We start from the raw sequence: 57,671 nt of genomic DNA, 5'->3' as shown, positions 1-57,671 counted from the left end.
TACGCGACCTCGCCCGCCAGGGCGTCACGATGCCCCGCAAGTCGACGTCGTTCGGCCCGAAGCCGGCGTCGGGGCTGGTGCTGCGGGCACTCGCCCTCTGAAACGCCGAGCGGCGGGCCCCTTCCGGGTCCCGCCGCTCATCTCATTCTCCGTACGCCTGGGCGTCAGCTCCGAGAAGCGTCCTCGTCGCCGTCCTCGACGACCGGCGCCTGCTCGACCTTCACAGCAGCCTCGCCGCCACCGTCGACGTCATCCTCGATGCCGTCGTCCTCATCCTCTTCGTCGTCCTCGTCTTCGTCGTCCTCGTCGTCCGCGAAGCCTTCGTCCTCGACATCGACATCGACATCGTCCTCGACGTCAACGTCTACCTCGGCCTCGATCTTGTCCTCGATCTCCGGCTCGTTCTCGTCCTCGTCCTCGTCGTCCTCATCCTCGACGAGCACGTCGACGAACTCGACGCCGTCCAGCTCGGCGAGCCGGTCGGAGGCGTCGGTGCTGCCGTCCTTGTCGGACTCGACGGCCTTGGCGAACCACTCGCGCGCCTCGTCCTCACGACCGGCGGCAAGAAGCGCGTCGGCGTACGCGTAGCGCAGTCGCGCGGTCCAGGGCTGTACGGAGTTCGAGGCGAGCTCCGGGCTCTGGAGAGTCACGATGGCCGCGTCGAGCTGCCCCATGTCCCGCCGCGCGCCGGCCGCCACGAGCCGCATCTCGACCTGCCCGGCCTTGTCCAGCTTGTGCACCTCGGGCGCACCGGCCATGTCCAGCGCCTTCTCGGGCCGGCTCATGCCTCGCTCACAGTCCGCCATGACGGGCCACAGGTCCACGTTCCCGGTCATACGGCGGGCGGCCCGGAACTCCGCGAGCGCCTCGCTGTACTTCTGGTTCGCGTACGCGGCGAACCCGGCCGCCTCACGTACGGCGGCGACACGCGACGCCAGGCGCAGGGCGATCTTGGAGTACGCGTACGCACCCTCGGGGTCCTCGTCGATGAGCCGGGCGACCATCACCAGGTTCCTGGAGACGTCCTCCGCAAGCCCCTTCGGCAGGCTGAGCAGTTCCTGCCGTACGTCGGCGTCGATCTCCTCGCCCGTGACGTCGTCCGGGATCGGCAGCCGCTTGATCGGCTCACGGTCCCGGTCACGCTCGTCACGGCCACGGAAGCCGCCGCCGCGCCGGTCGTCACGTCCGCGGTCGTCGCGGCCACGGAACCCACCGGGACGGTCGCCCCGGTCGTCGCGACGCGGGCCACCGCGTCCATGGTCGTCGCGGGCGCGGAATCCACCGGGACGGCTGTCGTCGCGCCGGTCGTCGCGCCGATCATCACGCCGGTCGTCACGGCGGACGGCCGGACGGTCGCCGCCGCGGCTGTCGTCACGACGGAACCCACCGCGATCACCACTGTCACGACGATCGTCACGACGGAACCCACCACGGTCATCGCCCCGACGATCGTCACGCCGATCATCACGGCGGTCGTCACGGCGGACGGCCGGACGGTCGCCGCCACGGCTGTCGTCACGACGGAACCCACCACGATCACCACTGTCACGACGGTCATCACGACGGAACCCACCACGGTCGTCCTCACGACGCGGACCGCTGGGCCGATCCTCACGACGCGGACCACCACTGGGGCGATCGTCACGCCGGAACGCAGGACGATCACGGTCCCCGTCTCGACGGAACCCACCACGGTCATCGCCCCGCCGGTCGTCGCGTCGGTCGTCACGGCGGACGGCCGGACGGTCGCCGCCGCGGCTGTCGTCACGCCGGAACCCACCGCGATCACCACTGTCACGACGATCGTCACGACGGAACCCACCACGGTCATCGCCCCGACGATCGTCACGCCGATCATCGCGCCGATCATCACGGCGGTCGTCACGGCGGACGGCCGGACGGTCCCCGCCACGGCTGTCGTCACGCCGGAACCCACCACGATCACCACTGTCACGACGGTCATCACGACGGAACCCACCACGGTCGTCCTCACGACGCGGACCGCTGGGCCGATCCTCACGACGCGGACCACCACTGGGGCGATCGTCACGCCGGAACGCAGGACGATCACGGTCGCCATCCCGGCGAACGCCACGGTCACGGTCGTCACGACGCGGTCCGCTGGGGCGGTCGTCACGGCGGAAGGCCGGGCGGCCACCGCGATCGCCCTCGCGCCGGTCGTCACGGCCACGGATACCGCCGCCACCACGGTTGTCATCACGCCGGCTGTCGTCGCGACGGAAACCACCACGGTCCCCACCACGGTCCCCACCACGGTCCCCGCCACGGTCTCCGCCGCGTTCACCACCACGGTCCCCGCTTCGGTCACCGTCACGGCGGTCGTCGCGCCGGCCGTAGCCGCCACGCTCTGCCCCGCCGCGATCGGACGCACCCCGGTCGTTGTCGCGGCGCGGGCCTCCGCGGTAGCCGCCGCGGTCACCACTGTCCCGGCGGCGCTGATCACGCTCCGGTCGATCGTCGGGAGAGTTGGTGGACATGGGTGACTCCTGTCTTCGGTACCGCAAGTCATTCTCGCGCAGCCGGGTACCCAGCGCGCTTCGGAAAAACAAAAAAAGACCTTTGGTCCCAGCGAGTCGCTGGGACCAAAGGTCCTCCAAAGATTGTTCGGCGGCGTCCTACTCTCCCACAGGGTCCCCCCTGCAGTACCATCGGCGCTGTAAGGCTTAGCTTCCGGGTTCGGAATGTAACCGGGCGTTTCCCTCACGCTATGACCACCGAAACCCTTTCAGACACCCCACGATAAAGCGGGGCCTCGAACGGGCAGCGAACAAGCACACTATTCAATTGATTAGTGGAACTGTTCAGCCAGCACAACCGTTCGTTGTCTGGGAACTACACAGTGGACGCGAGCAACTGAGGACAAGCCCTCGGCCTATTAGTACCAGTCACCTCCACACCTTACGGTGCTTCCAGATCTGGCCTATCAACCCAGTCGTCTACTGGGAGCCTTAACCCCTCAAAGGGGGTGGGAATACTCATCTCGAAGCAGGCTTCCCGCTTAGATGCTTTCAGCGGTTATCCCTCCCGAACGTAGCCAACCAGCCATGCCCTTGGCAGGACAACTGGCACACCAGAGGTTCGTCCGTCCCGGTCCTCTCGTACTAGGGACAGCCCTTCTCAATATTCCTACGCGCACAGCGGATAGGGACCGAACTGTCTCACGACGTTCTAAACCCAGCTCGCGTACCGCTTTAATGGGCGAACAGCCCAACCCTTGGGACCGACTCCAGCCCCAGGATGCGACGAGCCGACATCGAGGTGCCAAACCATCCCGTCGATATGGACTCTTGGGGAAGATCAGCCTGTTATCCCCGGGGTACCTTTTATCCGTTGAGCGACGGCGCTTCCACAAGCCACCGCCGGATCACTAGTCCCGACTTTCGTCCCTGCTCGACCCGTCGGTCTCACAGTCAAGCTCCCTTGTGCACTTACACTCAACACCTGATTACCAACCAGGCTGAGGGAACCTTTGGGCGCCTCCGTTACTCTTTAGGAGGCAACCGCCCCAGTTAAACTACCCATCAGACACTGTCCCTGATCCGGATCACGGACCCAGGTTAGACATCCAGCACGACCAGAGTGGTATTTCAACGACGACTCCCACACGGCTGGCGCCGCGCTTTCAAAGTCTCCCACCTATCCTACACAAGCCGAACCGAACACCAATATCAAACTGTAGTAAAGGTCCCGGGGTCTTTCCGTCCTGCTGCGCGAAACGAGCATCTTTACTCGTAGTGCAATTTCACCGGGCCTATGGTTGAGACAGTCGAGAAGTCGTTACGCCATTCGTGCAGGTCGGAACTTACCCGACAAGGAATTTCGCTACCTTAGGATGGTTATAGTTACCACCGCCGTTTACTGGCGCTTAAGTTCTCAGCTTCGCCAAGACGAATCTTGACTAACCGGTCCCCTTAACGTTCCAGCACCGGGCAGGCGTCAGTCCGTATACATCGCCTTACGGCTTCGCACGGACCTGTGTTTTTAGTAAACAGTCGCTTCTCGCTGGTCTCTGCGGCCACCCCCAGCTCAAGGAGTAAATCCTCTCACCAGTGATGGCCCCCCTTCTCCCGAAGTTACGGGGGCATTTTGCCGAGTTCCTTAACCATAGTTCACCCGAACGCCTCGGTATTCTCTACCTGACCACCTGAGTCGGTTTAGGGTACGGGCCGCCATGAAACTCGCTAGAGGCTTTTCTCGACAGCATAGGATCATCCACTTCACCACAATCGGCTCGGCATCAGGTCTCAGCCTCAATGTGCAACGGATTTACCTATCACACGGCCTACACCCTTACCCCGGGACAACCACCGCCCGGGATGGACTACCTTCCTGCGTCACCCCATCACTCACCTACTACAGGTCTGGACCGTCGGCTCCACCACTTTCCATTCCCCGAAGGGTCCGGAACGGCTTCACGGACTTAGCATCGCCTGGTTCAATGTTTGACGCTTCACAGCGGGTACCGGAATATCAACCGGTTATCCATCGACTACGCCTGTCGGCCTCGCCTTAGGTCCCGACTTACCCTGGGCAGATCAGCTTGACCCAGGAACCCTTAGTCAATCGGCGCACACGTTTCTCACGTGTGTATCGCTACTCATGCCTGCATTCTCACTCGTGAACCGTCCACCACTGCCTTCCGGCGCGGCTTCACCCGGCACACGACGCTCCCCTACCCATCCATACAGGCGTTGGCCCTATTGTATGAATGACACGACTTCGGCGGTACGCTTGAGCCCCGCTACATTGTCGGCGCGGAATCACTAGACCAGTGAGCTATTACGCACTCTTTCAAGGGTGGCTGCTTCTAAGCCAACCTCCTGGTTGTCTCTGCGACTCCACATCCTTTCCCACTTAGCGTACGCTTAGGGGCCTTAGTCGATGCTCTGGGCTGTTTCCCTCTCGACCATGGAGCTTATCCCCCACAGTCTCACTGCCGCGCTCTCACTTACCGGCATTCGGAGTTTGGCTAAGGTCAGTAACCCGGTAGGGCCCATCGCCTATCCAGTGCTCTACCTCCGGCAAGAAACACACGACGCTGCACCTAAATGCATTTCGGGGAGAACCAGCTATCACGGAGTTTGATTGGCCTTTCACCCCTAACCACAGGTCATCCCCCAGGTTTTCAACCCTGGTGGGTTCGGTCCTCCACGACCTCTTACAGCCGCTTCAACCTGCCCATGGCTAGATCACTCCGCTTCGGGTCTTGAGCGCGCTACTAAAACGCCCTATTCGGACTCGCTTTCGCTACGGCTTCCCCACACGGGTTAACCTCGCAACACACCGCAAACTCGCAGGCTCATTCTTCAAAAGGCACGCAGTCACGACGCACCGAGTAAACTCGATGCGCGACGCTCCCACGGCTTGTAGGCACACGGTTTCAGGTACTATTTCACTCCGCTCCCGCGGTACTTTTCACCATTCCCTCACGGTACTATCCGCTATCGGTCACCAGGGAATATTTAGGCTTAGCGGGTGGTCCCGCCAGATTCACACGGGATTTCTCGGGCCCCGTGCTACTTGGGTGTTTCTCAAACGAGCCGTTGACATTTCGACTACGGGGGTCTTACCCTCTACGCCGGACCTTTCGCATGTCCTTCGCCTACATCAACGGTTTCTGACTCGTCTCACGGCCGGCAGACCGTAAAAGAGAAATCCCACAACCCCACATACGCAACCCCTGCCGGGTCTCACACGCATATGGTTTAGCCTCATCCAGTTTCGCTCGCCACTACTCCCGGAATCACGGTTGTTTTCTCTTCCTGCGGGTACTGAGATGTTTCACTTCCCCGCGTTCCCTCCACATACCCTATGTGTTCAGGTATGGGTGACAGCCCATGACGACTGCCGGGTTTCCCCATTCGGAAACCCCCGGATCAAAGCCTGGTTGACGACTCCCCGGGGACTATCGTGGCCTCCCACGTCCTTCATCGGTTCCTGGTACCAAGGCATCCACCGTGCGCCCTTAAAAACTTGGCCACAGATGCTCGCGTCCACTGTGCAGTTCTCAAACAACGACCAACCACCCACCACCCTGCCGCACACGGCAAGTTCACTGGGGCGGCACTGAAGGCAGCCATGATCGGCCGAACCCTCAGACACCCAACAGCGTGCCCGGCACCCCTGCCGCTTCCCTCATTCGTTCCACGCCCCGAAGAGCAGTACTGGAAGGAGAAGACAGTCAAGTGCACCGAATAATCAACGTTCCACCCATGAGCAACCACCGTCGAACATCTGCCGACGTAATGGCCCTGGACCACCGGGCAAGCCCGGCAGCCTAGATGCTCCTTAGAAAGGAGGTGATCCAGCCGCACCTTCCGGTACGGCTACCTTGTTACGACTTCGTCCCAATCGCCAGTCCCACCTTCGACAGCTCCCTCCCACAAGGGGTTGGGCCACCGGCTTCGGGTGTTACCGACTTTCGTGACGTGACGGGCGGTGTGTACAAGGCCCGGGAACGTATTCACCGCAGCAATGCTGATCTGCGATTACTAGCAACTCCGACTTCATGGGGTCGAGTTGCAGACCCCAATCCGAACTGAGACAGGCTTTTTGAGATTCGCTCCGCCTCACGGCTTCGCAGCTCATTGTACCTGCCATTGTAGCACGTGTGCAGCCCAAGACATAAGGGGCATGATGACTTGACGTCGTCCCCACCTTCCTCCGAGTTGACCCCGGCAGTCTCCTGTGAGTCCCCATCACCCCGAAGGGCATGCTGGCAACACAGAACAAGGGTTGCGCTCGTTGCGGGACTTAACCCAACATCTCACGACACGAGCTGACGACAGCCATGCACCACCTGTACACCGACCACAAGGGGGCGACCATCTCTGGCCGTTTCCGGTGTATGTCAAGCCTTGGTAAGGTTCTTCGCGTTGCGTCGAATTAAGCCACATGCTCCGCTGCTTGTGCGGGCCCCCGTCAATTCCTTTGAGTTTTAGCCTTGCGGCCGTACTCCCCAGGCGGGGAACTTAATGCGTTAGCTGCGGCACCGACGACGTGGAATGTCGCCAACACCTAGTTCCCACCGTTTACGGCGTGGACTACCAGGGTATCTAATCCTGTTCGCTCCCCACGCTTTCGCTCCTCAGCGTCAGTAATGGCCCAGAGATCCGCCTTCGCCACCGGTGTTCCTCCTGATATCTGCGCATTTCACCGCTACACCAGGAATTCCGATCTCCCCTACCACACTCTAGCCTGCCCGTATCGACTGCAGACCCGGGGTTAAGCCCCGGGCTTTCACAACCGACGCGACAAGCCGCCTACGAGCTCTTTACGCCCAATAATTCCGGACAACGCTTGCGCCCTACGTATTACCGCGGCTGCTGGCACGTAGTTAGCCGGCGCTTCTTCTGCAGGTACCGTCACTTGCGCTTCTTCCCTGCTGAAAGAGGTTTACAACCCGAAGGCCGTCATCCCTCACGCGGCGTCGCTGCATCAGGCTTTCGCCCATTGTGCAATATTCCCCACTGCTGCCTCCCGTAGGAGTCTGGGCCGTGTCTCAGTCCCAGTGTGGCCGGTCGCCCTCTCAGGCCGGCTACCCGTCGTCGCCTTGGTGAGCCACTACCTCACCAACAAGCTGATAGGCCGCGGGCTCATCCTTCACCGCCGGAGCTTTCAACCCACCCAGATGCCCAGGCAGGTATTATCCGGTATTAGACCCCGTTTCCAGGGCTTGTCCCAGAGTGAAGGGCAGATTGCCCACGTGTTACTCACCCGTTCGCCACTAATCCACCCCGAAAGGCTTCATCGTTCGACTTGCATGTGTTAAGCACGCCGCCAGCGTTCGTCCTGAGCCAGGATCAAACTCTCCGTGAATGTTTTCCCGTAATCGGGACGACACCACGAGAGCGGAACCCCCCGAGGAATAATCGGAAGGTTCACAGCGTCCTCGCTGTGCGCCTACCGGACAATGCCCGGCAGGACTTTTTCAAAGGAACCACGCCCCGACCGATCGGCCGGAGACGGGGTATCAACATATCTGGCGTTGATTTTTGGCACGCTGTTGAGTTCTCAAGGAACGGACGCTTCCTTTGTACTCACCCGAGAGAATCTCTCAGGCTTTCCTCCGGGCGCTTCCCTTCGGTCTTACTGTCTTGCTTTGTTCTTGCGTTTCCGACTCTATCAGACCGTTTCCCGACCCGATTTCCTCGGTGCTTTCCAGGTTCCCGCTTTCGCGTTTCCCTTTCCGGCGGTTCCGACTCTATCAGATCCTTTCGGACCCGATTCCCTGCCGGTGGGATTTCGTCTCCGTGCTTTGAGCGCTTTCGTCTCGCGGCCTTTCGACATTCACTACGTTAGCCGACTCCCTCCGCAACTCATAATCGAGTTCAGCGAGATTGAATTCAGACGTGCAGGCACGCCGAATTGACCCCCGCTGAGGGGAAGTCGTAGGTAGTGGGTTGGCCACTTCCGGCTGCTGGCTGAACGCCGTACCCGGTTCAAGCGGCTCGGGCTACATTACGGACCCGTCCACGGACGCGTCAAGTTGAGCGACGGCGTGGCGTATGGGCCCGATAAGGACTCACGGTGAGGTCGTTGTCGACCCAGAAGCGCCACGGGTGGATGCCCCCGTCGCCGGCCACTCCCGTGCGCGGACCGTTGCATACCTGGTCGGAGGGGACGGGGGTGCCCGTGAGGAGGGTCAGTGGGGAGCCCTCGGGGGCGCAGGCGTCGGTGCCGTCGAGGGACCGGTCCACCCCGAGTGCCGTGGCGAGGCGCGCGGGCCCTTTGGCCAGTTCCTTGTCGTTTCGGGCCGAGAGTCGACGTTTGCGAGCGAGTTCGGCACCCTCGATGATCTCCCCGGCACGGAGGAGAACCCCGCTCGGATTGTCCTCCGGACCGCACACCAGGTTCATGCAGAACCACATGCCGTAGGTGAAGTAGACGTATACATGCCCGGGCGGACCGAACATCACGCCGTTGCGGGCCGTGCGGCCGCGATAAGCGTGCGAGCCGGGGTCGTTCGGGCCGTCGTAGGCCTCGACCTCCGTGAGGCGGAGTTCGATCGGACCGTCCGGTGTGGTGCGCACGAGGATGCGCCCCAGCAGGTCGGGCGCGACCTCCAGTACAGGGCGGTCGAAGAAGTCCCGGGTGAGGGGCGTACGGTCAGGGGCCGCGATCATGGCGTACGAGCCTAGTCCAGTGGTCCGGTCGCCCGGTCGGGTGGGCACGGACGGGGACCGGTGTGTACGCGTGCGTGCCTGCGGGTGGTCAGGGAGCGTCTGCCTTGGAAAGGTGGGGCACGGAACCGGCCGCGGTCGGATCGCGTTTGTAGGGATCAAGGATCCAGACGGATGTACGACGGAACACAGGCATTGCCTGGGGAGGAAGAGACATGGGGTTCAAGCGGCTGCTTGCGAGCCTGGGGGCCGGTGGGGCTTCGGTCGAGACGGTGCTGACCGAGGTCAACGTCGTTCCGGGCGGTGTCGTGCAGGGTGAGGTGCGGATCCAGGGCGGATCCGTGAACCAGGCCATCGAGGGGCTGTCGGTCGGGCTCCAGGCCAAGGTCGAGGTCGAGGGGCACGACGACCAGGAGTACAAGCAGGACATCGAGTTCACGAAGCTGCGCCTCGGTGGGGCCTTCGAGCTGCAGGCCGGTGCCGTGCACGCGGTTCCCTTCGGGCTGGAGATTCCGTGGGAGACACCGATCACCACGATCGACGGGCAGAGCCTGCGCGGGATGCACATCGGTGTGACCACCGAGCTGGAGATCGCGCGTGCCGTGGACTCCGGTGACCTGGACCCGATCAATGTGCACCCGCTGCCGGCGCAGCAGGCGATTCTGAACGCCTTCATCCAGCTGGGCTTCCGCTTCAAGAACGCGGACCTGGAGCGCGGCCACATCCGGGGCACCCGGCAGAAGCTGCCCTTCTACCAGGAGATCGAGTTCTTCCCGCCGTCGCAGTATCGCGGGCTGAACCAGGTGGAGCTGAGCTTCGTCGCGGACGACCACACCATGGACGTCATCCTTGAGATGGACAAGAAGCCGGGGCTCTTCAGTGAGGGCAGCGACTCGTACCGCTCCTTCCAGGTGGGTCTGCACGACTACCAGGGCACGGACTGGGCCGCGTATCTGAACCAGTGGCTGTCCGAGGTCGGCAGCAAGCGCAGCTGGTTCTAGGCTCGGGGTCGGGAGATTCCGCCGTTCAGGAGGTTCTGACGTGACCGAGCTCAAGAGGCCGCCGCTTCCCCACGACTTCCATCCGCCCGTTCCGGCCTTCACCGTCACCAGTGAGGACGTCGAGCCGGGCGGAGTGCTGCAGGACGCTCAGGTCTACGCGGCCGGCAACACCTCGCCGCAGCTGAGCTGGGAGGGCTTCCCCCCGGAGACCAAGAGCTTCGCCGTGACGTGCTTCGACCCGGACGCTCCCACGGGAAGCGGGTTCTGGCACTGGGTGCTGTTCGACATTCCGGTCTCCGTGACGGAATTGCCGACGGGTGCGGGCAGCGGGAAGTTCGAGGGGCTGCCGGAGGGCGCCGTTCAGGTGCGCAACGACTACGGGTCCAAGGACTTCGGTGGCGCCGCGCCGCCGGCCGGGGATCCTGCGCATCGTTACCTGTTCACGGTGTACGCCGTCGATCAGGAGAAGCTCGGCCCGGACGCCGAGGTGTCGCCGGCCTTCGTGGGATTCAATCTGCGGTTCCACACGCTGGCGCGCGCCCAGTTGATGGGTGAGTACGCGTCTCCCGCGTAAAGCGTTGAAGACGCACGTTCACTGAACGTTTGCCCGCCTCTGGTCTTGGAAGTGATCAGGGGCGGGCATTTTTATTGCGTTGTCCATCTCGGCGTGCCCGGCCAGAGTTGATCCAAGCCCGCCAGGCGGTGGGCCGGTGCGCACGGGAGGTGGGCTGGATGCGGGACACGCTGGTTCTGAACGCGAGCTTTGAGCCGCTGTCGACGGTGACGTTGAACCGAGCCGTCGTTCTGGTGCTGCAGGACAAGGCTGTCGTTGAGCAGGCCCACCCCGAACTCCGTATGCGCGGCGCCGCGCTGGACATACCCGTGCCGCGGGTGATCAGGCTCTGCCGGTATGTACGGGTGCCCTTCCGAAGACAAGCGCCGTGGTCCAGGCGTGGCGTGCTGGTGCGCGACCGACATCGGTGCGCGTACTGCGGCAGGCGGGCCACGACGGTCGACCACGTGGTGCCGCGCGCGCAGGGTGGTCAGGACTCCTGGCTGAACACGGTCGCGTCCTGCGCGGAGGACAACCACCGCAAGGCGGCCCGCACGCCGGAGCAGGCAGGTATGCCGCTGCTGCGGCAGCCGTTCGAGCCGACGCCCGCGGACGCGATGCTGCTGACCCTGGGCCAGGACGACCTCGACGCCCTGCCGGAGTGGCTGGCCCAGCCCGCGGCCTGACCGCCTGGTTCGTACGACGATGGGGCCCACCTCCGCCAAGAGGTGGGCCCCATCGTCGTACGAACCAGGTCGTCAGTCGGTGACGGACGGCTTCTCGCGGCGCTCGGCGCCTCCGGTTCCGTTGCCCGAACCGCCGCCCATGGGGCCGAAGTTGCCCATGGCGCCGCTGAGGCCCTTGAGGGCGTCGCCGATCTCGCTGGGCACGATCCAGAGCTTGTTGGCGTCGCCCTCGGCGATCTTGGGGAGCATCTGGAGGTACTGGTAGGCCAGAAGCTTCTGGTCGGCGTCGCCGGCGTGGATGGACTCGAAGACCGTACGGATGGCCTGGGCCTCGCCCTCGGCGCGCAGGGCGGCGGCCTTGGCCTCACCTTCGGCGCGCAGGATCGCGGACTGCTTCTCACCTTCGGCGGTGAGGATCTGCGACTGGCGGATACCTTCGGCGGTGAGGATCGCGGCGCGCTTGTCACGGTCGGCGCGCATCTGCTTCTCCATCGAGTCCTGGATGGAGGTGGGCGGTTCGATCGCCTTGAGCTCGACACGGTTGACGCGGATGCCCCACTTGCCGGTGGCCTCGTCGAGGACTCCGCGCAGGGCCGCGTTGATCTCCTCACGGGAGGTGAGGGTCCGCTCCAGGTCCATGCCACCGATGATGTTGCGCAGGGTGGTGACGGTGAGCTGTTCGATCGCCTGGATGTAGCTGGCGACCTCGTAGGTGGCGGCGCGGGCGTCGGTGACCTGGTAGTAGATGACCGTGTCGATGTTGACCACCAGGTTGTCCTGGGTGATCACCGGCTGCGGCGGGAACGGGACGACTTGTTCACGAAGGTCGATGCGGTTGCGGATGGAGTCGATGAACGGGACCACGATGTTCAGGCCCGCGTTCAGGGTCCGCGTGTAGCGACCGAAGCGCTCGACGATGGCCGCGCTGGCCTGTGGGATGACCTGAATGGTCTTGATCAGGGCAATGAAGACCAACACCACCAGAATGATCAGGACGATGATGATTGGTGCCATCGATGCTCCCCGTACCCTTCTCCGCCTCGGTAATTCCGAAAGATCTTATGGTTGTTGAAGATCTTGCTCGACGAGTGTGGCAGACCGTCGTCTGCCACGTGGGGCGTTCGGTTCACTTGCGTCGCACGAGGTCACATGACAATCGCCGTGGCTCCTTCGATGTCCACGACGTCCACCTCCTGGCCCACCTCGTAGGCCTGTCCGGCGTCGAGGGCGCGCGCGGACCAGATCTCTCCGCCGAGCTTGATCCGGCCGCCGCCCGAACCGTCCACCCGTTCCAGGACGATGGCCTGTTTGCCCTTCAACGCGTCCACGCCCGTGACCAGTTGGGGCCGCTGCGAGCGGTGCCGGGCCGCGACGGGGCGTACGACGGCGATGAGCGCCACCGAGACGACGGCGAAGACGAGCACTTGGAGGACGACACCACCGCCCAGGCCCGCGGCGACCGCCGCCGCGGCGGCGCCTGCGGCGAGCATGCCGAACTCCGGCATCGCGGTCACCACGAGCGGGATGCCCAGCGCGGCCGCGCCGACCAGCCACCACACCCATGCGTTGATGTCGTTCACGTGGTCATGGTAGGTCCGCGAGCCTGGCGCGGACAGGGCGCAGATCGGTTGAGAAGGGGCTCGTACTAGGTGTTTCGTGCCGGAGGGTTCGTACGGGGCACTTCGTACGTGTGTTTACGGTCGGTCAGGCCATCGGCAGACCCTGCGCGGTCCAACGCTCGCCGACCTGTTCGACGATGAGCGGGAGGCCGAAGCAGAGGGAGAGGTTGCGCGAGGTGAGTTCGAGCTCCAGCGGGCCCGCGGCGAGCACTTTGCCCTGACGGATCATCAGGACATGGGTGAAGCCGGGGGCGATCTCCTCGACGTGGTGGGTGACCATGATCATGGAGGGGGCGATCGGGTCGCGGGCGAGGCGGCCGAGGCGGCGGACGAGGTCCTCGCGGCCGCCGAGGTCGAGGCCCGCGGCGGGCTCGTCGAGCAGGAGCAGCTCGGGGTCGGTCATGAGCGCGCGGGCGATCAGGGTGCGCTTGCGCTCGCCCTCGGAGAGGGTGCCGAACCTGCGGTCGAGGTAGTCGCTCATGCCGAGGCGGTCGAGGAAGGCGCGGGCACGCTGCTCGTCGATGTCCTCGTAGTCCTCGTGCCAGCCCGCGGTCATGCCGTACGCGGCCGTCAGTACGGTCTGCAGCACGGTCTGGCGCTTGGGGAGCTTCTCGGCCATGGCGATACCGGCCACGCCGATGCGCGGGCGCAGTTCGAAGACGTCGACCTTGCCGAGGGTCTCACCGAGGATGGTGGCGGTGCCCTGGCTGGGGAAGAGGTAGCTGGAGGCGAGATTCAGGAGGGTCGTTTTTCCGGCGCCGTTCGGTCCGAGGATGACCCAGCGCTCCCCCTCCTTGACCGACCAGGAGACCTGGTCCACCAGAGCCCGGCCCTCCCGGACCACGGATACGTCCTCCAGCTCCAGTACATCGCTCATGAGCGCGTTGTCTCCCATTGCAGTCTCGGCCGTCGCTTACGTCTGTGGACGCAGCCCCCAGGGAAAACCTACGCCACCGGTCGGTCGCTCCCATCCATCGGCCGGTCCTTAGGGTGGAGGCATGCTCTCGGAACCACGCTCAGGACGTCTGGCCGCTTGGGGAAATGCCCTTTTCGCCGGACTTGTTTCGCCGGATGACGCGGTACTCGCCATCGTCGGTGAGGACGCGGTGCACCGGGTCGAGGGGCTGCCGGGTGAGTCCGGGCCCGTCGGACTCACGCTCGTCCTCGGCCGGCTGCGCACGCTCGGGGTGACCGGACTGCGGGTCGCGCTGCCCGCGCCGGGGCATCCGCTCGGGTTGAGCGGGCCGCCGGACTTCAATGCGCGCGCCCTCGATGCCGAGGAGGCGGTGATCTGTCACGGCGGTGCGCTCGGGCTCGTCCCCGAGGTGTACGAGGCCGGGCCCGCCGGTGATGTCCATGTCGAGGTCGTCTGGCACTGCCTCCCGGTGCGGGAGGCGCCGCCCGCCGATGTGCCCTCGCTCGGTGAGGCCGAGCGGGAGCTCGCGGAGGCGCTGCGGGACGCGACGGAGGTGTTGTCGCGGCTCGACGTGGCCGGGTCGGGGCCGGTTGCCGAGGCGGCGATCGATGCGTACCGGGCGCGGGCCGAGCGGGGGCGGGAGGTGTTGGCGCCGGGGTATCCGCCGCGTGCGGTGCGGGTGCTGGAGCTTGCGCAGCGGGTGGGGCTGCTGGTCTCCGTCGCGTACGAGAACGGGCATGGTGGGGCGGTGAGTGCGTCGGAGATGTCTGCGCGGGCGTTGGCGCTGCGGCCGGTTGAGCGGACGGCTCGGCGGGCTCAGGTGGCGGCGTACAACGCGTTCGTGGAGGAGCGGGAGCGAGGGGTTCACTGAGGGCCGTTCCTCGCCCCCGCCGCCCCTACCCTCCCCCAAGCTCTCGGCTTCGCTCGAGCAGGGGGACCCCCATCATCCCCAACCTGGGGGCTGCGCCCCCAGACCCCCGCACACAGTGACCGGCCTCCCAGGTGTGTCTGGGAGGCCGGTGGTCATGACGGGGACCGTGTGGGTGTCAGTGGTTGAGGCCCAGGTTGCCGAAGGCGGGGTTCAGCACGCCGATGACGTTCACGCTGTTGCCGACCGCGTTGACGGGGATGTGAATCGGGGCCTGGATGACGTTGCCCGAGACGACACCCGGGGAGCCCTGGGCGTTGCCGCCCGCCCACGAGCCCTCCGTCGCGGACGCCATACCGGCACCGGCGGCGACCAGGCCGCCGGCCACCATCGCGACAGCCGTGGCCTTCTTCAGGTTCTTCACTTCTGAGCCCTCCCTAGCGATCACCGCGGCAGCCGCCGCGGCACGCACTGGAGAACGGCCGGGATCCACGGAGGATGCGCCATCCGGGTGACATACACACGACGGTATGAATCTCAGCCCGGAGCGGAACCCTCCGCGTTGCCGCCGCCACACGGGTGATCAGCCCGCCGCCCCATGGCGTACGGCCCAGAGTGCGGCCTGCGTCCGGTCGGCCAGGTCGAGCTTCATCAGGATGTTCGAGACATGCGTCTTGACGGTCTTTTCGGAGAGGACGAGCGCGCGTGCGATTTCGCGGTTGGAGCGGCCGTCCGCGATCAGGCCGAGCACCTCGCGCTCCCGTTCGGTGAGCGAGCCGCCTCTCCCCTGGCCCGAGTTGGCCTCCTCCTGGGACAGCAGGGCGCCCGCGACCTCGGGCTGCAGCAGGATGTGCCCGGCGTGCACCGAGCGGATGGCTCCGGCGAGGGCGTCGGGGTCCACGTCCTTGTACACATACCCGGCGGCGCCCGCGCGCAGGGCAGGCACGACCGTGCGCTGCTCGGTGAAGCTGGTGACGATCAGCACGCGCGCGGGGTTGGCGAGTTCGCGGAGCTTGCGCAGCGCCTCGATGCCGTCCATGCCCGGCATCTTGACGTCCATGAGGACGACGTCGGGCTTCAACTCCTCGGCGCGGGCGACGCCTTCGGCTCCGTCGGACGCCTCTCCCACCACCTCGATGTCGTCCTGCACTTCGAGGAAGGTGCGCAGGCCCCGGCGGACCACTTGGTGGTCGTCGACCAGCAGCACCTTGATTGCGTCAGCCACCAGGGACCTCCATCTCGATCGTGGTGCCCTTTCCGGGCGCCGATTCCACGGTGAGCGTGCCGCCGACGCCACTCGACCGGTCCCGCATCGACACCAGGCCGAGGTGGCGTCCCGCGGCGCGTATCGCCGTGGGCTCGAAGCCGCTGCCGTCGTCGCTGACGCGCAGGACCGCGCCGGGTCCGCGCTTCTCCAGGGTGACGTCGACCCGGCCCGCTCCAGAATGCCGCAGCGCGTTGTGCAGGGCCTCCTGGGCGACGCGCAGCATGGCCTCCTCCTGGGCGGCGGGCAGCGCCCGCACCCCGCGGCCGGCGAAGGTGACGCGCGCGGAGTGGGCGCGGTCGAGGACCTGGATCTGGGTGCGCAGGGTGGCGACCAGGCCGTCCTCGTCGAGGGCGGCGGGGCGCAGCTCGATGACGGCGGCGCGCAGTTCCTCGGTGGCCTCGGCGGCGAGCGCTGCCACCTGGTGGAGCTCGCCCTTGGCGCGGGCGGGGTCGCGGTCGACGAGGGCGACGGCTGCCTGCGCGGTCAGGCGCAGGGAGAACAGCTTCTGGCTGACCGCGTCGTGAAGTTCATGGGCGAGCCGGGAGCGCTCCTCGGCGATGGTCAGCTCACGGCTGCGCTCGTACAGGCGGGCGTTGGTCAGGGCGATCGCCGCGTGCTGGGCCAGGATCGTGAGGAGTTCCTGGTCGTCCTCGGTGAAGGCGCACCCGTCGCCCGGCTCGGAGCGGTCCTTCTTGTTCTTGTTCGCCAGGAACAGCGCGCCCATGACCTCGTCGCCGTCGCGGATCGGCAGGCCCAGGAAGTCGGACATGTCGGGGTGGGCGGCGGGCCAGCCCTCGAAGCGGGGGTCCTTGCGGACGTCCGCGAGGCGCTCGGGGCGGGCCTCGTGCAGCATGGCGGCGAGGATGCCGTGCTGGCGCGGAAGCGGGCCGATGGCCTTCCACTGGGCGTCGCTGACGCCGTCGACCACGAACTGGGCGAAGCCTCCGTGGTCGTCCGGGACGCCGAGCGCGGCGTACTGCGCGTCGAGCAGCTCGCGGGCCGAGGCGACGATCGTCTTGAGGACCTCGCGCACCTCCAGGTGCCTGCTCATGCCCAGCAGCGCGGAGCTCACCGCGTACAGACCGGACCGGGGGCCTTGGCTCATGTCCCCAAAGTACCCGCGGGGTGTGACAGTGCGTATCCGACCTGTGGTGGCCGCCGCCTGGGCCGGTGGACCTAGGCCGAAGGACCCCGCGTCTTGGGGCCCGCGCACGAGGCGGTGGGGGTCGCCGGGTTCCTAGGTTGAAGGCACCCGCCGGGAGCGGCGGTGAGCGGACGAGGGGACGGACGTCATGCCGGTAGCGATCATCACGGGGGCTTCGAAGGGGCTGGGGAGGGCGCTCGGCGCGGCTCTGGCGGAGCGCGGCTGGGATCTGGTGCTGGACGCCAGGACCGCGGGGGTGCTGGCGGAGACGGCGGTGGCGCTGTCCACGTACGGGACCCGGGTGGAGGCCCTGCCCGGGGACGTCACCGACGCCGGGCACCGTGCCGAGCTGGTGGCGGCCGCCCGCGGGCTCGGCGGCGTCGATCTGCTGGTGAACAACGCGAGCGCGCTGGGCGCCGAGCCGCTGGTGCGCCTGGAGGAGCTGAGTCCGGACGGGCTGCGGCGGGCCCTGGAGGTCAATGTGGTCGCGGCGCTGGGCCTGGTCCAGGAGGCGCTGCCGCTGCTGCGGGCCTCGAAGACCGGGGCGGTCGTCGCCGTCAGCTCGGACGCGGCCGCGGAGGCGTACGAGACGTGGGGCGGGTACGGGGCGTCCAAGGCCGCTCTGGACCACCTCGCGGCCGTGCTCGGCGCGGAGGAGCCCGGGCTGCGGGTCTGGGCGGTGGACCCCGGGGACATGGACACGGACCTGTACGCGGCGGCCGTACCGGACGACGAAGACCCGCGACCGGCGCCCGTCCGTGTGGTCCCGGCCTTTCTGCGGCTGCTGGACGAGCGCCCGGCGAGTGGCCGGTACTCGGCGCCGTCACTCCTGGAGGTGGCCCGGTGAAGAGGACGACCGCCGCGGCCCTCGTGGGGGTGCGATGACGATCGCCGTGCGGGTTCCCGAGGAGCTGTCGGCACGGGTGCCGGCCGAGCAGCGTGGGCCCGGGCGGGACCGGGACTCCGTACGGATGCTCGTGTCGCGGGGTACGGAGGTGTCGCATCACGCGTTCGTGGAGCTGCCGCGGCTGCTGCGGGCCGGGGATCTGCTCGTCGTCAACATCTCGCCCACGCTGGCCGCCGCCGTGGACGGGTGGATCGGGCACACGCGCGTGGTGGTGCATTTCTCCACGCGGGGTGATGACGGGCGGTGGGCCGTCGAGCTGCGGGATCCCGACGGAAGGGGCACCACGCGTGCGCGTGCGGGCGGGCCCGCGGGGATGGAGGTGCGCCTCGCCGGGGACATGGGGCTCGTCCTGGAGGAGCCGCTGACACCGTGCGGCTCCCGGTTGTGGTGGGGGCGGGTGTCGGATCCGGACGTGCCGGGGCTGCTGCGTCGGCACGGGCGGCCCATTCGTTACTCCTATACGGAGCGGGATCAGCCGCTGTCCGTCTATCAGACGGTGTTCGCGCTGCCGTCCGCCGACGGCGGCGGGAGTGCGGAGATGCCGAGTGCGGCGCGGCCCTTCACCGCGCGGATGGTGGCGGAGCTGGTGAGCCGGGGCGTGCAGTTCGCACCGATCACGCTGCACACGGGTGTCGCTTCGGCGGAGGCCCACGAGCCGCCGTATCCGGAGCGGTACGAGGTACCGGGGACGTCGGCGCGGCTGATCAACGCGGCGAAGGCAGGGGGCGGCCGGATCGTCGCGGTGGGGACGACGGCCGTACGCGCCGTCGAGTCGGCCGCGGGCCCGGAGGGAGTGGTCCGGGCCCGGAAGGGCTGGACGGACCTCGTGGTGACCCCGGAGCGGGGCGTACGGGTGGTGGACGGGCTGCTGACCGGGCTGCACGAGCCGGAGGCCTCGCATCTGCTGATGCTGGAGGCGGTCGCGGGCCGGGCGGCGGTGGAGCGCGGCTACGGCGAGGCGTTGAGCGGGCTCTACCTCTGGCACGAGTTCGGGGACGTGCACCTCGTCCTTCCGGACGAGGACTCTCACCCTGAGCATTGCTCCAGCAACCACAGGTGAGAATTCCTCAAGGGTGATGTGACCCCGCACATAGGGCGCACATCACATACGAAGGTACATAGGAGATAAAGGGGTCCTGGGTGAGCGGGGCAGACGTGACAGTCTGCCCCGATTTGCCCTTCCTGGGCCTACTACCGGGCTTCGTACGTCACACCTTTGCCACAGTATTTTGCGGCCGCTAAGAATGGCTCCGTCGCTCAGCGCCGCGGGTTCCACCCCGAGGCGCCAGCTCCGAAAACACTCCACCCCCACCGGAGCGAGAGCGACCTCCGCGCTATTCGAAGAGGTCCATCAGCCATGCCCAAGAACACCCGCACTCCTGGACATAGTCCGAAGCTGACCCAGGTCCACAAGCTCTCGATCGCCGGTGTCGCCACCCTCGGTGCCGCGGCCCTCGCGTTCTCGCTGGTGCCCGGTGCCTCGGGGACCACCACGACGACCGACGCGGCCGCCTCCTCGGCCCCGGTCGTCTTCAGCGGGCAGCCGATCAAGGACGTCAAGGCCAGCGTGACCGACCAGCTGGCGGGCGCGAGCCTGAAGACCCAGGCCATCGCGGCAAAGAGGCAGGCCGCCGACGCCGCCGAGAAGAAGGCCGCCGCCGTCCTCGCCCAGCGGAAGACCGCTGCCGCGGCCACCGCCAGGACGACCGCCGAGAACACCCGCGCGCAGGAGCCCGCCGCGAGCCGCTCCACGCAGCGCATCTCGTTCGAGACCGTCGCCATGAAGACGTCCACCAACAACCTCGACGGCTGGATCCGCCAGTCGCTCGCCATCATGGCGAAGCACCGCATCCCCGGCACGTACAACGGTCTGTACCGCAACATCATGCGGGAGTCCTCGGGCAATCCGAGGGCCATCAACGGCTGGGACGTCAACGCGATCAACGGCATCCCGTCGAAGGGCCTGCTGCAGGTCATCCAGCCGACGTTCAACGCATACCACGTCTCCGGCACCTCGTGGAACATCTACGACCCGGTCGCCAACATCACGGCCGCCGCCAACTACGCGGCCCACAAGTACGGCTCGATGGACAACGTCAACAGCGCGTACTGAGGCCGGCGCGGACCTCTGACACGTGACGCCGAAGGGCGGCACCCCGGTGTGGGGGTGCCGCCCTTCGGCATGGGTGCGAGCGGGGGCTACTTGCGCATGACCTCGGGCTCGTGGCGGCGCAGGAAGCGGGCCACGAGGAAGCCGCAGATCACGCCGAGGACGATCAGGGCGATCATGTCGAGGGTCCAGGCGCCGGTGGTGTGCTCCCACAGCGGGTCCGTCCGGCCCGGGTTGTTCTTGTCCGGGAAGAGCACGTTGAGGTCCAGGGTGGTGCCCGCGGCGGCGACCGCCCAGCGCGACGGCATCAGGTACGAGAACTGGTTGACGCCGATCGCGCCGTTCAGGACGAACAGACACCCGGTGAAGACGACCTGGACGATCGCGAACATGACGAGCAGCGGCATGGTCTTCTCGGCCGTCTTCACCAGCGAGGAGATGACCAGGCCGAACATCATCGAGGTGAAGCCCAGCGCCATGATCGGCAGGGTCAGTTCCACCTTCGTCGCGGCGCCGAGGAGCAGGCCCTCCTTCGGGACCGTCCGGCTGCCGAAGCCGATGGCGCCGACCAGTGCCCCCTGCAGCAGGGTGACCACGCCGAGCACGACCACCTTGGACATCAGGTACGCCGAGCGGGACAGGCCGGTCGCGCGCTCCCGCTCGTAGATCACCCGTTCCTTGATCAGCTCACGGACGGAGTTGGCGGCGCCGGCGAAGCAGGCACCCACGGCGAGGATCAGCAGGACGGTGGTGGCGGTGCCGTTGCCGATGTTGGTGCCGTTCTTGGTGAAGCGCGGCAGCAGGTCGTCGCCCGAGTCGATCAACAGGCTGACCGAGCCGAGCACCACGGGCAGGATCACCGTCAGCGCCAGGAAGCCCTTGTCGGACACGATCACCGACACATAGCGCCGCACCAGTGTGCCCAGCTGGGAGAACCAGCCCTGCGGCTTCGGCGGCTTCATCGCCTGCGGCGGCGTCACGTTCGCCGCCTGCGGGGCGACGGCGTCGATGTCCGCGGCATACATCTGGTAGTGCTGCGAGCCCTTCCAGCGGCCCGCCCAGTCGTAGTCGCGGTAGTTCTCGAAGGCGGAGAAGACGTCGGCCCAGGTCTCGTAGCCGAAGAAGTTGAGGGCCTCCTCGGGCGGACCGAAGTACGCCACCGAACCGCCCGGTGCCATCACCAGCAGCTTGTCGCAGATCGCCAGCTCGGCCACGGAGTGCGTGACGACGAGGACCGTACGGCCGTCGTCGGCGAGACCGCGCAGCAGCTGCATGACATCGCGGTCCATGCCCGGGTCGAGGCCGGAGGTCGGCTCGTCCAGGAAGATCAGCGAGGGCTTGGTCAGCAGCTCCAGGGCCACCGAGACGCGCTTGCGCTGGCCACCGGAGAGGGAGGTGACCTTCTTCTCCTTGTGGACGTCCAGTTTCAGCTCGCGCAGCACCTCGTCTATGCGCGCCTCGCGCTCCTCGCCCGTGGTGTCGGCGGGGAAGCGCAGTTTGGCCGCGTACTTGAGGGCCTTCTTGACGGTCAGTTCCTTGTGCAGGATGTCGTCCTGCGGGACCAGACCGATGCGCTGGCGCAGCTCGGCGAACTGCTTGTACAGGTCCCGGTTGTCGTAGAGGACGTCACCCTGGTTGGCGGGGCGGTAGCCCGTGAGCGCCTTCAGGAGCGTCGACTTGCCGGAGCCCGACGGGCCGATGACCGCGACGAGCGACTTCTCCGGGACGCCGAAGGAGACGTCCCGGAGGATCTGCTTGCCGCCGTCGACCGTGACGGTCAGGTGGCGGGCCGAGAAGGAGACCTCACCGGTGTCGACGAACTCCTCTAGGCGGTCGCCGACAAGACGGTACGTCGAGTGGCCGACGCCGACGATGTCGTTCGGCCCGAGCAGCGCCGAGCCGCCCTTGGCGATCGGCATACCGTTGACGTACGTGCCGTTGTGCGAGCCGAGGTCGCGGATCTCGTAGCGGCCGTCGGGCGCCGCGTGGAACTCCGCGTGGTGGCGCGAGACCTGGAGGTCGGAGACGACCAGTTCGTTCTCCAGGGCACGGCCGATGCGCATCACACGGCCGAGGGCCAGCTGGTGGAACGTGGTCGGGCTGCGGTCGCCGTAGACCGGCGGCGCCCCCGCGCCACCACCGGGTCCCTGCTGCTGCGGCACGCGCGGCGCGGACTGCTGCGGCTGCTGACGGCCCTGCTCCGGGGTCTGCTGCTGCGGCGCCGGCTGCTGAGCCCAGGCGGGGCCCGCGCCCTGTGCCGCGTACGGCTGTTGCTGGGGCTGCGCGACGGCGGCGGCACCGGAGAGGTTCAGGCGCGGGCCGTCGGTCGCGTTGCCGAGGTGCACGGCCGAACCGGGGCCGATCTCCATCTGATGGATCCGCTGCCCCTGCACGAAGGTGCCGTTGGTGCTGCCGTGGTCCTCGATGACCCAACTCCGGCCGCCCCAGCTGATCGTGGCGTGACGCCAGGAGACCCTGGCGTCGTCGAGCACGATGTCCCCCTGCGGATCACGTCCGAGGGTGTATGGCCTGGCCGCATCGAGCGTCCAGGTCCGTCCGTTCAATTCCAGTACGAGTTCCGGCACTCCATGCCCCACTGAGTTGTCCCCCGATGAGTTGTCCCCCGAGTTACCCCCATCACAGGGAGTCTAGGGATGTCGAACATCGGGGGGAACTATTTCAGGAGCAGCCCCCTGACCGAAAGTCGGGCCATACGGCGTCCGCGTACGGGCGGGGTTGCCCGTTTCCGTTGACGGGGTTGAAACCGGACCGGAGAGTGGTAATCCCCCGCGAGGGGGACATCCACGGTGGTGACACCGCGGCGCGGATCGGGGGGTCTGACAATGAGCATCGACACCGTGGGACACGGCAGGCGTCTGCCGTGGGGGGATATGCTGTTGTCCGCGATCGCCTCGGTGAGTTGGGCGTTGATCGCGATGGCGGGCACGGCCGCGCTGGGCCTGCATCTGGTCGGCGCGGACGCGGCGGGTTCGCTCGGGCCGATGACCGCGGCAGTGGTGGCCCTTGGGGCGAATGGTGCGGTCAAGCCGGCGGGCGACGTGTCGGCCTTCGGCCTGAAAGGCGCGGAGGCGCACACGGCCATCCAGATCACGCCATTGGGCGTGGGGCTGGTGGGTGCGCTCCTGCTCTCCTTCTTCTTCCTACGGTCCTTGCGCGGCGCGGGAGTCGAGATCGCGCCGTTCGAACTCCTCGCGCGTGCGGGCACGGTGGTGCTGCTGTTCGTCGCGACCCTGGGCGGGCTCGCCTGGGCCGGGCACGACGTCATCACGATCGACGGCGGCAATCTCGGTCTCGACCAGGTGACGGGCGGCGGCGGACTCGGGAACATCACCGACAAACTCCCCGGCGGACTCGGGGACCTCGGCGGGCTGCTGCCCGACAAGATCGGCGACCTGGTGAACGCGCAGGCGGCCGTGGGCTTCACCGTCGACACCGTGCCCACGCTGCTCGGCGGCGCGGCCTGGGCGGCCGGAATCCTGGTGATCGCCCTGCTCGCCTCCCGGCGCACCCCGCTGCCGCGCGGCTGGGAGGGCGTGCACCGGGTGGTGCGGCCGGCCGCGTCCGCGCTGGTCACGGTGATGCTGGTGGCGGTGGCGGCGGGGCTCGCGGCGGCGGCGTACGCGGCGATCGGCGACCCGCATCCCAAGCTGATCGCGGGCGCGGCGCTGCTCGGGGCACCCAACGGGGTGTGGCTCGGCGTCCCGATCGGTCTCTTCGTCCCCTGGGACGGCAAGGCCACCGGCGAACTCGCCAAACTGCTCCCCGACCCCCTCGACAAGTTGCTGAGTGTCGACTCCGACCAGCCCGTCACCCTGGGCCGTCTCGCCGAACTCGACGGCCGGGTGTGGCTGCTGGGAGTGGCGACGGCGTTGATGATGCTGTTCGCGGGCGTCCTGGCGGCCACGCGTACGCCTTTTGCAGGGCAGCGGGCTGCGGCACCGGGGGGAACACCGACTGCTCCGGATGTACGAGGGCCGGGTGCCCTCGGTTTCGTGGGACGCTGCGCTCTTCGGCTCGGGATCGTGACGGCGCTGGCGCTGCCGCTGCTGGCGTGGCTGACGGATGTGTCCGTGGACGCCTCGCTGTCGGTGTTCGGCATCGACGCGTTCGGCGCCGGGATCCAACTGCACGGACACCTGGGCATGGCGCTGCTGCTCGGCGCCGCATGGGGTGCGGGCACGGGGGCGGCGGGGGCACTGCTGGCGTGCGCGAGCGGGGCCGCGGGACGGCGGGCGGCGCCGCTGGCACTGGGTGACTCCGGTCCTCCCCTTCCACCGGTTCCCCCGGTTCCCCCGGTTTCCCCGCTCTCTCCCGACCTCCCGCCGCAGCCAGGGCCGTACGCGCCGAACACGCCGTACCGGCCGGCGAATCCCGACACCAATCCGTATCTGCGGCTGCCCGACGGTTTACGGGGGCCGGCGGACGGAGGGCCGCCCGAGCGAACACGACCGCCCGACGACGTGTACGGCGCGCCGACGGTCGTCCGGCCGATGACGCCGCCACCTGGGCCGCGGCACCGACGGCCGCAGCGGCGCGATGTGCCGCCTCCGCCGCAGCCCCCGCCCGACCAGGGCCCGCCTCCGCCACCGAGCCCCCGGCGACGCGACTGACGCCACCCCCGGGCAACGCGCTCGACACCGCTTCGACACCCAGTGTTCCCTGTCCGCGGAGCGGACCTGGGCGGCGGCAGGCACTGGGTGCCGGATACGGTGGAACCACCATGAGCGCTTCGCAGACCCACGAGGTCCCCACTGTCCTCGTCAAGATCTTCGGCAAGGACCGGCCGGGCATCACGGCCGGACTTTTCGACACCCTCGCCGCCTACTACGTCGACGTGGTCGACATCGAGCAGGTCGTCACCCGGGGCCGGATCGTGCTGTGCGCCCTCGTGACGGAGCCGCCCGCCGGCATGGAGGGTGATCTGCGGGCCACCGTCCACAGCTGGGCGGAGTCGATGAAGTTGCAGGCGGAGATCATCTCCGGTCTCGGCGACAACCGGCCGCGTGGCCTCGGACGGTCCCTCGTCACCGTGCTCGGGCATCCGCTCACGGCGGAGTCGACGGCCGCGATCGCCGCGCGGATCACCAAGACCGGCGGCAACATCGACCGTATCTTCCGGCTCGCCAAGTACCCGGTGACGGCGGTCGAGTTCGCGGTGTCCGGTGCGGAGACCGAGACGCTGCGCACCGCGCTGGTGACGGAGGCGGCGGCGCTCGGTGTGGACATCGCGGTGGTGGCCGCGGGGCTGCACCGGCGGGCCCAGCGCCTGGTCGTCATGGATGTGGACTCGACGCTCATCCAGGACGAGGTGATCGAACTGTTCGCCGCCCACGCCGGGTGCGAGGACGAGGTCGCCGAGGTGACGGCGTCCGCGATGCGCGGGGAGCTGGACTTCGAGCAGTCGCTGCACGCGCGGGTGGCGCTGCTCAAGGGTCTGGACGCCTCGGTGGTGACCAAGGTGCGCCAGGAGGTACGGCTGACGCCGGGTGCGCGCACGCTGATCCGTACGCTGAAGCGGCTCGGCTTCCAAGTGGGTGTCGTCTCGGGTGGGTTCACCCAGGTCACCGACGATCTCAAGGAGCGGCTCGGTCTCGACTTCGCGCAGGCCAACACGCTGGAGATCGTCGACGGGAAGCTGACCGGCAAGGTCGTCGGGGAGATCGTGGACCGCGCGGGCAAGGCGCGGCTGCTGCGCCGGTTCGCCGCCGAGGCGGGGGTGCCGCTCTCCCAGACCGTGGCGATCGGTGACGGTGCCAACGACCTCGACATGCTCAACGCGGCCGGTCTCGGTGTCGCCTTCAACGCCAAGCCCGTCGTCCGCCAGGCCGCGCACACCGCGGTGAACTTCCCCTTCCTGGACACCGTCCTGTATCTGCTGGGCGTCACCCGCGAAGAGGTCGAGGCGGCGGACATGCACCTGGACGACCACTGACCCTGGACGGCCGCCCGGACCGTGCGGGGTCGTCGTAGGGGTCGTGCGGGCCGTAGAGGGCGTGCGGGCCTTAGGGGGCGTACGCACAGCAGTCGCACACATACAGGTCGTAGCCATACAGGTCGTAGCCATACAGGTCGTACGCAGTCGCCCGCGCGGACGGTCGTACGCGGTCGTACTCCTGGGGTCGTACGTCGACGGGGGCCCGGCACCGTGATGGTGCCGGGCCCCCGGTCCGTGCAGGGGTGGGTTACTGGGTCGGCGCCCAGTAGTCGAGCAGCGTGCACACTCCCGGCTCCAGGGATTTCCAGGAGCTCTCGAAGGTGAGCACGGCGAAGGCCGCGGTGTGGAAACCGTGGTCGGTCATCCGGGCGCGGGTGTCGCCCTCGGCCTGCCCGGCCAGGATGTCGGCGAGGCCCTGGATGCCGGGGTTGTGGCCGATCAGGACCACGTTCTGCGCGTCGTCCGAGGTTTCGTTGAGCACGGCGATCAGCTCGCCGGGCGAGGCCTCGTAGAGCCGTTCCTCATAGACCGTTTTCGGCCGGTGCGCGAGCTCATGGACGGCGAGCTTCCAGGTTTCACGGGTCCGGGCCGCGGTGGAGCAGAGGGCCAGATCGACGGGGATGCCGGTGTCGGCCAGCTTGCGGCCGGCGACGGCTGCGTCCATACGGCCCCGGTCAGCGAGCGGCCGCTCGTGGTCGGACACCTGTGGCCAGTCGGCTTTCGCATGCCGGAAGAGAACAATCCTGCGGGGTTCTGCGACGCTCATGAGTCCCAGCTTCGCATGAAACACGCCATGCGGCGCAGACAGTTGACGGCCTCCCCCAAGGGTGCTCAGGGGGTCTGGCGCAGCACGGTCTGCTGGATGCGCTCGAAGAGGTGACTGATCGAGGGGTCGCCGGTCGCGGCGTGCGCATCCGCCGGGTTCAGTATCAGGAGGAGCAGGGCGGCGAAGGCGAGGGCGGGCAGGGCGAGGGCCCACCAGGGAAGCCGGATGTCGACACTGCCCGTGGTCGCCGGGTGGGGCCGGGTGTGCGTACGGGCCGACATGCCGCCTCCGCGAGTCTTCGAGTGCTCCGTGGGCCGCGTCCTCGCGGCCACATCTCGAAGTTACGGAATCCGGGGCCCTCAACCCATCCGGTGATCCACCCACTTGACCCTGACACTCACCCCCTAGGGGATGGGGGGTTAGCCCCACCTCCGGCGTCCCGGGGGGCGTGGGAGGTGGTGGTTACGGGGAGGCGATCGAGGCGATGATGCCGATGATCACAGTGATGGCCAGCATCGCGCCGAGCACGAGCAGCAACTTCTTCTGGCCGTTCTGGGGATTCGGGTCGAGCGCAGGCATACGGCCAGTCTCGCACCCTTCGTCCGCACTCCCACCGTCGGGGGGCCTCACGGCCGGGGGCCGCGCGCGGCCTCGTCCTCCACGGTGCGGTCGCGGCCCGCGAGGACGCCCGTCGCGATCTGCGGGACCATCAGCGCGGCCATGAGGGCGAGCGGCAGTCCCCAGCCGCCGCTGTGCTGGTAGAGGACACCCACGAGGAGGGGCCCGGGGATCGAGAGCAGATACCCGGTGCTCTGCGCGAACGCCGAGAGCTTGGCGACGCCCGCGCCGGTCCTGGCCCGCATCCCGACCATGGTGAGGGCGAGCGGGAAGGCACAGTTGGAGACACCGAGCAGCAGGGCCCAGGCCCAGGCGCCGCCGGCCGGAGCGGCGTAGAGGCCCGCGTATCCGGCGAGGCCGCAGACGGCGAGCGCGACCACGATCGGTCCCTGGTGGGGCAGACGGGTGGCGAGGCGCGGGATGACGAAGGCCAGCGGCACACCCATCACCATCGTGACCGCGAGGAGCAGCCCGGCGGTGCCCGCGGAGACCCCGGCATCGCGGAAGATCTGCGGCATCCATCCCATCGTGATGTACGCGGCGGTGGCCTGGAGCCCGAAGAAGACGGCGAGTGCCCAGGCGGTACGGCTACGGGTGATGCGCAGCCCGTCGCGCTCCGGCGGAGCGGTGTCCTTCGTGTGCGTCCGCTCGGCGCCGTGGAAATCGGCGTCCCGCGCGCGGACGAGGGCGATCCACGGCAGTACGGCGACCGCCGCCGGTCCCGCCCACACCGCGAGCCCCGACCGCCAACTGCCGCCCAGGGCATCGGTCATGGGCACGGTCACCGCCGCCGCGGCCGAGGTGCCCAGGGCGAGTGCCATCGAGTAGAGGCCGGTCATGGAGCCGACCCGGTCCGGGAACCAGCGCTTGACGATCACCGGCATCAGGACGTTGCTGACGGCGATGCCCATGAGTGCGAGGGCGCTGGCGGCCAGGAAGCCGACCGTGCTCCCGGCGTACGGCCGGATCGCGAGGCCCGCCGCGATGGCGGCCATTCCGGCGCAGACGACCGCTCCGGGTCCGAAACGGCGGGCGAGTCGCGGTGCCGTGACCCCGAAGACGGCGAAACAGAGCGGCGGTACGGAGGTGAGGAGTCCCGCGACGCTGCCGCTCATGCCGAGTCCGTCGCGCACCTCTTCGAGAAGGGCGCCGAAGCTGGTGATGGCGGGGCGCAGGTTGAGGGCGGTGAGGACGATGCCGACGGTGACCAGCCGCGTCATCCACGCGCGCGTGGGCTGCGATCGGAGCTGCGCGCTCTCGACGGAACCGCGTACGGGTGTGGACGTCATCGTCCCGGTCTCCTCGCTGGCCATGACGCCCATCATAGAATCATGGGATGATTGGCTGTCCAATCCCCTTGCGTTAATCTCCGAAATCTCCGGCCCCGCGCGAACGATCACACCGGGCCCGTTTCGAAGGACCGCCATGCCGCTGAGCCATCCCCGCCGTTCGGCGCTGTCCGAGCAGGTCATCGCCGAGCTGCGGAACCAGATCACCTCGGGCGAGTGGCCGGTCGGCTCCCGTATCCCCACCGAGCCGGAGCTGGTCGAGCAGCTCGGCGTCGCCCGCAACACGGTCCGCGAGGCCGTCCGCGCGCTGGCCCACAACGGCCTGCTCGACATCCGCCAGGGCTCGGGCACCTATGTCGTGGCGACCAGCGAGCTCGCGGGCGTCATGCACCGGCGCTTCGCCGACGCCGATCCGCGGCACATCGCCGAGCTGCGCGCCACCCTGGAGTCGAGCGCGGCGAAGCTGGCCGCCGAGCGGCGCACCGAGCGCGATCTGAAGCAGCTCGACGCGCTGCTCGTGCGCCGTGAGGAGGCCTGGGAGTCGGGCGACGCGGAGGCCTTCGTGGCCGCCGACGCGACCTTCCACCTGGCCGTGGTGGCCGCGTCCCACAACGACGTCATGACGGCGATGTACGCGGACCTGGGCGAGGTGCTGCGCGACTGGCTGCGCGAGGACGTCGGCGGGAAGCTGACGCCGGAGACGTACATGGACCACGCGCGGCTCGTCGACGCGATCCGCGCGGGCGACACGGAGGCGGCGGGCGCGGAGGCCGCGGGCTACCCGTTCCAGTGCCGCCCGGGACGGCTCGGCCGGGCGGATCCGGGAGTCCCGCGCGTCACGACCGGCGGCTGAGGGGACCGGGCCCGCGGCGGCCGACGGGCACCGTCACTTCTCGTGGCTGACCCACACCGACCGGACCTCCATCCAGCACCGGCCGGTCAGCCGCACCGTCATGGCGGGGCCCGCCTCGACCGGGTCGCCGTCGGTGTCGAGGTCCCACCAGCGGTCGCACTCGATGTGCAGGGCGACCCGGTCGGTGTCCGGGTACGGGTTGTGGCAGTACGCGGTCACGTGCGAGCCCTCCACCGTGGTGCGGCACTCGGCTCCGAACGGCTGGGGGACAGCGGATCCCGCATGCCCCGCGCGCGCGTGGGGCATCGCGTCGTACGGCAGAACCATGATGAGGGTGACAGCGGCGAACACCGGGGCAAAACGGCGGGACAGGCGCACAAGGGGGACCTCCTCGGCCGTACGGCTGCGGGGCGGTGCGTGGTTCCAGCGTGCGCGGTACGGTGCCCGGGGCGCCCGGCCGACTAGGCCGAACGGGCGACGCCCCGCTCCCCGCGCGCTGCGGGAATCGGGGCGTCGGCCATGTGGGGGAAATCAGGCACCGATGGCGTGCAGTCCGCCGTCGACGTGGATGATCTCGCCGGTGGTCTTCGGGAACCAGTCGCTCAGCAGGGCGACGACACCGCGACCGGCCGGCTCCGGGTCCTTGAGGTCCCACTCCAGGGGCGCCCGGTTGTCCCAGACGGAGGCCAGCTCGCTGAAGCCCGGGATGGACTTGGCGGCCATGGAGCCGATCGGGCCCGCCGAGATCAGGTTGGAGCGCACGTTCTGCTTGCCCAGGTCGCGGGCGAGGTAGCGGTTGACGGCCTCCAGGGCGGCCTTGGCCGGGCCCATCCAGTCGTACTGCGGCCAGGCGTACTGCGCGTCGAAGGTGAGGCCGACGACCGAGCCGCCGTTCTGCATCAGCGGCAGGCAGGCCATGGTCAGCGACTTCAGCGAGAAGGCGGAGACGTGCATGGCGGTGGCGACCGACTCGAACGGGGTGTTGAGGAAGTTGCCGCCGAGAGCGTCCTGCGGGGCGAAGCCGATGGAGTGCACGACGCCGTCGAGCCCTCCGAGCTCCTCACCGACGATGTCGGCGAGACGGGCCAGGTGCTCGTCGTTCGTCACGTCGAGCTCGATGACCTTGGTGGGCTTGGGGAGCTTCTTCGCGATGCGCTCGGTCAGCGTGGGCCGCGGGAACGCGGTCAGGATGATCTCGGCGCCCTGCTCCTGGGCCAGCTTGGCGGTGTGGAAGGCGATGGAGGACTCCATCAGCACACCGGTGATCAGGACGCGCTTGCCCTCGAGGATTCCACTCATGGTGATCAGTGACCCATTCCCAGTCCGCCGTCAACCGGAATGACGGCTCCAGTGATGTACGAGGCGTCGTCCGAGGCGAGGAACCGCACCGTAGCGGCGATCTCCTCGGGCTGCGCGTACCTGCCGAGCGGCACCTGGGCGACGATGCCCGCACGCTGCTCGTCGGTGAGCGCCTTGGTCATGTCGGTGTCGACGAAACCGGGCGCGACGACGTTGAAGGTGATGTTGCGCGAGCCGAGTTCACGGGCGAGCGAGCGCGCGAAGCCGACCAGGGCGGCCTTGGAGGCGGCGTAGTTCGACTGCCCCGCGGAGCCGAGCAGCCCCACGACCGACGAGATGAGGACGACCCGGCCCTTCTTGGCACGGAGCATGCCGCGGTTGGCGCGCTTGACGACCCGGAAGGTGCCCGTGAGGTTGGTGTCGAGGACCGAGGTGAAGTCCTCCTCGGACATCCGCATCAGGAGCTGGTCCTTGGTGACGCCGGCGTTGGCGACCAGGATCTCGACGGGGCCGTGCTCGGCCTCGATCTCCTTGTAGGCCTGCTCCACCTGTTCGCTGTCGGTGATGTCGCACTTGACGGCGAGGCAGCCCAATGCGGTGAGGGCGGCCGGCGGCTCACCCGAACGGTATGTGATCGCGACTTTGTCGCCGGCATCGGCGAACGCGCGGGCGATGGCGAGGCCGATGCCCCGGTTGCCTCCGGTGACGAGAACCGAGCGGCTCAACGGATCACCCTTTCCATAGCAGTCTGAAACCCCTGCAAGACAGGCGCCTTCCTTGGAAATCTATCGGTCCCCTCCGCCTCCCGGAGAATCGGGCACCGACAGTGGCGCGGGGCCGCTCCTGTCGGGTTTCTACAGTCGGCGCCCCTGGTGGCCCGCCTACGAGTCAGTCCGCCATGCCCGGCGCGTAGGCAGCCAGCCCGGCCTCCCGGGCTGCATCGAGCATCCGCTTGTCGTAGGTGATCAGGGAATCAAGAGCCGTACCGATGGCCAGCGCACTCGCCACATGGATGGCGTCGAGGGAGCGCAAGGCGGCCGGAACCCTGGTCGCCAGGTCACGAACCTCCTCGGTGAGGAGGATCTCGGTGACCATGCGGTCCAGATCGGCCAAGGCGTTCGGGAAGGAGCCCACCTTGTCGAGTTGGCGAATCGTCTCCACGACACCCACCGTGCTCGTGGCCATGGGCAAGCCGGGCCGCTGAGCCAGGAAGCTCCGAAGGGCGGGGGCATTGGCGCGACCGGTCAACAGGGTCAGCAGCGCCGAGGAGTCCATGTAGATCACCGGTCGTCGTCCTCCCGCTCCGCAAGGAGGAGCTCCACCGGGTCGGGCGCGTCTGCCGCGAGGTCGTACCGCGGCATGCGGTCGAGATCGGAGGTGGTGGCCGCTTTGAGGCGGATCTTCCCTTGAGCGACCAGGTCGGAGTAACGGGCCACCGGCCCGGAGCCGGGCAGCAGTATGGCGATGACATTGCCGTGGCGGGTCACCTGGACTGCCTCACCCTTTTCCACGCGGGCGAAGACGGCGCTGGGGTTGTACGAGAACTCTCGGACGGAAATGGTACTCATGCCGGACTCCCTCACCGAGGCAGAAGCATTGTGCCTACATCACCTCAACAGTACCCACATCTTCGTTGTCGTTCAGCCGTCCAGCCGCTCCGCCGGGGTGACGAGGGTGGTGTACGGGATGGCACACCACTCACCGCCGGGGTACGGCGACGAGTGGCGCGGGCCGGGCGACGACCGCCTGTCCCGTCACGGGAAACACGGGCGCCGTCGCGCCGATGAGGTCGTCAGGCGCCGACCGCGGAGCGCGCGGTGTCGATGGTCTCCGCGAGTGCCGCGACATCCTCGTTCAGGGCTCTCCAGGGGCGTCCGAGATCGACGACATGCCGCCAGATCCGGAGCCGCCCCTCCCCCACCGGTACCTCCACGACCCCGGGCCTGCCGGAGGCGTACACGAGATGGCCCTCGGCAACGCCCAGCCGCACGCAGTACGCCGTCATCTGGTACAGGTCGTCCCGCTGGGGCTTGATCTTGAACTTGGCGTCGAGGACGACGGCCTGACGGAGCACGCCGTCGTGCGGGGACGGCAGATAGTGCACCAGGTCCGGTTTGAGTACGTGCCGTCGCCCGGCGTCGAGGAAGAAGTTCCGGTCCTGCGGTTCGGGCCTGCCTCCGACGCGCAGTCGCAGGGCCTCGCCGACCGCCCGGGCCAGGTACGCCTCGAAGAGCCGCCACATCGTGACGAGCAGCCCGTCGACGGCGATCTCGCGGCCGTCACCGAGTTCGTACGAGGCGCCGCGCAGCACGAGTTCGGCGAGGGCGAGGGCATGCGCGTAGCGGGCGTTGCGGCGGTTCGGTGTCCAACGGGGTGCGGCGGCTCCGGGGGGCAGGGGACGGACGCCGTCCAGGCGGGCGGTGAGCCGTTGGAGCGAGGAGCGTGCGCCGGGATCGAGGCCGGAGACGCGAAGGAGGCGGCGGGCCGCGGCGAGGAGGAGGCGGTTTTCCGGTATGTCGGGGGTGTGGTCGTCATAGGTGACTTCCAGGGGTACGGGGACGCCGGGTCTGCGGCGGAGCTGGTCGGCGTGGCGGATGCGGCCTCGGACGACGGGCAGGGTGTCGTGCGTCTCCCGGTAGTCGTGCAGGACGCCGTGCAGCAGGGCGCGGTCGGTGGCGGAGGTGAAGGCGTGCGCGAGGGCGGGGAGCAGATCGGGACGCGGCTCGGCAGTGACGGGGCGCGGGTCGAAGGTGACGCGTTCGGGGGCGTACGAGATGAGGTGGAGGAGCCGGTCGACGGGGACCTTGGGGGTGATGGTCAGCTGGAGGGCGCCGTCACCCGACCCGAGTCGTACGGCGCCCACCCGGTCCTTGGCAGACAGTCGCCAGCGGCCGGTGCTCTCGGGGTGCATCCGCACGATGTCCTCGTACGCGGCGAGCGTCGCGGCCTGGGCCGGGGTGAGTACCCAGGAGGACCAGCCGCCGCCTTCCGTGAGCCGAATGCGCAGAGCGGTGTCGCGGCAGTACGCCGGCGGCACGGGTCTGGCGGTCATGAGACTTCGGCGTCCGTGGAGTCGGCCGACGGGGGAAGGATGCCCAGCCGGTCGCGCAGGTTGCCGAGCCCGTAGACCGTGTCGACGTTGGTGTTGTCGCCCCAGTGGTGCTCGGTGAGGAGGGGGATTATCTGGGTCTTCCACAGGCGTTCGAGGGCGCCGTCGCCGCTGTGCGCCAAGTCCTGCATGAAGTAGGAGGGGCCGACGCGGAAGGAGCGGTCGCCGGGGCTGCTCTCGGTGAGGAGACGGTTGATCTCGTCGAGGAGGCGAGCGTACGCGTTGTCGTACGTGCCGTCGTACTCCTCTCCCCGTTCCTTCGCCTTGTCCTGTGCCTGCCGCCGCAGCCAGGAGTCCAGCAGTCCGGACACGGGCGGGGTGTCCGGGTGCAGTTCCATGAAGGAGAAGCGGCGGCGCATGGCGGCGTCCATGTATGCCACCGAGCGGTCGACGGTGTTCATGGTGCCGAGGACGCAGAGGTTGGGCGGGAGGCGGAAGCCACGGCCGTCGTCCGAGCCGTAGAGGAGGTGGACGCGTTCCTTGCGGTATTCCAGGAGGAAGTACAACTCGCCGAAGATCTTGGCGAGATGCCCCCGGTTGATCTCGTCGATGACCAGCACGAAGACCTCGGCGGGGCGGGCTTCGGCCTCGTCGGCGAGTTTACGCAGCGGGCCTCGTACGAGGTCGTAGCCGAGCCCGCCGTCTCCTTCGCCCTGCTTGCTCAGGCGGGGGCGGATGCCTTCGAAGAAGTCCTCGTAGGCATAGGCGGGGTGGAACTGGACGAGACGTACGTTGGTGGCACTGGAGGCGCCTGCCAGGTGCCGGGCGAGGGCGAGGGCAGTGTAGGTCTTCCCGGTGCCGGGCGGGCCGTGGAAGATCAGTTGTGGGCCGGCGCGGAGGAGTTCGACGCAGTCCTGGAGCCAGGTCGTGTCCGACATGTGGAGCTTGGCTGCCAGTTCGTCGGTGGCGTCAGGGAGTCTGGCCGGTCCCTTGGGGGCGGGGGCGGAGGCGGTCCCGGGCGTGCCGCCGATGAGGGCGAGGACCGTCTCCGCGTACTCGGTGGCTTCGAGGACCTGGGAGTCGGCGTCGGCGACCACGTCGGCCAGTCCGGACGGCAGGTCCTTGAGGAAGTCGAGGGGGTGGTCGAGGTTGCGCCACTCCACGCGGCGCTCCAGCCGGTCCTCGGCGAACACGGTGGTGCCGCTCACCTCGCCGACATAGGTGTCGTAGCCGTCGACGCACAACACGATGTCGCGTTCACGCATCCGGGTGAGGAACGCGTGCAGTTCGCGGGCGAGGAGTTCGCGGCGGACGGGCGGGGTGCTGGGGTGCGAGACGTCGACCAGTTCCCGGATGCGCTCGGGGCGCATGCCCGGTTCCGGCAGGGTGGGAAGGCCCGCCCCCAGGGTGATGACTCCGTGCTCGCGCCAGGGACCGCGAATCAGGGGGACGGCGGTGGTGGCGTCGACGCCACGGACGATCCAGAGCTGGCGGGGCGGCTCCTGGCCGGTCCCACCGTCCTCGTCCGGCTGCTTGGCCGCGAGGAGCGCGTCCCACACGGGCAGCCGCCGGTCGGGGAGGGCTCGTACGGTGTCGAGACTGCTGCGACCGTGGTCGAGCACGCCCTCGGCGTCGAGCAGGCCGCGCCAGGCGTCGAGTTCGTGGGGCAGCAGAGGCAGTCCCGCTCCGGCGCTCCCGTCCTCTCCGAGCGCGAGGTACCAACCCGCGGAACGTGTGCCTCGCAGGACTGGTCCGAGGACGCCGGGGTCGACGGTGAACTCCCTGGCCAGGTCTTCCAACGCGACCCAGTTTCCCCCGTCGGGGAGCTGTTCCAGCGCGGTCGCCGCCACGGCGCAGAGCTGCTGCTGGCGTTCCCACTCCCGGTAGCGCTGACGCGCCTGACCATAGAAGTCCACCGGGTCGGGCCATCGACGGAGGGCTTCGTGCCCGATTCCGGTCAACTCCCAGCGTCGCCTGCCCCGGTACAACCATCCCGCCTTGCCGAGGCTGATCGCCGCCCGGTTCACATATCTTCCGAACGGGGTGTTGTTCTCCTGCGGTGACGCGTCCACCGCGCGCTCCCAGTCCGCCTCCAGCCGCGGGTCCGTCTCAAGGACGCGGGGCCAGAGTTCCTTGAACTCCAGACCGTCCTGGAGCGCCTCCCGCTCCAGGACCGTGGCGGCAGTGTGCAGTGCACGGGCGACGACGGTGTTGATGCTGGGCACGGCGTCCATTCTTCGCAGCGTACGGGTATGGGCGTCGTCGCCTGCTACGAGTGCGGGAGCGGGCGACTCCTGTTCAGTCGAGGCCGACCGGTGTCATCGGGGTGACAGGGGTGTCGTCGGGGCCATTGGTCTGGACGAGGAGAAGGTCGCCGACCGTGGCGTCGCGACCTAGGCCCAGAGCAGAGACGGGGACCGCGCCGGGGGCCTCGGCCGTGCCGATGGGTTGGAGTCGGAGCTCACCCTCCGCGCCTTGGAAAGCCAGGACCGCCCAGACCTCGTCGTGGCCGATACGGGAGACGACGCTGCCGAGCCGGTCGGTCAGAACCGCACAGACGACCGTGAACCGCTGCTGCTCCAACCGCGGAAACGCCGAGATCTGCTGGAGCACACCAGGCAGGGCGAGAGTCCCCTCCAGCAGCCGCTGGACGGTCTCGCGGTCCGGGTCTCGGCCGTCACCTGTCTCGGCCGGGGCAAAGTGCACCAGGGGCAGGCCGTCATCGAGTGTGCGCTGCCACTTGGGCAGCAGGAAGTCGATGGCCAAGGCCTCGTCGCGGGTCGGTGTGTGCACCCCGTCGCCCTCGCCGAACTGGGCGAGCCAGGCGTTGACGTCCCCCCAGCGCCATACCGGGGAACGGCCTGCCATGCCTTCCGGGTCCGGGAACGGTAGCTTGTCCTGCCGCCGCTCGCCGTTCACCCACTGCTGGACGTTCTGCCGGCTACGCTCGGCGCGCTCGGCGATGTCGGAGACGCCGACGAGATCCGGGTCGGTACGCAGCAGGCGCAGGGCGGGCAGCGCCTTCCGTAGCCGCACGACAATGCGGTGCGCGGCAACGATCGCATCGTCACCACTCTCGGAGACGTCAAGAAAGTGCCGGTGACGATGGCGGCTCAGCAGACCATCAAAGATGTCGTGGACGATGCCGACCGCCGCATCGTCGTCCACACTGATGCCATCCACGACGAAGTGGAACTCGTACTCCATCACGCCCCAGCCCCCCATACACGCGCCTGTTCGTTCTTCCTGGTTCCTGTGTTCCAGCGCCTTTCGCTCCAGGGAACGCCCCCTGGAGCAAGCCTCGCCGAGTTCGACGGTGTTGTCAATCGCCAACACCGCCGCGCAGGGCCGCGCGCGGGTCGTCTGGCGGCAACGGGCACCACTTCGCCTTGCGCCGGATCCGGCGGGCCTCCTGACTGGGGTTCTTGGGAGTGCCACCTACACGGATCACCGTGCAGTGGTCGGGGCACGGGCAGTACAGCGTGCCCCAGTGAGCCTCTGACCTGAGAACCCACCCATCGGCGACGAGCCGCTTGAGGACCTCCTTGATCTCCTTGCTCGGATGGTCCGCCGCAGCGACCTCGCGTCCGACCACATGCGCCTCCAGAAGCCGTCGCCCGTCGAAGAGTTGACCGTCAACCCCACGAGGTCGATAAGCCTACCCGGCACCACTGACAATCAGCCAAACCCATAACTCACCGATCAGAGCGGGACATTGCGGAAGATGATCGTCAACTTCGCACGAACGGGACGCGGCAGCAGACCTGCTTGCCGACCGGCGTCGGGGCCACGCCCCAACCTGGGGCGAGCAGGTCGAGGAGTGGTAGCCCCCGCCCGGACTCCGCGTCCGGGTCGTCGAGCCGTACGCCGCCGCGCCGGGGTCGAGTGTCGCGGCACGGATCATGGAGGCAGACCCACACGGCGTCCGGGGCGCCTGCCCTGATCCCAGGCGGCGGCTCCACCTCCACCTCTGCGACCAGAGGGGCGAAGTCGCCGCAGGCGCGGACCGCGTTGCCGTACAGCTCGGAGAGGACGAGCTGCACGGTATGCGCGAGGTCGGCGTTCACGCCCGCGTCGAGCAGGGTCTTCTCGGTGAGCCCCCGGACGCCTCGGAGGTTGCGCGGGGTGGCGGAGAGATGGAGGACGAAGCCGGCGGGGGTGGGGGTGGGGTACCAGCCGAGCGTGGGGGGCATGGGGCGGCTCCTTTGCGCAGGCGCCGTGGCGCGGCAGCCAATTGCCGCACGACTACGGCAACTTGACCTCAGAGTGATGGACCGCGCGCAAATATTGCAACCTTGTCACCCGAATTGCATAACCGATGCTTTGTTCCCATCGACGTGCAATATGAGTCGGTGCCATGCTGGCGCCATGCCAAACGCACGCCCTGTCCCCACCGTCCGTCGCCGTCGCCTCGGTGAGGCCCTGCGCCGGTACCGGAACGAGGTCGGCATGAGCCTCGACACCGCCGCGGGGACGATGGGCTGGATCGGCCCGAAGCTCTCGCGCATCGAGACCGCCAACGGATACATCCGGCCGAGTGAGGTAGCTCCGCTCCTCAAGGCCTACGGGGTGGTGGACGGGGAGATCGTCTCGGCACTGGAGGGGCTGGCCAAGGACGCCAGGAAACAAGGCTGGTGGCAGACATACAGCGGCATCGTCTCGCCCACCTATGCGGACTACATCTCGCTGGAATCCGACGCCGAGAGTGTCCACGAGTTCGCCCCTCTCCTGGTCCCAGGCCTCCTGCAAACCGCCGCGTACGCGCGCGAGACCATCGCCGCCAACGCCATCACCCGTACGCCTGAGGAGGTTGCCGCCCTCACGGAAGTCCGCCAAGCCCGCCAGGCGGTGCTCACCCGCACCGAGCGCTCCCTGAAAGTGTGGGCGGTCATTCACGAAGCCGTCCTGCATCAGCGCTTCGCCGTACGCCCCACCACCATGCGAGACCAGCTACGACGCCTGTTGGACGTCTCCGAGATGCCCAATGTGACGCTTCAGGTCATGCCACTCGACGCCACTCCTCATCCGGGAAGTGTGGGCGGCTTCAGCCTCGTCGGCTTCCCTGGCCCCATGCCAGATGTCGTCCTGCTGGAGAATCTCATCGGATCGTCTTACGTTGAAGGCGTCAACGAAGTGCACACCTTCGCCGATGCCTTCGAACGCATCGTCGCCGCTGCCCTGCCGACTGACGATTCGTTGGCCTTGATCGCCCGGATGGAAGAGAGACAACGCAAGTGAACGACGAGCGCAAGGCGGAGCTGTACGCCTACGACCTCTCCACAGCAGCCTGGCGGAAGGCGTCCGCCAGCGGAGGCGAGGGCAACTGCGTCGAAGTCGCCGACCTCCCCGGTGGCGGCAAAGCCGTGCGCGACTCCAAGCGTCCCGAGGCCCAGCCCCTGCGGTACACCGCATCCGAGTGGGCCGCGTTCCGGACCGGTGTGATAGCCGGGGAACTCTGAGAGACAGCACGGAACGGGCGGGCACGGGAGCCGTTCCCGTGCCCGCCCGTTCGCGTACCACTACTGCTTCTCGTCCTCGTCGAACATGCCCAGCATGTCGAGTTGCACGTCGACGCCCTCGACCTCGTCCAGGCCGAAGAGGCCGCCGCCCAGCTGGTCGGGGGCGGACTTGCCGCGCCGCTTCTTCTTGACCGGAGCCAGCGGGCGCTGTGCACGGCTACCGACCTGGGCGACCCGGGTCAGCGGGCTCGCGCCGGGGGCGTGACGCGGGCCCTGCGCGGGGGGTGGGGTGAGGGAGTCGTGCGTGAAGGGACGGCCCTCGGCCATCGCCTCGTACACCCGGACGATCTCCTTGTTGTTCTCCTCGAAGAGGTCCGGCTGCTTGTTCTTGAACGCCCGGAAACTGTCCAGGACGAGGTCCACGTCCGCGCGCTCGATGCCGTAGAGGTGGAAAAACGCAGCGTCGAGTTCGGCGCGGATGAGGAAGCGGCGTTCCGCGTCCCAGACGAAGGGCGGGCCGTCGTCGCCAAGGTATTTGGCCCAGGAAGCCATCTCATAGGACGTGTAGGTGAGTTCGAGGACTCGGGGGCGGATCCAGTCTGCGATAGGAGCGCCTTGGGACCAGGGGGCGGAAAAGTCGTACACCTGTGGGCGCAGCACAGGTAGCTGTTCGAGGATGAAGTACGACAGTGACACCCCCGCATGCTTGTTACGCGCGGCGAAGTCCAGCACTCTGCTGCTCAGATTGGCCAGGAGGAGCCAGGCCGACTCGGTCTGAGGAAGGATCAGCGGCAGCTTGTCGCCCGCCGCGCTCCGGGGCACAGGTGCAACGATCAGGGTTCGCTCATCCGCCGATCGACAGACATTACGGCGGCCGAGCATCCAACCATGCGGCCAAGAATGGTGATTCTGGCCAAACTCCGTTGCCAAGCGCTCCTCTACCAGGCTTTCGGCAACCCAGTGTCGAGGCATAGGCAGTTTGCGCGGATCCCTGTGCGCTGAGGTATCAAACTGCGGCAGCGTACCTTTATTTACCTGAGCTTGCGTTGCACCTTCATATGTTGCGAACCGGCTATCGAAGTGATGGACAAACTTCCCCTCGTAAAGCGGAAGGTATCGTTCGTTATCTAGCTCGTAAACGGTTCCGTTCTGGCTAGCGCCAGCAGCTGCAAGCTTCTCGGCGCTACAGAAGAGCTTGGACGCATTAGCCATGTCGAACATGCGCAGGGGGTTGATTCCCCAAGGGTTCGACAAGGTATTACCTTGCTTGTCACGGCTCCACAAGATTGGTACTCGCATCAGCCCCTCCAACAAACGCAAGTGCTCCGGGCTCTCACAAATCGGCGCCGTCCCCGTGTTCGGGTTGATTCGCGCGAACCCCTCCTCACCCAGCGTGAACTCTCGCGCGTCCAGCTGATCCGGGCGCCGCGCCCGGAACGCAAGCCGGACGACCTCGTGGTGCTCAGCGAGGTCGCGGCCAGCCATCGTGAACAGGCAGAACGCCACCCGGTTGGTGACTGCCGGAAACAGCTTCTCCTCGTTCTCCATGTCCAGCACCGCCACCATCTGACGCTGCTTGACCAGATCCACGAAGAACGGCCCCGTCGTCTTGTCCGTAGCGATCCCTGTAGGCAGCACCAGCCCTGCCATGCCCTCCGGGCCGATCAGCTGCCGTGCCTTCTCCGCGAAGACCGCGTACGTGTTCACGTCGCCAAAGCCGGTCTTCGGGAACAGGCCCGACTTCCGGTACATGATGACCTGCCCTTTGGACTCCCGCTGGTCGAACTGGTACTCCACGTACAGGCGGCGGTCGCCCTCGTTCGGGCGGCCCTCCTCGTCCACACTGTGGGCGAGGTCCTCGATCATCCGGTCGCGGATGCTGGCTGTGTCGGCCGCCGCGATGCGCTCGTCGCGGGCGGCGAACCACTCCTTCTTCTGGATTTTCACGCGCTCCCACGGCGGATTGCCGAGCACCGCGTCGAAACCGCCCTGCCAGCCGGTGTCCGGGTTGGCGTCAAGGGCGTCCGTGTCCTCCACGCGGAAGACGCGCGGGAACTCCAGATGCCAGTGGAAGAACTGGTTACGGCGGACGATGTCGGCGAGCATCAGCTCGGCGGCTTCGTCCTCCAGCGGCTTGTCCCCCGCCGTCTCCACGTCACGCAGCACCTTGGTCGTGATGGCCGTGGAGACACCTTTCTGCTTGGGCCACAGGAAGGCCGCGCACCACACGTCGGCAACCCGCTTCATCTGGCGCAGCTCGGGCCGCCGCTCGAACTCCCTGTGCAGGCGGGCGTGATGGCGTACCTCGGCGAGGCTGTGATCCGCCACCTTGGCGATCTTCTCGGCCTGCACCCGCACGGTGGCGGTGCTGGTGCGGCCGACCCGCTCGCCGAACGGCAGCTCTTCCTCGCCCCGCCTCTCCTTCTCGTTCTGCTGGCGCAGCGAGGTGACGACGGACTGATCGTCGCCCTCCAACTTCTCGAACGCCCCGTCCGGGATGCCCTTCTCCAACGCGGCCGGGGTGGCTCCCAGCAGAGCGTTGCCGGTCTTGATGCGGTCGTCCAGGTAGGCGAGGGGCTCGCCAGGGGTGAGGGACTCCAGCCAGAGCGAGACCTTGGCGAGTTCGGCGGCGAGGGGGTTGATGTCGACGCCGTGCACACAGTGACGTACGACCTTGGCCATCGCCTCACGGACCAGTTCGGGGGCGGGCTGGGTCTCCTCGTGGATCATGCGCGCGTACCGGTGCGCGATGCGCCGGGCCGCGGCGACCAGGACGTGGCCCGAACCACAGGACGGGTCGACGAAGTTGATCTTCAGCAGGTGGTCCGGGACGCCTGAGGCGGCGTAGCGCTCTATGACCGGGTTCAGCGCGTTGTCGAGGAGTTTCTCGATCAGGACGACGGGTGTGTAGTACGAGCCCGTCAGTTTGCGCTTGTTGCCCGCGACGAGGTCCTTGAGTTCGAAGAGCTCGTTCTCCGGCTCACGGACCGGGACGAGTTCCAGGAGGGACTCGTAGACGCTGCCCAACTCCTCCGCGCCCAGGTGGCGGTAGTCGACGCGGGTGGTGCGGCCCTTGTCCTTGGTGCGGGAGAGCAGGCGTACGGCCTCCAACAGACGCTCGTTGGGGAGCTTCGCCGCGCGCAGCGGTTCGGCGCCGCCCGGCAGGCGCGTGCGTGCGGTGTCCTGGCCGGTCGCGTCCGGCTCCGGCAGGAAGTAGAGGCCACCGAGCGCGGGCAGCGCGAGCGTCGGCTCGCCGCCGTCACGGCCGAGGGCGTTGAGGACGCGTACGATCCCCTGCCACAGGTCGGTGTGGTGGTCGCCCTTCCGGCGGGAGGCGATGCGGCGCAGGCGGGTGGTGGAGAAGTAGAGCGCGTAACGGTCACGCGCGTCTTCATTGGCCTTCACCTGGGCCCTGGTGGCCCTGGGGCCGGGGCGCTCCAGCAGCGCGTCGCGGTCCTCGGCGACGAAGAGGAAGATCAACTGGTAGGCAAGGCGCAGCAGTTCGTGGTGGAAGTCGTCGAGGGCGCGGCGGCCGCCGTCGGTGATCGCGTCGGCGAGGTCGCGGTTGTTCTGGAGGAAGCCGGTGCCGAGGATGGACAGGGCCTTGGCGACCTGGTCGCGCAGCAGGTTACGGGAGCGGATACCGGTCTCGACGGCATGGTCGCGCCACCACTCCAGGCGGCAGTCCGCTGGGGTGAGCGGGGACTCGTCCGGGGCGCTGCCCTCGGCGCCGTCCTCGTCCTCCCCTTCCTCGTCCTCGGTGGCGGCGGCGCCCCGGCGCTTCTTCTCCGGCTTGGGGAGCAGCTCCAGGCGGGAGGCGTGCAGCAGCGCGTACAGGAGGAGGAAGTCGGAGAAGTCGCCGCCGCCGAAGATCGCTTCGAGGTCGAACTCGACGTAGGCGGAGCCGACGAGCGCGGTCGAGTCACGCAGCAGACGCAGCACCCGGCCGTTGGAGAGGATGCCCCACAGGTGGTCCGGCGAGGCGTTGAGCAGCTCCTGCATCATCGACTGGGGGACCCGGGTGCTGCCGCCCGACCAGCGGTCGAGGGGGGTCTTCCAGCCGAGGAGGTGGACGGGGACATGGTCTTGCCACTGGTGGCTGACCTTGTACGGGTCGCGGTGGCCGGGGACGGTGATGCCGCCGCGGCGGGCGGCGAGGCGGCCGTAGCCCAGCTCCTCCAGGAGGGTCAGAAGCCATACACGGGTCGCTTTGGTGGGGTCGACCTGATCGCCGAGTTCCTTCAGCTCCTCCTGGAGGGAGGTGTACGCGGCGCGCAGGGCGTTCCATTTGCGGCTGGCCGCGTCCTCCAGGCGTACGCCGCGTCCCAGTCCGTAGCTCGCGGGGCCGCTGCCCGGCAGTTCCGGGTCACCGGAGCGGATCTTGCCGAGGAGGTCTGCGGAGAGCAGGGCTCCCTCGACGCGTACGGCGGCGGAGGCGGGGAGGCGGTCGAGGGTGGGGGCGGTCACCGGTCTCCTCCGGGGGCGGTCTGCTGGGAGGCCGAGACGGTCTGCCGCGCGGCCGGGGCGTTCAAGTACACGTACACGCCGAGCAGGTCCGGATCGCCGGACTGCTCGACATCGATCCGGCGGACGGCGGCGGCGCCGCGCTCGCGGCCGCGCTGTCCGGCGGCCTCCCGGACTCGCTGGTGGGCGTCGCGCAGCTGGTCGGCGAGAAGCCGTCCGCGGGCGGCCAGGTGGTCGCGTACCTCGTCGTCGCCCAGTTCGGCCGCGGCGCGGCCGGCCTGCTGGTCGCGCAGGGCCGGCAGGGTGTTGAGGTCGGGTGTGGCGGTGAGCAGGGCGGCGGTCTCCTCGTCGGGCAGCCAGACGCGACTGCCGTCGTCGGCGGTGCGCCAGGCGAGGACCTGGGCGTCGTCGGCGACGAGGACGCGCGGTTCGTCGGCCGCCGTACGCCGGGGCAGGGTCAGGCGGAAGCGGTAGCGGGCCAGCAGCAGGACGGTACGGCGGTCCACGGCGGCGGTGCGGATCACGCCGAGGCGGCGGGCCGGGCGCTCCTCGGGCGGCAGACTGGTGTCCACGGCCGAGTCCAGGAGGTAGCGGGCCAGGGCGCGCACGGCGGGATCCGTACGGAACAGGGCGTGCTCGCCGCGGGCGACCGGAAGGTCCTCGCGGAAGACGAGGTCCCGGGGGGCGGACCTGGAGCGTCCCTTGGCCGTTGTCTTGGAGGCTCCGCCGGGCGCCACCGCCTGGTCGGCGTCCTCGTAGAAGCCGAGGGCGTGCTTGACGCCGGTGGGCAGCGGGCCGACCGGGGCCTTGAATCCAGGGGCGCGGGTGTCGCCGATCGGGTGGGCACCCAGTTGGGACAGGGCTTCTCGGGTGAAGGAGGCGATGTCACCCGGATCACCCAACGCCTGCCGCAGCGCGTCGAGTTCCGCCTCGACCTCCTCAGGACGCAGGCCGGAATGGGCGAACTTGGTGAGCACCTTCGACTCGCGTTCGGCGGCCGACTCCCACTCCTTGTGCAGGGCCTCGCGGGCGCGGCCGAAGTCGGGATCGGTGTCGAAGTCGAGGGTCAGCTGGCCTTCGGGCTGCTTCCCGCGCAGCAGCAGTGCGCTGGCGAGGGCTTCGAGGACTCCCCGGCCCTGGTCGGGCACGAGGACGGCCACGCCGGTCTGGTCGGCGATGTCCTTGTGCTTCTGGATGAGGACCTTCAGGACAAGGCCGTCGATACCGGTGTCCGTGTCGTAGACGGTGATCTCGCGGACGCGGCGTCGCGGCTGGCCGAAGCGGTCGACGCGGCCGGCGCGCTGGAGATGGCGGGTCGGGTTCCAGGACAGGTCGTAGTGGATGACGGCGCCGAAGTGCTCCTGGAGGTTGACGCCCTCGGAGAGGCAGTCGGTGGCGACCAGGACGTGCCGTCCGCGCCTGGCGGTCAGCTCGTCGATACGGGCCTGCCGTGCGTCGGGGTGGAGGGTGCCGGTGACGGCCTCCACGCTGGCGCTGCGGCCCAGTTCCTCCTTGAGGTGGTGGGCGACGTACTCGGCGGTCGGGATGTAGTGGCAGAAGACGATCGGGTCGTAGCCGTCGACCAGTTGTCGCTTGACCCGGTCGATGAGAGTGCGCAGTTTGGCGTCGTGCTCGGGGCCGGTGAGGGTGTCCGCCCGGTCGGCGAAGTCGGTCAGCGCCTCGCCCGCACCGGCCGCGTTCCGGGACTCCCCGGGCTCGTGGAGGAGGGAGCCGGGGATCACGTCCATGCCGTCGGCGGTCTCGTCGTCGGAGAGTTCGAAGGCGGCGGCCCGGCCCAGCTTCTCGGCCTCGGCCTTCGTACGGGTGGCGGCGATCAGGGAGCGGGCGCGCAGTGTCGCGGCGGCCGCCGCGGGTGAGGACAGGACGCAGCGCAGGAGAGTGAGAGCGGTCCACCAGGACATGCGCTGCTGGTGATCGCCGCCCGGGCCGCGCACCTGGTGGCGGGTGTGGGCGAGTATGTCGGCGACGAAGCGGGCGTAGCCGGCGTCGAGCCGGTAGATGGCGTCCTGGGTGTCCCGGTCCTCGGGAAAGGGCGTGTCCTGCCCGATGTACCGCTTGATGTCGTGGCGGCGGCGCTGCACGAAGTGGCGGGCCAGCCGGTCACGGTCGGCGGAGCGAGTGGTGTCCAGGGTGCGCAGTGACGGGTCGAGGAGGCCGGTGAGCTTGGCGAACGCCTGAGGATCGCCGCTGTGCGGGGTGGCGGTGACCAGGACGAGGTGGCGGTCGCGCTCGGTGCGGTCGGCGAGCTTCGACAGCAGCTCGTACCGTTTCTGCGGCTCGTCTCCGTTGCTGGTCCCGACGCAGGTGTGCGCCTCGTCGACGATCAGCAGGTCGGGGCAGTGACGACTGAAGGCGTCGCGGCGCTCGTCCTGCTTGATGAAGTCGGTGGAGACGACGGTGATCGGATAGTGCTCGAAGATCGACCGGTTGGGGTCGTCGATCGCCTTCTGGAGTCGGGCAGCGGTGGACGGCAGTACCAGCTCGGCCTCCATCCCGAACTTGTCGTGCAGTTCACGCTGCCACTGCTCGGCGAGCGAGGGCGCGCACAGGACGGTCATGTTGCGGGCGGAGCCCTGCTCGATGAGTTCCTTGGCGATCAGCCCGGATTCGATGGTCTTGCCGATACCGACGTCGTCGCCGATGAGGAGGCGTACGGGGTCCATGCGCAGCGCCATCATCAGCGGCACCAGCTGGTACTGGCGGGGCTGCACCGCGACGGAGGCCAGGGAGCGGAAGGGACCCGCGCCCGCCGTGGAAGCGACACGCAGGGCGGTGCGCAGCAGCGAGGCGGAGGCGAAGTCACCGGCTTCGCCGGGCACGGCCACGGGGTGGCCGAATCCCGGTTCGCGGACCTCCTCCGGGAAGAACGCGGCGACGAACTCGCGGTCGCCGTCGAGGGGTTGGGCGAGAACCAGGTCCTCGGTGGTGCCGGGCAGGACGACCCAGTCGCGGTCACGTGCGTGGACGAGAGTGCCGGGTGCGCGGCCGGTGGCGGTGGTCATCGCGAGCCTCCCGCCTGGTCGCGGCCGATGCCGAAGACGTCCGGGTATGCGCGCACGGTGTCCTTCCAGTCGGGTTCGGCTCCGGCCCTGATGACCAGCCAGCCGTCGTCCATCATGCGGTTCTCGTCCTGCTCGGTGAGCCGGTGGGCGCCGTCGTGCTCCAGGAACACGGCGACGTCGGCGCCGGGGAGGCGGTAGACCACGTCTCCCACAGGGGTGGCCGTCTCGTCGGGGAGGCGGTGGCCGCCGTCGGAGAGAAGGCGAAGGAACGCCTCCACGGGGGTGTCCCGCGCGGGCCGGTCCCGGGCCTGAAGCGCTCGGGCAGGCGGCGCCTCGACCTTCGTACGGGACTCGTCTCCCGTACGGGAACGGGCGAGCGCGACCAGCCAGGGTGCGGCGCGGTGGCGGTCGATCTGGCGGTGAAAGCCCTGGTTGGAATACGACAACAGGCAGTCGTAGCAGCCGAGTTCGCAGCGCTCGACCGCACCCTCCGCCCGGTCGAGGTCCTTGCCCTGTTCGTCGTAGTGGATGATGCGCAGGGCTTCCTTCGCCACCTCCGCGAGGGCGTCCTCGTCGTCGTACAGCCGCCGCAGCACGCCCGCACCACCCTCGGCGCTCTCCACGAGGAGGGTCCGGCCGCGCCGCTCGGCGTCGGGGAGGTTCTCGCTCTCCAGCTCGGAGTCCTCCAGCTGGAAGTGCGCCTCGATACCGCGCTCCAGCGCGTAGCGCAGGGAGACGGCGGTGATGTCGTCCACCGGTTCGGACAGCCGCAGCACGGCGATGTTCTTGGTGTCCTGGACGTAGGGGATGACCTGGAGGGTGCGCTGTGCCTTGTCGAAGGAGGCCAGGGACTCCTCCTCCACCGACTGCTCCTCCAGGCGGGACGCCCTGCTCTCCGACAGCCACTTGCCGCTCACCGGGTCCAGCCAGAAGCCGTGGCCGCCGCGGTCCTTGCCGTCCCGCTTCCGGTAACCGAGGTTGAGGACCCGGACCCCGGCCGAGTCCCCGTACGAGACCTCGGCGAGCGGTGCGCCGTCCGCGCCGTGCACCCGGGCCTCGTATGCACCGCCGGGGGCGTACCGGTAGACGGTCCGCAGGTGGAAGCCGCGCTTGAGGCGCTCCTCCTCGTCGGAGGAGATACGGCGGCGCGGCTCTGCGTGCACCTGGGTGAGCTGCATCAGCTTCGGCAGGGTGCGGTGCAACGGGACGTCGCAGTTCTCGCAGCGGTCGGCTCCCTCAGCCCGGTCGTGCCAGTAGCCGCAGGCCTCGCAGAGTCGTATGTCGCTGGTGGCGACCTGCCCCGGCCGGTCGCCCATCGGGACGGTCACACGGTCGATGGTGTAGCGGTTGCCCTCGTGGTAGATCAGCGCGCCGGGCCCGAACTCGCCGACCGCGATGAAGCGGGGGCGCTGGATGTACGCGCCGTTGCGCTGACCGTACTTCCCCGCCGAGCGCTCTCCCGGAACGTACGCGGCGAGCGGCAGGCGAGGGAAGGAGTAGCCAGGCAGGAAGCCCTCGGAGGCGAAGTAGCGGTAGGTGTAGAAGTCGCTGTACGACTCGCTGTCGGACTCGTTGCGCAGCAGCTTCAGCTGGTTCTCGGCCTCCGCGCGCCGGCCGGCCGCACGGTCGCGGTCCCGGCGGCTGAGGGAGAGGTCGTTGGCGCGGCGGTGCTGCTGCTCGACCTCGGTGCGGGCGGTGCGGTAGAGGCGGCGCCAGCGCTCGCACGACGCGTCGAGGCTGCCCTGCGCCTGGCGCACGGTGCGCTCGATCCAGCCGTCGTACCACCAGGAGGACGCGGACAGCTCGTCGTGGAGGGGGGCGAGGACGTCGGTGGCGCGGCGGACGGCGCGCAGCCGGGCGGGCTCGCTGTCCAGGGAGCCCCGGACGGTCGGCAGGAGCTCCAGCGGCCAGCTCCGGTCCCCGCCCGAGGCCTCGGCGTCCACGACGTCGGTGAGGCGGCTGCCCAGATGGACGCCTGTCTCCGCCAGCCAGAGGGCGTGGACGTGGGAGCGGATCAGCTCCTCGTTGGCGAGGTCGAGGCGCGGCGGGGTCACGCTGCCGGAGACCATGAGGCCGGGGCGCCGGAAGTAGTACTGGTCGTGGGGCGAACCGGTCGAGCAGTAGGTGGTGACCAGGGCGGGCTGGCCGCTGCGGCCCGCGCGTCCGGAGCGCTGGGCGTAGTTGGCGGGGGTCGGTGGGACGTTGCGCATACCGACCGCGTTCAGGGCGGCGATGTCGACGCCCAGCTCCATCGTCGGAGAGCAGTAGAGGATCTCCAGGTCGCCGTCGCGGAAGGCCTTCTCGCGGACGAGACGGGTCGGGGCGTCGACCTGTGCGGTGTGCTCGTGCGCCCTGATCCCGGTGAGCCCTCGCGCCCCGGCACGATAAAGGTCACGAAAGTAGGGGTTGACCTGCAGTTCCGCGTCCGCGTCGGTCACCTTGCGCACCGGGTCGGGCTCGGGACGGGTGCCGTCCCCGGGCAGCCAGCGCAACGCGGAGGCGCGCAGTTGGTGGGCGAATGAGCCGTCGCGCTCTTCCTGGACGACGGCCAGCAGACCGCATTCACGCAGCACACGCATCAGATCGCGGATGACCGCGTCGGCGTCCGCGACCGGGATGCGCTTGCCGGTCCGGCCGGGCAGGGCCGCGAACTGGCCGATGCGGCGCAGATAGCGGCCGTACGCGCCGAGACCGCTGAGGTGCACGGTGTCCGCGGCCGTGCCGGTCTGCCCTCGCCCCGGATAGGCGAGGCGGGAGCGCACGCGCGGCTCGCGCGTGGACAACGCCCACGGGTTGACAAGGTGGGCCTCACTGACGCTGCCGAGCCGGTCGAAACCCTCCTGGGTGAGAGGCTCCACCTCCACCGCGAGAGCGCGCCGCAGCTCGTCGAGGAGGTCGCGGGCCAGTTGCTCGCGATGGGCGGGTGTGTCACCGGTCAGCAGGGGATGACAGCCCTCCCAGCACTCGGGATCGGCGGCGATCTCCGCGAGATCGGTGTACTCGAAACGCAGCAGACCGGTCTGGGACAGGTTGGGCATGGTGACACGCCAGCCGCGCTCCAGGTCGGCGTACACACGGTAGGAGAGCAGATCACGCAGGGCGGAGTGGGCGAGGTCCCGTTGGTGGAACTTGGCGCCCGGCACCCTCGCGTACGCCTCCATGGGCAGGCCCAGCGCGTCGAACACGGCTTGCGGGAGGCGGTCGTGGGTGAGGCCCTGCTCCCCCGCTGCCTCCAGTGCGCGGTACAGGGCGCCACGGACCTGGGTGACGAGGGCGAAGTCGTTGAAGTGTCCGGCCTGGAGGCTGGCGTCCTGCCGGTTGTCGACGAAGGTGAGGAGCTTGCGCGCGTTCTTCTTCAGCTCCGGCTGGGCGCGCAGGGAGCGCACCACGCGGGAGCTGATCAGCGAGACCGCGGAGCTGCGGCCCTCTGCGGAGAAAGTGCCCAGCTTGGCGAGGTCCTTGAGGCGAAGCTGCTCGTAAGAGGTACGGCAGTGCAGGCAGAACCGGAACGGGGCGGCGACCCACCAGGCCCGAAGGCCCGTGCCGGGCTCGGTGGTACGGCCGTCGGGGCCGAGCCACATCTCCTGGGGCACGTCGTCGGCGCGGGCCTTCAGAACCGACGACGTGCCGTCGTCGTCCGTCTCGACCCAGCTGCCCGGCAGACGGCGGAAAACCGCGTCCTCATCGTGCTCGTCCGGCCAGGGCCTGTCATCGCTGACGTAAAGGAAACCGTCGCCGTCGGTGGCCGGCGCGTCGGGGTCCTGACGGGCCTCGAAGAGCTCGCCGTCCTGCTCGGTGGGGCGGCTGACCACCAGGTACTCCTTGCCGCAGTCGCGACAGAAGTGGAGCGGGACGAGCGGCTTGTCCGGGTGGTCGGGAACCCTGGTCTGGTACTGGCTGGTGAGGTGGCGACTGCCGGGCGGTTCGAAGCTGACGTAAACCGTGTCGCCCTTGGAGAGGAACTGGTGCAGGCGGAAGGCGAAGAGGGGCCTGCCCCGCTCCGGGTGTCTCGCCTGCGCACCGGCGCGAAGCATCTCCCTGATGGCACGGCGGCAGACGTCGGCCGGCTCCAGGCTGGCCTCGACCAGCAGGTCGGCCGCCTGCGGGATGGTGAGGGGGGCCTGGCGGACAAGGCGCCCGGTGCCCGTCTCAGCGGCGAGCCCAACGGTGTCCTCGACCCAGACGGCCAGCGGGTCGCGGCGCAGCGTGTCGTAGTCGGTGGAGAGAACGGCGGGAGTGGCGGCGGCCCGGCGCACCGCATCGCAGAGAGACCCGCGGGGATGGACTCCGGGCGCGGCGTCGGAGCCGGGGTCCGTGGACCGCTCCAGAGTCTCGCCGATGACGCGGTCGGGGCGGATCTCCGTACCGAAGAGGCGGGTGGCGACCTGGGAGATCTCCCTCTGGGCCTCGGCAAAGGTGTCCGCCGTAGCCATCGTGGCCGAGGTGCCGATGCACTGGAGGTCCGGAGCCTCGCAGGCGTCACGCAGCCGACGGACCAGGAGAGCGACGTCGGCTCCCTGCCGGCCCCGATAGGTGTGCAGCTCGTCGAGAGCAAGGAAGCGCAGGCCACGGGCCGCGCCGATCAGCTCCCGCCGCTCGTCGGGACGGGTGAGGAGGTACTCCAGCATCACGTAGTTGGTGAGCAGGATGTCCGGCTTGTTCTTCAGGACCTGGAGCTTTCGCGCACTGTCCTCCTGCCCGGTGTAGCGGGCGAAGGTCACCTTGCGGCGCTCCTCGGGGACGCCCCATTGGAGATAGCGCTCCAGTTCGTGCACCTGGCTGTTGGCGAGCGCGTTCATGGGGTAGACGACGATCGCCGAGATGCCGTCCGGATTCGGGTTGCGGAGTACGTGGTCGACGATCGGCACTATGTACGTGAGGCTCTTACCGGAGCCGGTGCCGGTCGTCAGAACGTACGAGTCACGGCCGGCGGCTGCCGCGATGGCCTCGCGCTGGTGCTGATGAAGGGAGAGCGTGCGGGCTCCCGGGTCGTCCTCATGTTCCTTGTGCCGGAAGTAGTCCCGGCACAAGGGGTGCAGAAGATCGTCGTCGCACAACTGGGCCACAGTGCCACCGCCGCGGAAACTGGGGTTCAACGCCAGCTTGGGGTCGGGCCAGCGGGTCTTGCGCCGCCTCTCCTCTGCGAGGTGCGCTTCGATCTCCGGATCCCGCACAGCGACGAGTGAGCTGGTGAACGCCTCGTACTCGGCGACGAGGTCGTGATGGACTCCGAAGACGTCCACGGTTGGTCGGGCCCCCTTGAATCCGCTTGCTCATACATCACGCCCCGTGGCCTGACCACTCGGCCGACCCGCTTGCCGCGAGGCCACCGACGCAGGTGAACCAGCCTACTGTCCCCCTCGGACACTGCGGCCCGAGCCTTCACGCCTTGCCTGTCGGCGAGAGTTCACGCACATCCGTATCTCGGAGGAAAACGGCCGGTGAGCCGTGATTCACTGCCAGCGACGGTCATTACGGCAGAGCCACTGCGAAGGGAATCCCACCCGTGCCCCATGAAGTCGATCAGTCATTCCTGGCACTGCCCCTCAGGTCCCTGGCCGACGCCGCGCTGGCGCGCGCGCGTGCCCTGGGCGCCGAGCACGCGGACTTCCGGTTCGAGCGGGTGCGCAGCGCGTCCTGGCGGCTGCGGGACGCCAAGCCCGCCGGGTCGTCGGACACCACGGACCTGGGGTACGCGGTGCGGGTGGTGCACGGCGGGACCTGGGGGTTCGCGTCGGGTGTGGATCTGACGATGGACGCGGCCGCGAAGGTCGCGTCGCAGGCCGTGGCGATGGCGAAGCTCTCGGCCCAGGTGATCAGGGCGGCGGGTTCCGACGAGCGCGTGGAGCTGGCGGACGAGCCGGTGCACGCCGAGAAGACATGGATCTCGTCGTACGACATCGACCCCTTCTCCGTGCCGGCCGAGGAGAAGGCCGCGCTGCTCGCGGACTGGAGCGCGCGGCTGCTCGCGGCCGACGGCGTCAACCACGTCGACGCCTCGCTGCTGACCGTCCATGAGAACAAGTTCTACGCCGACACCGCCGGAACCGTGACCACCCAGCAGCGCGTACGGCTGCATCCGCAGCTCACCGCCGTCGCCGTCGACGAGTCCAGCGGCGAGTTCGACTCCATGCGCACCATCGCGCCGCCGGTCGGACGCGGCTGGGAGTACCTCACGGGCACCGGCTGGGACTGGGGCTCCGAGCTCGAACAGATCCCCGAGCTGCTCGCGGAGAAGATGCGGGCACCGAGCGTCGAGGCGGGGCTGTACGACCTTGTCGTCGACCCCTCCAACCTGTGGCTGACGATCCACGAGTCCATCGGCCACGCCACCGAGCTGGACCGCGCGCTGGGCTACGAGGCCGCGTACGCCGGCACCTCCTTCGCCACCTTCGACCAGCTCGGCAAGCTGAAGTACGGCTCCGAGCGGATGAACGTCACCGGCGACCGCACCGCCGAGCACGGCCTCGCCACCATCGGGTACGACGACGAAGGGGTGGCGGGGCAGTCCTGGGACCTGGTGAAGGACGGGACCCTCGTCGGCTACCAGCTGGACCGGCGCATCGCGAAGCTGACCGGCTTCGACCGGTCCAACGGATGCGCGTACGCCGACTCCCCCGGGCACGTGCCCGTGCAGCGCATGGCCAATGTCTCGCTGCGGCCGGATCCCGCGGGGCTCTCGACCGAGGACCTGATCGGGGGTGTGGACCGCGGCATCTACGTCGTCGGTGACCGGTCCTGGTCCATCGACATGCAGAGGTACAACTTCCAGTTCACCGGTCAGCGATTCTTCAAGATCGAGAGCGGTCGGATCACCGGGCAGCTGCGGGATGTCGCGTACCAGGCCACGACGACCGACTTCTGGGGTTCGATGGCCGCGGTGGGTGGTCCGGGGACGTATGTCCTGGGCGGTGCCTTCAACTGCGGCAAGGCCCAGCCGGGTCAGGTCGCGGCGGTCTCGCACGGCTGCCCGTCCGCCCTATTCAAGGGCGTCAACATTCTCAACACGACGCAGGAGGCCGGTCGATGAGCGCTCGCTCCAGCCAGCAGAACAAGCCGCACGAGGTCGTCGAGCGCGCCCTCGAACTCTCCCGCGCCGACGGCTGTGTCGTGATCGCCGACGAGCACTCGACCGCCAACCTGCGCTGGGCGGGCAACGCGCTGACCACGAACGGGGTCACACGCGGACGCACCCTGACCGTCGTCGCGACCGTCGACGGCCGTGAGGGCACGGCCTCCGGGGTCGTCTCGCGGTCGGCCGTGACCGCGGACGAGCTGGAGCCGCTGGTGCGGGCCGCGGAGGCCGCCGCGCGCGGCGCCGGCCCCGCGGAGGACGCCCAGCCGCTGGTCACGGGCGTACCGGAGTCCCCCGACTTCACGGACGCGCCCGCCGAGACCTCCTCCGCCGTCTTCGCGGACTTCGCCCCGGCGCTCGGCGAATCGTTCGCACGCGCGCGTGCGGGCGGCCGCGAGCTGTACGGCTTCGCCAACCACGAGCTCGTCTCCAGCTATCTCGGTACGTCGACGGGGCTGCGCCTGCGGCACGACCAGCCGAACGGGACGCTGGAGCTCAACGCCAAGTCGCCGGACCGGACGCGCTCGGCGTGGGCGGGGCGGTCCACGCGGGACTTCAAGGACGTCGACCCGGCCGCTCTCGACGCCGAGCTGGCGACCCGGCTCGGATGGGCCGACCGGCGCATCGACCTGCCCGCGGGCCGCTACGAGACGCTGCTGCCGCCGACCGCCGTCGCGGACCTGCTGATCTACCAGATGTGGTCGGCGGCGGCCCGGGACGCGGCCGAGGGCCGGACCGTGTTCAGCAAGCCCGGCGGCGGCACCCGGGTCGGCGAGAAGCTCACCGAGCTGCCGCTGACCCTGCGCAGCGACCCGAACGAGCCGGGTCTCGAGTCCGCGCCCTTCGTGCTCACGCACTCCTCCGGCGACGACGCGTCCGTGTTCGACAACGGGCTGCCGCTGGCCGCCACGGACTGGGTCAGCGCGGGCACGCTGAGCCATCTGTCCACCACCCGGCACAGCGCGGGCCTGACGGGGCTGCCCGTCGCCCCGACCATCGGCAACCTGATCCTGGACGGCGGCGAGGACCGCTCCCTGGAGGAGATGGTCGCCGCCACGGACCATCGTGGGCCCTGTCTGCTGCTGACCTGCCTCTGGTACATCCGCGAGGTCGACCCGGCCACGCTGCTGCTGACCGGGCTGACCCGGGACGGCGTCTACCTCGTCGAGAACGGCCAGGTCGTCGGCGAGGTGAACAACTTCCGGTTCAACGAGTCGCCGGTGGACCTGCTGGGGCGGGCCGTGGAGGCGGGGCGGACGGAAAAGACATTGCCGCGCGAATGGAGCGATTGGTTCACTCGTGCTGCGATGCCCGCGCTGAGGGTGCCCGACTTCAACATGAGCTCTGTCAGCCAGGGCGTATAACCTCGTACCTGATTCACGAGACCACTCAAGGAGATACGAGAACCGTGACGGACATCGTCGACGAGCTGAAGTGGCGGGGGCTGTTCGCCCTGTCCACCGACGAAGATGCTTTGCGCAAGGCGCTCGCGGACGGTCCCGTCACGTTCTATTGCGGCTTCGACCCCACCGCGGCCAGCCTGCACGTCGGCCACCTGGTGCAGGTCCTCACCATGCGTCGCCTTCAGGAGGCGGGCCTGCGCCCGCTCGCCCTGGTCGGCGGCGCGACGGGCCAGATCGGCGACCCCCGCCCGACGGCCGAGCGCACGCTGAACGACCCGGAGACGGTCGCGAACTGGGTGACGCGCCTGCGCTCGCAGATCGAGCCGTTCCTGTCCTTCGAGGGCGAGAACGCCGCGGTCATGGTGAACAACCTGGACTGGACGGCCGGCCTGTCGGCCATCGAGTTCCTGCGGGACATCGGCAAGCACTTCCGCGTCAACAAGATGCTGACCAAGGACTCGGTGGCCCGGCGCCTGGAGTCCGAGGAAGGCATCAGCTACACGGAGTTCAGCTACCAGCTGCTGCAGGGCATGGACTTCCTGGAGCTGTACCGACGCCACGGCTGTACGTTGCAGCAGGGCGGCAGCGACCAGTGGGGCAACCTCACCGCGGGCCTCGATCTGATCCACCGGCTGGAGCCGCACGCCAGCGTGCACGCGCTGGCGACGCCGCTGATGACCAAGGCGGACGGCACCAAGTTCGGCAAGACCGAGGGCGGCGCCATCTGGCTCGACCCCGAGATGACGACGCCGTACGCGTTCTACCAGTTCTGGCTGAACGTGGACGACCGGGACGTCTCGACGTACCTGCGCATCCTGTCCTTCAGGTCCCGCGAGGAACTGGAAGAGCTGGAGAAGCAGACCGAGGAGCGCCCCCAGGCCCGCGCCGCCCAGCGTGCGCTCGCCGAGGAGCTGACGACGCTGGTGCACGGCGTCGACCAGACGGCCGCGGTGATCGCCGCGTCCAAGGCCCTCTTCGGTCAGGGCGAGCTGACCGGGCTCGACGCGAGGACGCTGGCCGCGGCACTCTCCGAGGTGCCGCACATCCAGGTCGCCGAGCTCGGCCCGGTGGTGGACCTCTTCGCGGAGGTCGGCCTGGTGGCCAGCAAGTCGGCCGCGCGCCGCACGGTGAAGGAGGGCGGTGCCTACGTGAACAACGCGAAGGTCACCGCCGAGGACGCGGTCCCCGCCAAGGAGGACCTGCTGCACGGGCGCTGGCTGGTGCTGCGCCGCGGCAAGAAGAACCTGGCGGCGGTGGAGGTCACCGGGGCCTGAGCGCTCCGCTGGAGGAACGGTTCGGAAACTGCGGGCCGTCTGTGGCTGGTCGCGCAGTTCCCCGCGCCCCTTGAGGGGCGCTGTACCGCACCGGACTTCACCGATCCCGCTTGGACGGGGCCTGAACACGACGAAGGGGGCGTTCTCCCGCGTGGGAGACCGCCCCCTTCGTCGTACCGGCCCATCGGGCCTTGCGGCCGCCCGTCAGGCTCTCTGCTTGTTGCCCCGCAGCGCCATGTACGCCATGTCACCGAGGAAGACGATGATGATCGCGGCCACGAGCTGGAAGGCGTGGCGGCTCCAGTCGATGCCTCGGGTCTCGGCGACGCCGACCGCCCGGGCGATCGCGTTGCCGACGATGGCTCCGAGGATGCCGAAGATGGTCGTCAGCCACAGCGGGCTGTGCTGCTTGCCCGGAAGGATCGCCTTGGCCAGCAGGCCCAGCACGAAACCCACGATGATCGCCCACAACCAGCCCATGCCTGCCTCCTAGTACGGCTCTACGTGAGCATTAGGCCCAGTCTCGGCCTGTCCGCCATACGGCGCATGTCGGGCGCGGCCATACGCGGTACGGCGCATCATGTCCCCTCAGGAAGGACCCCACCCGGTCTCGTTGGCGACGCAGCCGCGGCGTAACGTGGAACCTGTTCGGGCCTGCTTCCCTGACCGGGTTCGGGACCGGGTACGGGCCTGGGAGAGTCCGACACAGGGCAGGTGGTGGAACATGATGCGGAAGCGGAGCAAGAGCGAGGTCTTCCGGATCACCGGGGCCAGGCAGGGACTCGACGAGGACGTCCGCGGCAGGCAGCGTCGCTATGTCATCTCGATGTCCGTCCGCACGGTCTCCGTGATCCTCGCCGCCACCCTCTGGAACGTCGAGCGGCACGTCGCAATCGTCGCACTGGTGCTCGGGATACTCCTCCCCTATG

At 68.5% G+C, this 57,671-nt stretch carries 43 protein-coding genes, 3 rRNA genes and 1 pseudogene (2 of these 47 running past the window's edge); 17 read left to right on the top strand and 30 right to left on the bottom strand.

Annotated elements, in window-relative coordinates:
• Window positions 1-101: the 3' portion of a DUF1015 domain-containing protein gene (locus RV986_RS40100; protein WP_475922081.1), read on the top strand. 1,192 nt of this gene lie to the left of the window's left edge; only the last 101 of its 1,293 coding nucleotides appear in the window; its start codon lies beyond the left edge, outside the window; it ends in the stop codon at window positions 99-101.
• Between the two features lie 63 nt (window positions 102-164).
• On the opposite strand, the gene RV986_RS40095 is transcribed toward RV986_RS40100, so the two are convergent.
• From RV986_RS40095 to RV986_RS40070, 6 genes and pseudogenes are all read right to left on the bottom strand, one after another.
• Entirely contained in the window at window positions 165-1,112 is a 948-nt protein-coding gene (locus tag RV986_RS40095) for a tetratricopeptide repeat protein (protein ID WP_475924606.1), read from the bottom strand.
• 651 nt (window positions 1,113-1,763) lie between these two features.
• Window positions 1,764-1,994: pseudogene (locus tag RV986_RS40090) on the bottom strand (hypothetical protein); the annotation flags it as partial.
• Window positions 1,995-2,623: 629 nt separating this feature from the next.
• Window positions 2,624-2,740: ribosomal RNA gene (rrf, locus tag RV986_RS40085) — 5S ribosomal RNA — on the bottom strand.
• A 136-nt stretch (window positions 2,741-2,876) separates the two neighbouring features.
• A 23S ribosomal RNA gene (locus RV986_RS40080) occupies window positions 2,877-6,000 on the bottom strand.
• A 313-nt stretch (window positions 6,001-6,313) separates the two neighbouring features.
• Window positions 6,314-7,839: ribosomal RNA gene (locus RV986_RS40075) — 16S ribosomal RNA — on the bottom strand.
• Together the 16S, 23S and 5S rRNA genes form the textbook arrangement of a ribosomal RNA operon.
• Before the next feature lie 665 nt (window positions 7,840-8,504).
• Window positions 8,505-9,146 carry a DNA-3-methyladenine glycosylase gene (locus RV986_RS40070; protein WP_475922080.1) on the bottom strand — a complete coding sequence of 214 codons (642 nt, stop codon included), beginning with the start codon at window positions 9,144-9,146 and terminating at the stop codon, window positions 8,505-8,507.
• Between the two features lie 212 nt (window positions 9,147-9,358).
• On the opposite strand from RV986_RS40070, the gene RV986_RS40065 reads away from it, so the two are divergent.
• From RV986_RS40065 to RV986_RS40055, 3 genes are all read left to right on the top strand, one after another.
• A complete protein-coding gene (locus RV986_RS40065) occupies window positions 9,359-10,144 on the top strand; it encodes a sporulation protein (protein WP_475922079.1) in 786 nt (261 codons plus the stop codon).
• Between the two features lie 40 nt (window positions 10,145-10,184).
• On the top strand, window positions 10,185-10,718 hold the full coding sequence (locus tag RV986_RS40060) for a YbhB/YbcL family Raf kinase inhibitor-like protein (protein ID WP_475922078.1): 534 nt from the start codon (window positions 10,185-10,187) through the stop codon (window positions 10,716-10,718).
• 158 nt (window positions 10,719-10,876) lie between these two features.
• Window positions 10,877-11,383 carry an HNH endonuclease gene (locus tag RV986_RS40055; RefSeq protein ID WP_475922077.1) on the top strand — a complete coding sequence of 169 codons (507 nt, stop codon included), beginning with the start codon at window positions 10,877-10,879 and terminating at the stop codon, window positions 11,381-11,383.
• A 72-nt stretch (window positions 11,384-11,455) separates the two neighbouring features.
• On the opposite strand, the gene RV986_RS40050 is transcribed toward RV986_RS40055, so the two are convergent.
• From RV986_RS40050 to RV986_RS40040, 3 genes are all read right to left on the bottom strand, one after another.
• A complete protein-coding gene (locus tag RV986_RS40050; protein ID WP_475922076.1) occupies window positions 11,456-12,397 on the bottom strand; it encodes an SPFH domain-containing protein in 942 nt (313 codons plus the stop codon).
• A 131-nt stretch (window positions 12,398-12,528) separates the two neighbouring features.
• Window positions 12,529-12,963 (bottom strand): NfeD family protein, encoded by a 435-nt coding sequence (locus tag RV986_RS40045; RefSeq protein ID WP_475922075.1) that lies wholly within the window; start codon window positions 12,961-12,963, stop codon window positions 12,529-12,531.
• A 124-nt stretch (window positions 12,964-13,087) separates the two neighbouring features.
• Complete coding sequence (locus tag RV986_RS40040) at window positions 13,088-13,879, bottom strand: ABC transporter ATP-binding protein (protein WP_475922074.1); 792 nt, start codon at window positions 13,877-13,879, stop codon at window positions 13,088-13,090.
• A 121-nt stretch (window positions 13,880-14,000) separates the two neighbouring features.
• On the opposite strand from RV986_RS40040, the gene RV986_RS40035 reads away from it, so the two are divergent.
• Complete coding sequence (locus RV986_RS40035; protein ID WP_475922073.1) at window positions 14,001-14,789, top strand: hypothetical protein; 789 nt, start codon at window positions 14,001-14,003, stop codon at window positions 14,787-14,789.
• A gap of 175 nt (window positions 14,790-14,964) precedes the next feature.
• On the opposite strand, the gene RV986_RS40030 is transcribed toward RV986_RS40035, so the two are convergent.
• The 3 genes from RV986_RS40030 to RV986_RS40020 form a co-directional block, all read right to left on the bottom strand.
• Window positions 14,965-15,210 (bottom strand): chaplin, encoded by a 246-nt coding sequence (locus RV986_RS40030; RefSeq protein ID WP_475922072.1) that lies wholly within the window; start codon window positions 15,208-15,210, stop codon window positions 14,965-14,967.
• A 159-nt stretch (window positions 15,211-15,369) separates the two neighbouring features.
• Complete coding sequence (locus RV986_RS40025; RefSeq protein ID WP_475922071.1) at window positions 15,370-16,011, bottom strand: response regulator; 642 nt, start codon at window positions 16,009-16,011, stop codon at window positions 15,370-15,372.
• Entirely contained in the window at window positions 16,004-17,158 is a 1,155-nt protein-coding gene (locus RV986_RS40020; protein WP_475922070.1) for a GAF domain-containing sensor histidine kinase, read from the bottom strand. Before RV986_RS40020 ends, RV986_RS40025 begins: the two co-directional genes overlap by 8 nt.
• Window positions 17,159-17,345: 187 nt before the next feature.
• Here RV986_RS40020 and RV986_RS40015 point away from each other — a divergent pair, with 187 nt between their 5' ends.
• The 3 genes from RV986_RS40015 to RV986_RS40005 all read left to right on the top strand — a co-directional run bounded on the left by RV986_RS40015 (window position 17,346) and on the right by RV986_RS40005 (window position 20,217).
• The gene (locus tag RV986_RS40015; protein WP_475922069.1) at window positions 17,346-18,044 is read left to right on the top strand and encodes an SDR family NAD(P)-dependent oxidoreductase; all 699 of its coding nucleotides are present in this window, start codon (window positions 17,346-17,348) and stop codon (window positions 18,042-18,044) included.
• A 34-nt stretch (window positions 18,045-18,078) separates the two neighbouring features.
• Window positions 18,079-19,164, top strand: coding sequence for an S-adenosylmethionine:tRNA ribosyltransferase-isomerase (locus RV986_RS40010; RefSeq protein WP_475922068.1), 1,086 nt, complete (start codon window positions 18,079-18,081; stop codon window positions 19,162-19,164).
• A gap of 297 nt (window positions 19,165-19,461) precedes the next feature.
• Entirely contained in the window at window positions 19,462-20,217 is a 756-nt protein-coding gene (locus RV986_RS40005; protein ID WP_475922067.1) for a transglycosylase SLT domain-containing protein, read from the top strand.
• 86 nt (window positions 20,218-20,303) lie between these two features.
• On the opposite strand, the gene RV986_RS40000 is transcribed toward RV986_RS40005, so the two are convergent.
• A complete protein-coding gene (locus RV986_RS40000; RefSeq protein WP_475922066.1) occupies window positions 20,304-22,799 on the bottom strand; it encodes an ABC transporter ATP-binding protein/permease in 2,496 nt (831 codons plus the stop codon).
• Between the two features lie 258 nt (window positions 22,800-23,057).
• Here RV986_RS40000 and RV986_RS39995 point away from each other — a divergent pair, with 258 nt between their 5' ends.
• Window positions 23,058-24,845 carry a streptophobe family protein gene (locus RV986_RS39995; protein ID WP_475922065.1) on the top strand — a complete coding sequence of 596 codons (1,788 nt, stop codon included), beginning with the start codon at window positions 23,058-23,060 and terminating at the stop codon, window positions 24,843-24,845.
• A gap of 110 nt (window positions 24,846-24,955) precedes the next feature.
• Window positions 24,956-26,167, top strand: coding sequence for a phosphoserine phosphatase SerB (gene serB / locus RV986_RS39990; RefSeq protein WP_475922064.1), 1,212 nt, complete (start codon window positions 24,956-24,958; stop codon window positions 26,165-26,167).
• A gap of 250 nt (window positions 26,168-26,417) precedes the next feature.
• Here serB and RV986_RS39985 read toward each other — a convergent pair whose 3' ends face one another.
• From RV986_RS39985 to RV986_RS39970, 4 genes are all read right to left on the bottom strand, one after another.
• Window positions 26,418-26,936, bottom strand: coding sequence for a SixA phosphatase family protein (locus RV986_RS39985; protein ID WP_475922063.1), 519 nt, complete (start codon window positions 26,934-26,936; stop codon window positions 26,418-26,420).
• Between the two features lie 65 nt (window positions 26,937-27,001).
• Window positions 27,002-27,217, bottom strand: coding sequence for a hypothetical protein (locus RV986_RS39980; protein ID WP_475922062.1), 216 nt, complete (start codon window positions 27,215-27,217; stop codon window positions 27,002-27,004).
• Window positions 27,218-27,398: 181 nt separating this feature from the next.
• Window positions 27,399-27,515 carry an SGM_5486 family transporter-associated protein gene (locus tag RV986_RS39975; RefSeq protein WP_475922061.1) on the bottom strand — a complete coding sequence of 39 codons (117 nt, stop codon included), beginning with the start codon at window positions 27,513-27,515 and terminating at the stop codon, window positions 27,399-27,401.
• Between the two features lie 47 nt (window positions 27,516-27,562).
• Window positions 27,563-28,879, bottom strand: coding sequence for a CynX/NimT family MFS transporter (locus tag RV986_RS39970; RefSeq protein WP_475922060.1), 1,317 nt, complete (start codon window positions 28,877-28,879; stop codon window positions 27,563-27,565).
• Window positions 28,880-28,979: 100 nt separating this feature from the next.
• Between RV986_RS39970 and RV986_RS39965 the strand changes: the two genes are divergently transcribed.
• Window positions 28,980-29,696, top strand: coding sequence for a FadR/GntR family transcriptional regulator (locus RV986_RS39965; protein ID WP_475922059.1), 717 nt, complete (start codon window positions 28,980-28,982; stop codon window positions 29,694-29,696).
• Window positions 29,697-29,729: 33 nt separating this feature from the next.
• Here RV986_RS39965 and RV986_RS39960 read toward each other — a convergent pair whose 3' ends face one another.
• From RV986_RS39960 to RV986_RS39920, 9 genes are all read right to left on the bottom strand, one after another.
• On the bottom strand, window positions 29,730-30,074 hold the full coding sequence (locus RV986_RS39960; protein WP_475922058.1) for a hypothetical protein: 345 nt from the start codon (window positions 30,072-30,074) through the stop codon (window positions 29,730-29,732).
• Between the two features lie 153 nt (window positions 30,075-30,227).
• Window positions 30,228-30,995 (bottom strand): enoyl-ACP reductase FabI, encoded by a 768-nt coding sequence (gene fabI / locus RV986_RS39955; protein WP_475922057.1) that lies wholly within the window; start codon window positions 30,993-30,995, stop codon window positions 30,228-30,230.
• Between the two features lie 5 nt (window positions 30,996-31,000).
• Entirely contained in the window at window positions 31,001-31,720 is a 720-nt protein-coding gene (fabG, locus tag RV986_RS39950; RefSeq protein ID WP_475922056.1) for a 3-oxoacyl-[acyl-carrier-protein] reductase, read from the bottom strand.
• A gap of 163 nt (window positions 31,721-31,883) precedes the next feature.
• The gene (locus tag RV986_RS39945) at window positions 31,884-32,270 is read right to left on the bottom strand and encodes a PIN domain-containing protein (protein WP_475924605.1); all 387 of its coding nucleotides are present in this window, start codon (window positions 32,268-32,270) and stop codon (window positions 31,884-31,886) included.
• 5 nt (window positions 32,271-32,275) lie between these two features.
• Window positions 32,276-32,563 carry a type II toxin-antitoxin system Phd/YefM family antitoxin gene (locus RV986_RS39940; RefSeq protein ID WP_475922055.1) on the bottom strand — a complete coding sequence of 96 codons (288 nt, stop codon included), beginning with the start codon at window positions 32,561-32,563 and terminating at the stop codon, window positions 32,276-32,278.
• Window positions 32,564-32,787: 224 nt separating this feature from the next.
• Complete coding sequence (locus RV986_RS39935; RefSeq protein WP_475922054.1) at window positions 32,788-34,047, bottom strand: McrC family protein; 1,260 nt, start codon at window positions 34,045-34,047, stop codon at window positions 32,788-32,790.
• A complete protein-coding gene (locus RV986_RS39930; protein ID WP_475922053.1) occupies window positions 34,044-36,278 on the bottom strand; it encodes an McrB family protein in 2,235 nt (744 codons plus the stop codon). Before RV986_RS39930 ends, RV986_RS39935 begins: the two co-directional genes overlap by 4 nt.
• A 64-nt stretch (window positions 36,279-36,342) precedes the next feature.
• Entirely contained in the window at window positions 36,343-37,251 is a 909-nt protein-coding gene (locus RV986_RS39925) for a helix-turn-helix transcriptional regulator (RefSeq protein ID WP_475924604.1), read from the bottom strand.
• A gap of 524 nt (window positions 37,252-37,775) precedes the next feature.
• Entirely contained in the window at window positions 37,776-38,237 is a 462-nt protein-coding gene (locus RV986_RS39920) for an ATP-binding protein (protein ID WP_475922052.1), read from the bottom strand.
• A 175-nt stretch (window positions 38,238-38,412) separates the two neighbouring features.
• Between RV986_RS39920 and RV986_RS39915 the strand changes: the two genes are divergently transcribed.
• Window positions 38,413-39,282: a helix-turn-helix domain-containing protein gene (locus RV986_RS39915; protein WP_475924603.1), complete on the top strand. Its 870-nt coding sequence runs from the start codon at window positions 38,413-38,415 to the stop codon at window positions 39,280-39,282.
• Complete coding sequence (locus RV986_RS39910) at window positions 39,279-39,503, top strand: DUF397 domain-containing protein (protein ID WP_475922051.1); 225 nt, start codon at window positions 39,279-39,281, stop codon at window positions 39,501-39,503. The genes RV986_RS39915 and RV986_RS39910 overlap by 4 nt, the downstream gene beginning before the upstream one ends.
• 60 nt (window positions 39,504-39,563) lie before the next feature.
• On the opposite strand, the gene RV986_RS39905 is transcribed toward RV986_RS39910, so the two are convergent.
• From RV986_RS39905 to RV986_RS39895, 3 genes are read right to left on the bottom strand one after another with little or no spacing between them, the layout of a single operon-like run.
• Window positions 39,564-43,970 carry an Eco57I restriction-modification methylase domain-containing protein gene (locus RV986_RS39905; protein ID WP_475922050.1) on the bottom strand — a complete coding sequence of 1,469 codons (4,407 nt, stop codon included), beginning with the start codon at window positions 43,968-43,970 and terminating at the stop codon, window positions 39,564-39,566.
• Entirely contained in the window at window positions 43,967-46,990 is a 3,024-nt protein-coding gene (locus tag RV986_RS39900) for a helicase-related protein (RefSeq protein ID WP_475922049.1), read from the bottom strand. The genes RV986_RS39905 and RV986_RS39900 overlap by 4 nt, the downstream gene beginning before the upstream one ends.
• Window positions 46,987-52,233, bottom strand: a complete 5,247-nt coding sequence (locus RV986_RS39895) for a DEAD/DEAH box helicase (RefSeq protein ID WP_475922048.1) — start codon at window positions 52,231-52,233, stop codon at window positions 46,987-46,989. The genes RV986_RS39900 and RV986_RS39895 overlap by 4 nt, the downstream gene beginning before the upstream one ends.
• Window positions 52,234-52,496: 263 nt before the next feature.
• On the opposite strand from RV986_RS39895, the gene RV986_RS39890 reads away from it, so the two are divergent.
• From RV986_RS39890 to tyrS, 3 genes are read left to right on the top strand one after another with little or no spacing between them, the layout of a single operon-like run.
• Window positions 52,497-54,020: a TldD/PmbA family protein gene (locus tag RV986_RS39890; protein WP_475922047.1), complete on the top strand. Its 1,524-nt coding sequence runs from the start codon at window positions 52,497-52,499 to the stop codon at window positions 54,018-54,020.
• Complete coding sequence (locus tag RV986_RS39885) at window positions 54,017-55,429, top strand: metallopeptidase TldD-related protein (RefSeq protein WP_475922046.1); 1,413 nt, start codon at window positions 54,017-54,019, stop codon at window positions 55,427-55,429. The genes RV986_RS39890 and RV986_RS39885 overlap by 4 nt, the downstream gene beginning before the upstream one ends.
• A 44-nt stretch (window positions 55,430-55,473) precedes the next feature.
• A complete protein-coding gene (gene tyrS, locus RV986_RS39880) occupies window positions 55,474-56,742 on the top strand; it encodes a tyrosine--tRNA ligase (protein WP_475922045.1) in 1,269 nt (422 codons plus the stop codon).
• A 204-nt stretch (window positions 56,743-56,946) separates the two neighbouring features.
• Here the strand turns inward: tyrS and RV986_RS39875 are convergent, their stop codons facing one another.
• The gene (locus RV986_RS39875; RefSeq protein WP_067364569.1) at window positions 56,947-57,222 is read right to left on the bottom strand and encodes a GlsB/YeaQ/YmgE family stress response membrane protein; all 276 of its coding nucleotides are present in this window, start codon (window positions 57,220-57,222) and stop codon (window positions 56,947-56,949) included.
• 247 nt (window positions 57,223-57,469) lie between these two features.
• Between RV986_RS39875 and RV986_RS39870 the strand changes: the two genes are divergently transcribed.
• A protein-coding gene (locus tag RV986_RS39870; protein ID WP_475924602.1) for a DUF3099 domain-containing protein crosses the window boundary here: on the top strand, window positions 57,470-57,671 show its 5' portion. It continues 185 nt past the right edge of the window; the window shows 202 of its 387 coding nt (coding positions 1-202); its start codon is at window positions 57,470-57,472; its stop codon lies off the right edge, out of view.

It is taken from the genome of Streptomyces sp. RLA012 (assembly GCF_056270325.1).
Note: the sequence above shows the minus strand (reverse complement) of the source record. Positions and strands in the feature narration are given on the sequence as shown.

What these genes read in the sequence shown, in the direction of transcription:
- RV986_RS40035 (WP_475922073.1), top strand. Translation starts at nt 14,001, where the DNA reads ATGCTCTCGGAACCACGCTCAGGACGTCTGGCCGCTTGGGGAAATGCC.
- RV986_RS39995 (WP_475922065.1), top strand. Translation starts at nt 23,058, where the DNA reads ATGAGCATCGACACCGTGGGACACGGCAGGCGTCTGCCGTGGGGGGAT.
- RV986_RS40040 (WP_475922074.1), bottom strand. Translation starts at nt 13,879, where the DNA reads ATGAGCGATGTACTGGAGCTGGAGGACGTATCCGTGGTCCGGGAGGGC.
- RV986_RS39930 (WP_475922053.1), bottom strand. Translation starts at nt 36,278, where the DNA reads ATGGACGCCGTGCCCAGCATCAACACCGTCGTCGCCCGTGCACTGCAC.
- RV986_RS39920 (WP_475922052.1), bottom strand. Translation starts at nt 38,237, where the DNA reads ATGCCCCCCACGCTCGGCTGGTACCCCACCCCCACCCCCGCCGGCTTC.
- RV986_RS39985 (WP_475922063.1), bottom strand. Translation starts at nt 26,936, where the DNA reads ATGAGCGTCGCAGAACCCCGCAGGATTGTTCTCTTCCGGCATGCGAAA.
- RV986_RS40070 (WP_475922080.1), bottom strand. Translation starts at nt 9,146, where the DNA reads ATGATCGCGGCCCCTGACCGTACGCCCCTCACCCGGGACTTCTTCGAC.
- RV986_RS40010 (WP_475922068.1), top strand. Translation starts at nt 18,079, where the DNA reads ATGACGATCGCCGTGCGGGTTCCCGAGGAGCTGTCGGCACGGGTGCCG.
- RV986_RS39975 (WP_475922061.1), bottom strand. Translation starts at nt 27,515, where the DNA reads ATGCCTGCGCTCGACCCGAATCCCCAGAACGGCCAGAAGAAGTTGCTG.
- RV986_RS39970 (WP_475922060.1), bottom strand. Translation starts at nt 28,879, where the DNA reads ATGATGGGCGTCATGGCCAGCGAGGAGACCGGGACGATGACGTCCACA.
- RV986_RS39945 (WP_475924605.1), bottom strand. Translation starts at nt 32,270, where the DNA reads ATGGACTCCTCGGCGCTGCTGACCCTGTTGACCGGTCGCGCCAATGCC.
- RV986_RS39885 (WP_475922046.1), top strand. Translation starts at nt 54,017, where the DNA reads ATGAGCGCTCGCTCCAGCCAGCAGAACAAGCCGCACGAGGTCGTCGAG.
- RV986_RS39875 (WP_067364569.1), bottom strand. Translation starts at nt 57,222, where the DNA reads ATGGGCTGGTTGTGGGCGATCATCGTGGGTTTCGTGCTGGGCCTGCTG.
- fabI (WP_475922057.1), bottom strand. Translation starts at nt 30,995, where the DNA reads ATGAGTGGAATCCTCGAGGGCAAGCGCGTCCTGATCACCGGTGTGCTG.
- RV986_RS39940 (WP_475922055.1), bottom strand. Translation starts at nt 32,563, where the DNA reads ATGAGTACCATTTCCGTCCGAGAGTTCTCGTACAACCCCAGCGCCGTC.
- RV986_RS39900 (WP_475922049.1), bottom strand. Translation starts at nt 46,990, where the DNA reads ATGACCACCGCCACCGGCCGCGCACCCGGCACTCTCGTCCACGCACGT.
- RV986_RS40050 (WP_475922076.1), bottom strand. Translation starts at nt 12,397, where the DNA reads ATGGCACCAATCATCATCGTCCTGATCATTCTGGTGGTGTTGGTCTTC.
- RV986_RS39915 (WP_475924603.1), top strand. Translation starts at nt 38,413, where the DNA reads ATGCCAAACGCACGCCCTGTCCCCACCGTCCGTCGCCGTCGCCTCGGT.
- RV986_RS39935 (WP_475922054.1), bottom strand. Translation starts at nt 34,047, where the DNA reads ATGACCGCCAGACCCGTGCCGCCGGCGTACTGCCGCGACACCGCTCTG.
- RV986_RS40005 (WP_475922067.1), top strand. Translation starts at nt 19,462, where the DNA reads ATGCCCAAGAACACCCGCACTCCTGGACATAGTCCGAAGCTGACCCAG.
- RV986_RS40020 (WP_475922070.1), bottom strand. Translation starts at nt 17,158, where the DNA reads ATGAGCCAAGGCCCCCGGTCCGGTCTGTACGCGGTGAGCTCCGCGCTG.
- serB (WP_475922064.1), top strand. Translation starts at nt 24,956, where the DNA reads ATGAGCGCTTCGCAGACCCACGAGGTCCCCACTGTCCTCGTCAAGATC.
- RV986_RS40065 (WP_475922079.1), top strand. Translation starts at nt 9,359, where the DNA reads ATGGGGTTCAAGCGGCTGCTTGCGAGCCTGGGGGCCGGTGGGGCTTCG.
- RV986_RS39925 (WP_475924604.1), bottom strand. Translation starts at nt 37,251, where the DNA reads ATGGAGTACGAGTTCCACTTCGTCGTGGATGGCATCAGTGTGGACGAC.
- RV986_RS40015 (WP_475922069.1), top strand. Translation starts at nt 17,346, where the DNA reads ATGCCGGTAGCGATCATCACGGGGGCTTCGAAGGGGCTGGGGAGGGCG.
- RV986_RS40055 (WP_475922077.1), top strand. Translation starts at nt 10,877, where the DNA reads ATGCGGGACACGCTGGTTCTGAACGCGAGCTTTGAGCCGCTGTCGACG.
- RV986_RS39965 (WP_475922059.1), top strand. Translation starts at nt 28,980, where the DNA reads ATGCCGCTGAGCCATCCCCGCCGTTCGGCGCTGTCCGAGCAGGTCATC.
- RV986_RS39980 (WP_475922062.1), bottom strand. Translation starts at nt 27,217, where the DNA reads ATGTCGGCCCGTACGCACACCCGGCCCCACCCGGCGACCACGGGCAGT.